The organism is Bosea sp. BIWAKO-01, from assembly GCF_001748145.1.
Taxonomy (GTDB): domain Bacteria; phylum Pseudomonadota; class Alphaproteobacteria; order Rhizobiales; family Beijerinckiaceae; genus Allobosea.
This window is the reverse complement of sequence record NZ_BCQA01000001.1, coordinates 4,691,889-4,749,023: the sequence shown is the minus strand read 5'-3', so window position 1 is coordinate 4,749,023 and position 57,135 is coordinate 4,691,889. Positions and strand designations below refer to the sequence as shown.

The 57,135-nt window shown below is 64.4% G+C and carries 51 protein-coding genes (1 of these 51 cut by a window edge); 32 read left to right on the top strand and 19 right to left on the bottom strand.

Annotated elements, in window-relative coordinates; all coding sequences use genetic code 11:
- The first annotated feature begins 221 nt into the window (after nt 1-221).
- The 4 genes from BIWAKO_RS22225 (at nt 222) to BIWAKO_RS22210 (ending at nt 6,957) form a co-directional block, all read left to right on the top strand.
- Nucleotides 222-1,346 (top strand): metallophosphoesterase family protein, encoded by a 1,125-nt coding sequence (locus BIWAKO_RS22225; RefSeq protein ID WP_084652311.1) that lies wholly within the window; start codon nt 222-224, stop codon nt 1,344-1,346.
- 3 nt (nt 1,347-1,349) lie between these two features.
- Nucleotides 1,350-3,977 carry an AAA family ATPase gene (locus tag BIWAKO_RS22220; RefSeq protein ID WP_069880495.1) on the top strand — a complete coding sequence of 876 codons (2,628 nt, stop codon included), beginning with the start codon at nt 1,350-1,352 and terminating at the stop codon, nt 3,975-3,977.
- A gap of 67 nt (nt 3,978-4,044) precedes the next feature.
- Complete coding sequence (locus BIWAKO_RS22215; protein ID WP_069880494.1) at nt 4,045-5,520, top strand: protein adenylyltransferase SelO; 1,476 nt, start codon at nt 4,045-4,047, stop codon at nt 5,518-5,520.
- A 138-nt stretch (nt 5,521-5,658) separates the two neighbouring features.
- A complete protein-coding gene (locus BIWAKO_RS22210; protein ID WP_069880493.1) occupies nt 5,659-6,957 on the top strand; it encodes an NAD(P)/FAD-dependent oxidoreductase in 1,299 nt (432 codons plus the stop codon).
- Between the two features lie 121 nt (nt 6,958-7,078).
- On the opposite strand, the gene BIWAKO_RS22205 is transcribed toward BIWAKO_RS22210, so the two are convergent.
- Nucleotides 7,079-7,834, bottom strand: a complete 756-nt coding sequence (locus tag BIWAKO_RS22205; protein ID WP_069880492.1) for an IclR family transcriptional regulator — start codon at nt 7,832-7,834, stop codon at nt 7,079-7,081.
- A gap of 107 nt (nt 7,835-7,941) precedes the next feature.
- On the opposite strand from BIWAKO_RS22205, the gene BIWAKO_RS22200 reads away from it, so the two are divergent.
- The 7 genes from BIWAKO_RS22200 (at nt 7,942) to hpxZ (ending at nt 16,361) form a co-directional block, all read left to right on the top strand.
- Complete coding sequence (locus tag BIWAKO_RS22200) at nt 7,942-9,642, top strand: thiamine pyrophosphate-binding protein (RefSeq protein WP_069880491.1); 1,701 nt, start codon at nt 7,942-7,944, stop codon at nt 9,640-9,642.
- Nucleotides 9,643-9,703: 61 nt separating this feature from the next.
- Complete coding sequence (locus BIWAKO_RS22195) at nt 9,704-10,516, top strand: transporter substrate-binding domain-containing protein (protein ID WP_069880490.1); 813 nt, start codon at nt 9,704-9,706, stop codon at nt 10,514-10,516.
- Between the two features lie 61 nt (nt 10,517-10,577).
- Nucleotides 10,578-11,282, top strand: coding sequence for an amino acid ABC transporter permease (locus BIWAKO_RS22190; RefSeq protein ID WP_141740182.1), 705 nt, complete (start codon nt 10,578-10,580; stop codon nt 11,280-11,282).
- Nucleotides 11,282-12,049, top strand: a complete 768-nt coding sequence (locus BIWAKO_RS22185; RefSeq protein WP_069882699.1) for an amino acid ABC transporter ATP-binding protein — start codon at nt 11,282-11,284, stop codon at nt 12,047-12,049. The genes BIWAKO_RS22190 and BIWAKO_RS22185 overlap by 1 nt, the downstream gene beginning before the upstream one ends.
- A gap of 73 nt (nt 12,050-12,122) precedes the next feature.
- A complete protein-coding gene (locus BIWAKO_RS22180; protein WP_069880488.1) occupies nt 12,123-13,565 on the top strand; it encodes an aldehyde dehydrogenase family protein in 1,443 nt (480 codons plus the stop codon).
- Nucleotides 13,566-14,023: 458 nt separating this feature from the next.
- Nucleotides 14,024-15,811: a peptide ABC transporter substrate-binding protein gene (locus BIWAKO_RS22175; RefSeq protein WP_069880487.1), complete on the top strand. Its 1,788-nt coding sequence runs from the start codon at nt 14,024-14,026 to the stop codon at nt 15,809-15,811.
- Between the two features lie 109 nt (nt 15,812-15,920).
- Nucleotides 15,921-16,361 (top strand): oxalurate catabolism protein HpxZ, encoded by a 441-nt coding sequence (gene hpxZ, locus BIWAKO_RS22170; RefSeq protein WP_244523515.1) that lies wholly within the window; start codon nt 15,921-15,923, stop codon nt 16,359-16,361.
- Between the two features lie 51 nt (nt 16,362-16,412).
- Here the strand turns inward: hpxZ and BIWAKO_RS22165 are convergent, their stop codons facing one another.
- Nucleotides 16,413-17,423 (bottom strand): Ldh family oxidoreductase, encoded by a 1,011-nt coding sequence (locus tag BIWAKO_RS22165; RefSeq protein WP_084651682.1) that lies wholly within the window; start codon nt 17,421-17,423, stop codon nt 16,413-16,415.
- 185 nt (nt 17,424-17,608) lie between these two features.
- Between BIWAKO_RS22165 and BIWAKO_RS22160 the strand changes: the two genes are divergently transcribed.
- The 5 genes from BIWAKO_RS22160 to BIWAKO_RS22140 all read left to right on the top strand — a co-directional run bounded on the left by BIWAKO_RS22160 (nt 17,609) and on the right by BIWAKO_RS22140 (nt 22,080).
- Nucleotides 17,609-18,478, top strand: a complete 870-nt coding sequence (locus BIWAKO_RS22160; protein WP_069880485.1) for a fumarate hydratase — start codon at nt 17,609-17,611, stop codon at nt 18,476-18,478.
- A complete protein-coding gene (locus BIWAKO_RS22155; RefSeq protein ID WP_069880484.1) occupies nt 18,475-19,113 on the top strand; it encodes a fumarate hydratase C-terminal domain-containing protein in 639 nt (212 codons plus the stop codon). The genes BIWAKO_RS22160 and BIWAKO_RS22155 overlap by 4 nt, the downstream gene beginning before the upstream one ends.
- Nucleotides 19,113-20,096, top strand: coding sequence for an NAD(P)H-quinone oxidoreductase (locus BIWAKO_RS22150; RefSeq protein ID WP_069880483.1), 984 nt, complete (start codon nt 19,113-19,115; stop codon nt 20,094-20,096). The genes BIWAKO_RS22155 and BIWAKO_RS22150 overlap by 1 nt, the downstream gene beginning before the upstream one ends.
- Before the next feature lie 101 nt (nt 20,097-20,197).
- A complete protein-coding gene (locus BIWAKO_RS22145; protein ID WP_069880482.1) occupies nt 20,198-21,001 on the top strand; it encodes a DNA-binding transcriptional regulator in 804 nt (267 codons plus the stop codon).
- 95 nt (nt 21,002-21,096) lie between these two features.
- Complete coding sequence (locus tag BIWAKO_RS22140; RefSeq protein WP_069880481.1) at nt 21,097-22,080, top strand: Bug family tripartite tricarboxylate transporter substrate binding protein; 984 nt, start codon at nt 21,097-21,099, stop codon at nt 22,078-22,080.
- A 164-nt stretch (nt 22,081-22,244) separates the two neighbouring features.
- Here BIWAKO_RS22140 and BIWAKO_RS22135 read toward each other — a convergent pair whose 3' ends face one another.
- The 3 genes from BIWAKO_RS22135 to BIWAKO_RS22125 are packed head-to-tail and all read right to left on the bottom strand — an operon-like array spanning nt 22,245 to nt 24,928.
- Nucleotides 22,245-23,186: a DUF6282 family protein gene (locus BIWAKO_RS22135; protein ID WP_069880480.1), complete on the bottom strand. Its 942-nt coding sequence runs from the start codon at nt 23,184-23,186 to the stop codon at nt 22,245-22,247.
- A gap of 10 nt (nt 23,187-23,196) precedes the next feature.
- Nucleotides 23,197-24,111, bottom strand: a complete 915-nt coding sequence (locus tag BIWAKO_RS22130; RefSeq protein ID WP_069880479.1) for a cupin domain-containing protein — start codon at nt 24,109-24,111, stop codon at nt 23,197-23,199.
- Between the two features lie 31 nt (nt 24,112-24,142).
- Nucleotides 24,143-24,928, bottom strand: coding sequence for an HpcH/HpaI aldolase family protein (locus BIWAKO_RS22125; RefSeq protein ID WP_069880478.1), 786 nt, complete (start codon nt 24,926-24,928; stop codon nt 24,143-24,145).
- Nucleotides 24,929-25,129: 201 nt separating this feature from the next.
- On the opposite strand from BIWAKO_RS22125, the gene BIWAKO_RS22120 reads away from it, so the two are divergent.
- Both BIWAKO_RS22120 and BIWAKO_RS22115 read left to right on the top strand, forming a co-directional pair.
- Nucleotides 25,130-26,140, top strand: coding sequence for an amino acid ABC transporter substrate-binding protein (locus BIWAKO_RS22120; protein ID WP_069880477.1), 1,011 nt, complete (start codon nt 25,130-25,132; stop codon nt 26,138-26,140).
- A 35-nt stretch (nt 26,141-26,175) separates the two neighbouring features.
- Nucleotides 26,176-27,273 carry a pyridoxal phosphate-dependent aminotransferase gene (locus tag BIWAKO_RS22115; protein WP_069880476.1) on the top strand — a complete coding sequence of 366 codons (1,098 nt, stop codon included), beginning with the start codon at nt 26,176-26,178 and terminating at the stop codon, nt 27,271-27,273.
- Between the two features lie 142 nt (nt 27,274-27,415).
- On the opposite strand, the gene BIWAKO_RS22110 is transcribed toward BIWAKO_RS22115, so the two are convergent.
- The 8 genes from BIWAKO_RS22110 to BIWAKO_RS22075 all read right to left on the bottom strand — a co-directional run bounded on the left by BIWAKO_RS22110 (nt 27,416) and on the right by BIWAKO_RS22075 (nt 35,149).
- Complete coding sequence (locus tag BIWAKO_RS22110; RefSeq protein ID WP_069882697.1) at nt 27,416-28,246, bottom strand: 3-oxoadipate:acetyl-CoA acetyltransferase; 831 nt, start codon at nt 28,244-28,246, stop codon at nt 27,416-27,418.
- Nucleotides 28,247-28,256: 10 nt separating this feature from the next.
- Entirely contained in the window at nt 28,257-30,164 is a 1,908-nt protein-coding gene (locus tag BIWAKO_RS22105; RefSeq protein ID WP_069880475.1) for a bifunctional sugar phosphate isomerase/epimerase/4-hydroxyphenylpyruvate dioxygenase family protein, read from the bottom strand.
- Nucleotides 30,161-31,009, bottom strand: a complete 849-nt coding sequence (locus tag BIWAKO_RS22100) for a shikimate dehydrogenase family protein (RefSeq protein ID WP_069880474.1) — start codon at nt 31,007-31,009, stop codon at nt 30,161-30,163. Before BIWAKO_RS22100 ends, BIWAKO_RS22105 begins: the two co-directional genes overlap by 4 nt.
- A 15-nt stretch (nt 31,010-31,024) precedes the next feature.
- Nucleotides 31,025-32,059, bottom strand: a complete 1,035-nt coding sequence (locus BIWAKO_RS22095) for a Gfo/Idh/MocA family protein (protein WP_069880473.1) — start codon at nt 32,057-32,059, stop codon at nt 31,025-31,027.
- 10 nt (nt 32,060-32,069) lie between these two features.
- On the bottom strand, nt 32,070-32,801 hold the full coding sequence (locus BIWAKO_RS22090; protein ID WP_069880472.1) for an amino acid ABC transporter ATP-binding protein: 732 nt from the start codon (nt 32,799-32,801) through the stop codon (nt 32,070-32,072).
- A gap of 74 nt (nt 32,802-32,875) precedes the next feature.
- On the bottom strand, nt 32,876-33,718 hold the full coding sequence (locus tag BIWAKO_RS22085) for a transporter substrate-binding domain-containing protein (RefSeq protein ID WP_069880471.1): 843 nt from the start codon (nt 33,716-33,718) through the stop codon (nt 32,876-32,878).
- A gap of 110 nt (nt 33,719-33,828) precedes the next feature.
- Entirely contained in the window at nt 33,829-34,470 is a 642-nt protein-coding gene (locus BIWAKO_RS22080) for an amino acid ABC transporter permease (protein ID WP_069880470.1), read from the bottom strand.
- Nucleotides 34,471-34,480: 10 nt separating this feature from the next.
- Nucleotides 34,481-35,149 carry an amino acid ABC transporter permease gene (locus BIWAKO_RS22075; protein WP_069880469.1) on the bottom strand — a complete coding sequence of 223 codons (669 nt, stop codon included), beginning with the start codon at nt 35,147-35,149 and terminating at the stop codon, nt 34,481-34,483.
- Nucleotides 35,150-35,357: 208 nt separating this feature from the next.
- Between BIWAKO_RS22075 and BIWAKO_RS22070 the strand changes: the two genes are divergently transcribed.
- Nucleotides 35,358-36,047, top strand: a complete 690-nt coding sequence (locus BIWAKO_RS22070) for a TetR/AcrR family transcriptional regulator (protein ID WP_244523514.1) — start codon at nt 35,358-35,360, stop codon at nt 36,045-36,047.
- Nucleotides 36,048-36,065: 18 nt separating this feature from the next.
- Here the strand turns inward: BIWAKO_RS22070 and aroQ are convergent, their stop codons facing one another.
- Nucleotides 36,066-36,509 (bottom strand): type II 3-dehydroquinate dehydratase, encoded by a 444-nt coding sequence (aroQ, locus tag BIWAKO_RS22065; RefSeq protein WP_069880468.1) that lies wholly within the window; start codon nt 36,507-36,509, stop codon nt 36,066-36,068.
- A 108-nt stretch (nt 36,510-36,617) separates the two neighbouring features.
- Nucleotides 36,618-37,451, bottom strand: coding sequence for a transporter substrate-binding domain-containing protein (locus tag BIWAKO_RS22060; protein WP_069880467.1), 834 nt, complete (start codon nt 37,449-37,451; stop codon nt 36,618-36,620).
- Between the two features lie 215 nt (nt 37,452-37,666).
- Between BIWAKO_RS22060 and BIWAKO_RS22055 the strand changes: the two genes are divergently transcribed.
- Nucleotides 37,667-38,359, top strand: a complete 693-nt coding sequence (locus tag BIWAKO_RS22055; protein WP_069882695.1) for a GntR family transcriptional regulator — start codon at nt 37,667-37,669, stop codon at nt 38,357-38,359.
- 171 nt (nt 38,360-38,530) lie between these two features.
- Nucleotides 38,531-39,907, top strand: a complete 1,377-nt coding sequence (locus BIWAKO_RS22050; RefSeq protein ID WP_069880466.1) for a M20/M25/M40 family metallo-hydrolase — start codon at nt 38,531-38,533, stop codon at nt 39,905-39,907.
- Nucleotides 39,908-40,089: 182 nt separating this feature from the next.
- On the opposite strand, the gene BIWAKO_RS22045 is transcribed toward BIWAKO_RS22050, so the two are convergent.
- A complete protein-coding gene (locus tag BIWAKO_RS22045) occupies nt 40,090-41,589 on the bottom strand; it encodes a tripartite tricarboxylate transporter permease (RefSeq protein ID WP_069880465.1) in 1,500 nt (499 codons plus the stop codon).
- Nucleotides 41,590-41,599: 10 nt separating this feature from the next.
- Nucleotides 41,600-42,055, bottom strand: a complete 456-nt coding sequence (locus BIWAKO_RS22040; RefSeq protein WP_069880464.1) for a tripartite tricarboxylate transporter TctB family protein — start codon at nt 42,053-42,055, stop codon at nt 41,600-41,602.
- Nucleotides 42,056-42,236: 181 nt separating this feature from the next.
- Between BIWAKO_RS22040 and BIWAKO_RS22035 the strand changes: the two genes are divergently transcribed.
- The 5 genes from BIWAKO_RS22035 (at nt 42,237) to BIWAKO_RS22015 (ending at nt 47,593) form a co-directional block, all read left to right on the top strand.
- A complete protein-coding gene (locus BIWAKO_RS22035) occupies nt 42,237-43,424 on the top strand; it encodes a CaiB/BaiF CoA transferase family protein (protein WP_069880463.1) in 1,188 nt (395 codons plus the stop codon).
- 93 nt (nt 43,425-43,517) lie between these two features.
- Complete coding sequence (locus BIWAKO_RS22030; protein WP_201788638.1) at nt 43,518-44,252, top strand: FadR/GntR family transcriptional regulator; 735 nt, start codon at nt 43,518-43,520, stop codon at nt 44,250-44,252.
- A complete protein-coding gene (locus tag BIWAKO_RS22025; RefSeq protein ID WP_069880461.1) occupies nt 44,249-45,082 on the top strand; it encodes an enoyl-CoA hydratase in 834 nt (277 codons plus the stop codon). Before BIWAKO_RS22030 ends, BIWAKO_RS22025 begins: the two co-directional genes overlap by 4 nt.
- Before the next feature lie 27 nt (nt 45,083-45,109).
- Complete coding sequence (locus tag BIWAKO_RS22020; protein ID WP_069880460.1) at nt 45,110-46,087, top strand: Bug family tripartite tricarboxylate transporter substrate binding protein; 978 nt, start codon at nt 45,110-45,112, stop codon at nt 46,085-46,087.
- A 90-nt stretch (nt 46,088-46,177) separates the two neighbouring features.
- A complete protein-coding gene (locus BIWAKO_RS22015) occupies nt 46,178-47,593 on the top strand; it encodes an FAD-binding oxidoreductase (protein ID WP_069882694.1) in 1,416 nt (471 codons plus the stop codon).
- A gap of 123 nt (nt 47,594-47,716) precedes the next feature.
- On the opposite strand, the gene ampC is transcribed toward BIWAKO_RS22015, so the two are convergent.
- Nucleotides 47,717-48,862, bottom strand: a complete 1,146-nt coding sequence (gene ampC, locus BIWAKO_RS22010; protein WP_371332200.1) for a class C beta-lactamase — start codon at nt 48,860-48,862, stop codon at nt 47,717-47,719.
- 126 nt (nt 48,863-48,988) lie between these two features.
- Between ampC and BIWAKO_RS22005 the strand changes: the two genes are divergently transcribed.
- The gene (locus BIWAKO_RS22005) at nt 48,989-49,918 is read left to right on the top strand and encodes a LysR family transcriptional regulator (protein WP_084651676.1); all 930 of its coding nucleotides are present in this window, start codon (nt 48,989-48,991) and stop codon (nt 49,916-49,918) included.
- A gap of 111 nt (nt 49,919-50,029) precedes the next feature.
- On the opposite strand, the gene BIWAKO_RS22000 is transcribed toward BIWAKO_RS22005, so the two are convergent.
- Nucleotides 50,030-50,671 (bottom strand): nucleoside deaminase, encoded by a 642-nt coding sequence (locus BIWAKO_RS22000; RefSeq protein ID WP_244523513.1) that lies wholly within the window; start codon nt 50,669-50,671, stop codon nt 50,030-50,032.
- A gap of 421 nt (nt 50,672-51,092) precedes the next feature.
- Here BIWAKO_RS22000 and BIWAKO_RS21990 point away from each other — a divergent pair, with 421 nt between their 5' ends.
- The 5 genes from BIWAKO_RS21990 to BIWAKO_RS21970 all read left to right on the top strand — a co-directional run.
- On the top strand, nt 51,093-53,936 hold the full coding sequence (locus tag BIWAKO_RS21990; RefSeq protein WP_141740181.1) for an autotransporter domain-containing protein: 2,844 nt from the start codon (nt 51,093-51,095) through the stop codon (nt 53,934-53,936).
- A gap of 87 nt (nt 53,937-54,023) precedes the next feature.
- Nucleotides 54,024-55,004 carry a Gfo/Idh/MocA family protein gene (locus BIWAKO_RS21985; protein ID WP_069880455.1) on the top strand — a complete coding sequence of 327 codons (981 nt, stop codon included), beginning with the start codon at nt 54,024-54,026 and terminating at the stop codon, nt 55,002-55,004.
- Nucleotides 55,005-55,158: 154 nt separating this feature from the next.
- Entirely contained in the window at nt 55,159-56,370 is a 1,212-nt protein-coding gene (locus BIWAKO_RS21980) for a GGDEF domain-containing protein (protein ID WP_141740180.1), read from the top strand.
- A gap of 83 nt (nt 56,371-56,453) precedes the next feature.
- A complete protein-coding gene (locus BIWAKO_RS21975; RefSeq protein ID WP_069880453.1) occupies nt 56,454-56,753 on the top strand; it encodes a hypothetical protein in 300 nt (99 codons plus the stop codon).
- 80 nt (nt 56,754-56,833) lie between these two features.
- Nucleotides 56,834-57,135: the 5' portion of an ImmA/IrrE family metallo-endopeptidase gene (locus BIWAKO_RS21970; protein ID WP_069880452.1), read on the top strand. It continues 214 nt past the right edge of the window; the window shows 302 of its 516 coding nt (coding positions 1-302); it begins with the start codon at nt 56,834-56,836; the stop codon falls past the right edge of the window.

Below are 57,135 nucleotides of genomic sequence, written 5' to 3'. Positions count from 1 at the left end.
CCCGCTGGTCGCAACACTGCCCTGCAAGGTCTGTGTTGAGCGCGTTCGCATGCGTGGCCTTCGACCTAGGCGGAGGCGGACCTTGAAGGCCCGCCCCCTTCGATTGCGCCCCAGGCCGGTTGCGCCAAAGCGGCAGGCACCGCCCGTCCCCCAGAAATCGGCCTCCTCAGCTTGCAATTTCATGACCAGCAACGATGGTGGCGACTTGGCAGGGGGACGCAGTGGCATTTCGCTTTCTTCATACCGCCGACTGGCAGATCGGTAAGCCGTTCTCGAACATTGTCGGCGATCCCGGGGCGGAACTGCGATCACAGCGGATCAAGGCCGTCGAGACGATTGCCAGCCTGGCGCATGAGCGACAGGTCGACGCCGTGCTGGTTGCAGGCGATGCCTTCGACAGCAACTCGGTCTCGGACCGGACCATCGTGCGCACGCTCGAAGCCCTCTCCGCCTTCAAGGGACAATGGATATTCCTGCCCGGAAACCATGACGCAGCCTTGGCCCACAGTGTCTGGACGCGGATTCAGGCCATGGGCCCGGCGGCGAATGTCATCATCGCCGACAAGCCGGAACCGCTCGACCTCTGGAGTGGTCAGGCTGTCGTTCTGCCTGCCCCGTTGCGCCGCCGACGAGAGGCGATCGACCAGACCACCTGGTTCGTCGATGCGCCGTCCCCGGATGGCGCATGCCGCATTGGCCTGGCCCATGGCAGCGTTGCCAATCGACTGCCGGGCGCCGCGGAATCGTCGAACGAAATCCCCGAGGATCGATCAGAGACCGCCAACCTTTGCTATCTGGCACTCGGTGACTGGCATGGGGCTTTGAAGATCGCCCAGCGGACCTATTATTCCGGGACGCCCGAACCTGACCGCCACAAGGCCAATGACGCCGGGTCGGTCTACGTCGTCGACATCCCCGGACCGCGGGCGTCGGAGATCGTCGAGACCGTCGCTGTCGGGCACTTTCGCTGGAACAAGGTCGCGGTCGAACTTGTCGACGGCACATGCGATCGCGCCATCGAAACGCTCAGTGATCTCGCCGCGAGCCATCGCCATCTGGTGGTCTCGCTCTCGCTGGCAGGCAGTGTCAGCCTTGCCGAGCGCCGGCGCCTCGAAAGCGAGCTTCGCTCCTGGGAGGCCCGCCTTCACCATCTCGAGATCGATGACGGAGCGTTGGTCGATGAGCCAACCTCCGATGATCTCGATGCGCTCGACAAATCCGGTTTCGTTCGTGCCGCGGTCGAGCGACTGCGCGCGAAGGCAACCAACGACGGCGATCCGGAGGCCGGCGCTGCGCGCATGGCGCTTCGCATGATGTATCTCGACCATTTCTCCAAGGGCGCTTGAGCCATGTTCCTTCGCCGCCTGGAGATCGAGGATTTCCGGAAGCTCCGATCCGTCGTCATCGACGATCTCCAGGATGGCCTCAACGTCATCTCGGGTGACAACGAAGCCGGCAAGTCGACCATTCTCGCAGCACTGCGAGCCGCCTTCTTCGAGCGTCACCGCGTCGGAGGCGAAGCCGCGCAGGCGATGCTGCCCTACAACCAGAATGTCCGTCCCCAAGTCAAAGTCGACTTCGAGCTCGATGGACAGGCCTGGTCGCTTCGCAAGGCCTTCTGCCAGAAGCCCGAGGCCGAGCTGATCGGAGCCAACGAGCGTCACATCGGCGACGCAGCCGATGATCGCCTGGCGGAGTTGTTCGGGTTTACGCCACCCGGCCGCGGTGGTTCCAAGCCGCAGGATCACCAGGGCATATTCGGACTTCTCTGGGTCGAGCAAGGGCTCTCCCATCAAGCGCTCGGTGTCGGCGCCGGCCGGGACTCGCTTTCCTCAGCACTTGAATCCGAAGTCGGTCAGGTCATCGGCGGAGAACGCGGGAGAGCCCTGATTGCAGCAGCCGAGGCGCGGCGCAGCACCTACTGGGACAAACGCTACAAGCCGCGCGGTGACTACAAGGCGCTGCTCGACGATGTCGAAGCCCTCTCCGCTCGTCGCGAAGAGATTTCCTCTCGCCTCGCGGCCCATGACAGCAAGGTCGGCGACCTCGCAAGGAAGCGCGAGATTGTCTCGCGCTATCACAAGGACGCCTCTCTCGAGAAAGCCCTGTCCGCCTTCGCCTCTGCGCAGGAGGCCATGGTACAGGCTCAGAAGCTCGAGACGATCGTTGTTGACGCCGGCCGTGACGCCACGCGCTGCAAGGCTGAGACCGAGGCAGCCACAGAACGGCTCGCCGCGCGGCAAGCGCTCGTGAAGTCGTCGGATGCCGCACGGGCGTCGCTGGCCCAGGCCACTCACGATGCCGAAGATGCCAAAGGCGTCGTAAGCCGGCTCGAGCGAGCGACCGCCACGACCTCTGCGAGGCTCGCACAAGCGCGGGCTGCTCGGAGCGCTGCGGACGAAGTTCTCGCCGCGGTCCAGCGGGCCATCGACCACGGCCGCGCACTGCATCTCCTGGCCCGCTTGGAGCTAGATCTCAAGAGTGCCGAAGAGGCTGACGGCAAGCGCATGACCGCTTTGGCCGCAGCTGCAGCCATCACCGTCACGAAGGCTGAGATCGACGCGCTGGAGCGCGCCGGCGAACAGCTCGCGAAGGCCAGGGCCCGGCTCGAGGCGGCGAGCGTCCGGATCGAATTCAAGCCGAACGCGCAACAGAACGTCTCTTCGGACGGCAAGGCAATCTTGCTGAGTGAGCCCCTGCTCCTCGCAAGAGACGCAACGATCGAGCTCGAAGGCTTCGGCCAATTGGTCGTCCATCCAGGGGGTGGTGTCGGTGATCTCGCGCGAGCCTTTGGTGAAGCCGAACGCGCCTTCCAAAGCGAGCTGCGCAAGACCGGCTGTGCCAGCTTCGAGGCGGCAAGATCGCAAGTGTTGCAAAAGGGCGAAGCGATCTCCGAAGCAGAGTTGCAAAGGAAGCTGATCAGCGCCACCGCTCCCAGGGGGCTCGAAGTCCTTCGGCAAGAGACCCAGAACCAGCGCGCGCTCGCCGCCCAGTCTGCTGCGCGGGAGATCGACGCGAAGGAAGCGTCAGAGGAGAGCCGCGCCGGGGCAGTCGAGGCCCAGCGCATCGCCATCCAGGACGAGAAGGCCGCCGAAGACGCCGCGGCGCAGCATCGCGCCCAGCATGAGAAGGCCACGCTTGACGCCGCGGTCTGGAACGAGCGCCTGAATGCCGCAATCACGAGCGCCAGCGAGAAGGGGCGCGACCTCGTCGAGGCTCGCTCCAAGATCTCGGATACCGAGCTGCAGGCCAGTTTTGATGCCGCCCAATCGGCCCATATCGCGGCCAAGGGGGCTGAGCAGGCTGCCATTCGCGCGCTCGAGCAGGCGAACCCCGAAGCCGCCTCGCTGGCCCTCTCCAGGGCCGGGAACGCGGCTGAGAATATCCGCGCCGATCTTGAGAAGACGGCCCGCGAGGCTCGCGACCTCGAGATCGAACTTCGGGCGCTTGGCCGTGATGGATTGGGCGAGCAGCTCTCCGAGATCGAAGGCCAGATCGCACTCAGGCAAAGGCAGCTCGCGACGACCAAGGCTCAGGCCGATGGTGCCCGGCTTCTCTACGAGACATTGGCGGAAGCGCAACGCGAGTCCAAGGACCGCTGGCTCGGCCCGGTGCGCGAACGGGTTGCTCCGTATCTGCGCCTGCTCCATCCCGACAGCCAGATCGTGCTCAACGAGGACACGCTCGAGATCGAGCACTTCGTGCGCGCTGGTGTCGAAGAGCCCTTCAGACAGCTCAGCATGGGCGCCAGAGAGCAGACAGCGGTGATCACGCGCCTGGCGCTGGCCGATATCCTGCGAGGTTCTGGCCAGCCATCAATCGTCATCCTCGACGACGCCCTGGTGAACACCGACGAAGAGCGTCTCGACCGGATGCACCTTGTGTTGAACAAAGCTGCCGGTTCCCTGCAGATTCTCATCCTGACCTGCCGAGAGAAGGATTTCATCCAGCTCGGCGCTCCGATCAGGCGCATTTAGCCTGACCCGAGAGGCTAAGGGCCAGAGCCAGAGTTGCCGTGTTGCTGCCAAGGCTTATCTACGTCCCATGACCGCCATCCCCTTCGACAATTCCTACGTCCGTTTCCCCGAGCGCTTCTTCGCCCGGGTAACCCCCAGCGCGGTCCGTTCGCCGCGTCTCCTGCGGTTGAACACGGCGCTCGCGGAGCAACTCGGTCTCGATCCGGTCTGGCTGGCGGGTCCCGCCGGCACCGAGATGCTTGCAGGCAACCGCATTGCCGAAGGAGCCGAGCCCATCGCCACGGCCTATGCCGGTCATCAGTTCGGCGGATTCAGCCCGCAGCTCGGCGACGGTCGCGCCGTCCTGCTCGGAGAGGTGATCGATCGCGATGGCAGGCGCCGCGACATCCAGCTCAAGGGTGCAGGGCTGACACCGTTCTCGCGTCGGGGCGATGGGCGGGCCGCCCTCGGACCGGTGCTGCGGGAATACATCGTCAGCGAGGCGATGGCTGCATTGGGCGTTCCGACGACACGGGCGCTCGCCGCCGTGTCGACAGGCGAGACGGTGCGGCGCGAGATGCTGCTCCCCGGAGCGGTGCTGACGCGCGTCGCCTCCAGCCATATCAGGATCGGGACATTCCAGTTCTTCGCGGCCCGCAGTGATGTCGAAGGCTTGCGCCTCCTCGCCGACCATGTCATCGCCCGGCACTATCCTGACGTCGGCGCCAGCGCAGCACCGTATCTGGCCCTGCTGGAGGCTGTCATTTCCGTGCAGGCGGCGCTTGTCGCCCGCTGGATGCAGATCGGGTTCATCCACGGCGTGATGAACACCGACAACATGTCGGTTGCGGGCGAAACGCTGGATTATGGGCCGTGCGCCTTCATGGATGCCTACGACCCGGGCACAGTGTTCAGCGCCATCGACGAGCGCGGGCGTTACGCCTATGGCAACCAGCCGCCCGTCGCACGCTGGAACCTGACGCGGTTCGCCGAAGCGCTGCTCCCGCTGCTGGCTGATGACCAGGACCAGGCGGTCAAGCTCGCGCAGGAGGCGCTGGACCGCTTCGATGAGCTGTTCCAGGCCGCATTGATCGGTGGTTTCCGCCGCAAGCTTGGGCTCTTCGCCGATGAGGCGGATGATGTCGTGCTGATCAAGGCCCTGCTCGACACGATGCAACGTGGCAAGGCTGATTTCACACTCGTGTTCCGGCGGTTGAGCACGGATGGAACTGCGGCTGCCGAAGGGAGCGCTTGCCGCGACCTGTTCGGCAATCCCGCGGAGTTCGACGACTGGGAGAGCACGTGGCGGCAACGGCTGGCGCGCGAGGCCAAATCGCCAGCGGAGCGGGTGAAGGCGATGCGCGCCGTCAATCCGCTGTTCATCCCACGCAACCATCGCGTCGAGGCCGCAATCGAGGCGGCCGTGGAACAGCAGGATCTCGCGCCTTTCGAGGAATTGCTGGCGGTTCTGGCAAATCCCTATGACGAGCAGCCAGGACCGGAGGACTACGCCCGCCCCCCGGCGGCTCATGAGCGTGTGCTCGCAACCTTCTGCGGAACCTGAACTTAGCCGGCTTCGATCCGAGCCAGTATCGGATCGCGGAGTCCGAATGACAGGCTGCATGCGCCAGTCTCGCCCTATCGCATCGCCCTAAAGCCGCTTACTCCTAGTAAGCTGGCCGGACATTTCGGATATCCTTCTGTGGCGACGCAAAATGAATTCTCCGACCGCCATCATGTGGTCGTGGTCGGCGCCGGGTTCGGGGGGCTCGAGGCGGTCCATCGCCTCGCCGGTGCGCCTGTTCGGATCACCATCGTTGACCGTCGCAATCACCACCTGTTTCAGCCTCTTCTCTACCAGGTGGCCACCGCCTCGCTTGCGACGTCGGAAATCGCCTGGCCGATCCGGCATCTCCTGCGCAAGCGCCCGGAAATCACGACGCTGCTGGCCAGCGTCAATGACATCGACCCCAAGGCCAGGCGCATTATCCTCGATGACGGATCCACGCTTGCCTATGACAGCCTGATCGTCGCGACCGGCGCGCGGCATGCCTATTTCGGGCATGATGACTGGGAGCCCTTCGCGCCTGGTCTGAAGACCCTCGAGGACGCTACGACGATCAGGCGCCGCATTCTCCTTGCCTTCGAGAAGGCCGAACGGGAAACGGATGCGCTGAAACAGGCCGCACTGCTCACCTTCGTGATCGTCGGAGCCGGCCCCACCGGCGTTGAGCTGGCGGGCACGATCGCCGAACTGGCGCGCTCGACCCTTCCCGAAGATTTCCGCAACATCGATACCCGGAGGACGACGCGCGTGGTGCTGATCGAAGCCGCTCCGCGCGTGCTTGGCGGCTTCGCGCCCGACCTGTCCGCCTATGCCCATCGCGCCCTCGAAGGACTCGGCGTCGAGATCTTCCTCGGCCAGGCAGTGTCGCAATGCACGGCCGATGGGGTGGTCTATGGCGACACGACGCTTGCGGCGGCGACGATCATCTGGGCTGCAGGTGTGCAGGCCTCCCCCGCAGCGGGCTGGCTGGATGCTCCCGCAGACAGAGCCGGACGGGTCAAGGTCGAGGCCGATCTCACGGTACCCGGCAGGCCGGAGATCTTTGTCATTGGCGACACGGCCAGCGTGACTGCGCCCGATGGAAGCCCTGTTCCGGGCATCGCGCCCGCAGCCAAGCAGCAGGGAAAATACGTCGCATCGGGCATCTGCCTCAGGCTTCGCGGCGAGGATGCGCGACCCGCGTTTCGTTACAAGCATGCAGGCAGTCTGGCGACGATCGGGAAGCGGCTTGCGGTGATTGATTTCGGCTTCTTCAAGCTCCGCGGCGCGCTGGCCTGGTGGCTATGGGGCCTTGCTCATATCTATTTCCTGATCGGCGTCCGCAATCGGGTGAGCGTGGCCCTGAGTTGGCTATGGGTTCACACCCGCGACCAGAGAAGTTCGCGACTGATCACGCAGGGGCGCGAAAACAAAAGCCGACCGAAGCAACGATAGACCGTCCCTGGCGAAGAGCCTCACCGAGGCCGGCAGACCGCGCCGGCGCCATTTCGACAGGACGTGCCTGCCCCGATCGTCGTGAGGACCGTTTCAGGCGCCCCTTCAATGCGAGCACCCTTTACTTCGTCCAGCGCTTGTCTCCGACCCGAGCACCGAAGTGATGGGCGAACAGGAGCAGCGCATCGACAACCGACTGGTCGCTGCCGCCTTCGAAGGCAAACAACGGGTAGGAAACGCTGATGGCGATGTTCATGCCCTTATGCGGGTCCTCGAAGGCAACGGAGATGGCTTTCACGCCGTCGAAAAGCTCCTGATTTGAGATCGCATAGCCGCGCAATCGCGACATTGCGACTTCGCGCAGCAGATCGTCGATCGAAACCAGGGTCTGTTTCGTCACCGGATCGAGCGACGCAGCAAAGAGACTGCGTATCTCGGCATCCGGTTTGACGGCGAGAAGCGCCTTCCCCATGGCGGCGGCATGCGCGGGCAGCCTGTGGCCAGGCTCGACCGTGAACTGGATCGGCTGCGAGCCGCGCGCCGTCTTGAGGACGACGACCTCGGTGCCGGAAAGCACGCCCAACCATACCGTGTGCTCGGTCTGTCGGGCGAGCTCCTCCATTTCCTTCTGAGCCTGTTCCACCAGATCGAAATTCCGGTGAAAGCTGGCAGCCAGTTGCACGGCCAGGATGCCCGCCCTGTAGCGCTGCGTCGCGGGATCCTGCTCGATCAGCCCACCGCTCGCCAGCGAAGCCAGCAGGCGCGAGGCGCTGCTGCGCGTGACTTTCAAGTGGCGGCTGGTTTCGCCAACCCGCAGCTCGCCTCCAGAATTGACGAGCAATTGCAGCGCACTAACGGCCTTCTCAATCGATTTCATGAGCGCTCGCTTGGCGGCTTGACGCCGCGCAGATGTCCTGCGTACGATAAATAATCAACATGTTGCGTAATAAGCAACACTTTTTCGACTGTCAAGAGGAGACACCCATGCGGGGCACCGGCGGCGCGCTACTTTACGAAACCCTGAAGAGCTACGGGGTGACCTGCCTGTTCGGCATGGAGGATCCGATCCATGTGTTCCACGCCGTCGACCGCGCGTTCACGCGGATCGTCACGGTGCGCGACGAGAAGCATGCGGCCATCATGGCGCACGGCTATGCCCAAGTGACCGGCCGGCCAGGCGTGTGCGCCGCCACCTTCGGGCCGGGCGCGACCAATCTGATCACGGGCCTGCTGGAGGCGCAGCGCTCCTCCGTGCCGGTGATCGCGCTCGTCCAGGACCACCCGCTGCGGCTCAAGAACAAGAACGCCAGCAGCGCGCTCGATCATGCGGTTGCTCTTGCGCCCTATGTGAAGGACGTGACGCGGATCGATGCCCCGGAGCAGGCGGCCGACGCCGTGCGCAAGGCCTTCCGGATCGCGACGTCGGGGCGGCCGGGCCCTGTGGTCCTGCTCTGCCCTGGCGATGTCATGGCCGCCGAGGCTGAAGCGCAGACCTGGGCTGACCAGGCCTACACGCATTTTCCGGCCAACCGGGTCCGGGCGAGCCGCGAAGCCATCGAGAAGGCGGCAGAGCTGCTCGCGACGGCCCAGCGGCCGCTGCTGATCGCCGGAGGCGGATCGATCATCTCCGGTGCCGAAGAGGAAATCCGGATGCTGGCGGAGCTGTTCGACATTCCCGTCGCGACAACCATGACCGGGCGCGGAGCCATTGCCGATGCGCACCCGCTCGCCGCGGGCCCGCTCGGCTCCACCACGGGCGGACGCTATGGTCGCGGGCAGATCTCCAACACGCTGTTCGCCGAGGCCGACGTCGTCTTCGTGCTCGGCTCGCGCACCGGCCAGATCTGCTACAGCGACTGGTCGCTGCCCAAGCCTGAAACCAAGCTGATCCATCTTGATATCGACCCGGCTGAAATCGGCCGCAACTTCGCAACCGACATCGCCATGGTCGGCGATGTCCGCGATACCCTGCGCGACCTGATGGCCTATTGCGCTGATCGCGGCCTGGCCCGAACCAACCCGGAAACCAGGGCGCGGATCGATCAGCTGACGGAGAAGTGGAGGGCCGAGTTCCGGCCGGTCGCGGAGTCGGCGCAGACACCGATCCGGCCCGAACGCCTACTGGCCGAGATCTCGGCACAGGTCGATGAACGGACCCTCATCGTTACGGATGCGAGCTACATCACCGGCTGGGCCATGAGCCATATCGACGTTCCGGGCTCGGGGCGCTTCATCCTCTCGCCGCGCGGAACCGGTGGAATCGGCTGGAGCCTGCCCGCCGCGATCGGCGCCAAATTGGCCGACCCATCGCTCAAGGTCGTCTGCGTGACCGGCGACGGCGCCTTTGGCTACGTCATCAACGAGCTCGAAACTGCCGCCCGCTACGGCGTCGATATTCTCGTCGTCGTGTTCAACAACGGCACTCTCGGCTTCCAGCGGCATTGGGAGCAGAAGGTGATGGGCCGCTATCTCGAATGCGACTTTCTCGACATCGACTATTCGGAAGTCGGTCGGGCTCTGAAGTGCCGCGGTGAGCGCGTCACGGCCCCGGAGGCGATCGCTGCGGCCCTGGCCGGGGGGCTTGCTGCCGATGGTCCCTTCGTCATCGACGTCGTCATCGATCCCAACGCAACAGCACCGATCGTCGGCTTCGAGACCATTCTCGCCCACGACGCAGTCCATTGATGCGGTCGATCACCTCACGAGAGCCGATCTGTTCAACAGCGCCATACAAAAGGGGAAGAGCATGCTGAGAACCATCGCCAACGCGCTTGCGTCGGCCGCTGTCGCGGCGGTCGTCGCGCTGTCTGCTTCCGGAGCCTCCGCAGGCCCCACGCTCGATCGGATCATATCCGAAAAGAAGCTGGTCGTCGGAGTAGCCCCCTGGAACAAGTTCGTTCTGCTGAACCCGAAGACGAGCCAGTACGAGGGCCTCATCGTCGACGATATTCGCAATCTCGAGGCGATGACAGGTATCAAGGTCGAACTCGTCAATACGACCTGGAGCGGCCTCGTGGCCGGGCTCCAGGCCGGCAAATGGGACGTCATCATGAGTGGGCTCGGAGCGACACCCGAGCGTGCGACGGCCGTCGCGTTTGGAGAGGCCTTCGGCTATCTCTCGTCCACCGCCATGGTGCGCGCCGATAGCCCAGTGCGGACCTTCGCGGACCTGGACAAGGAGGGCAGTGTCCTCTCCGTGGTCTCAGGCACCGCTGCCCAGCAATATGCCCAGCGCACCTTCAAGAAGGCGAAGGTCACGCCCCTTTCCGATACGGGGGCGGCAGTGCTCGAGGTCATGCAAGGGCGGTCGACGGCCTATATCGGCGATTCCGTCTCGAATGAGTTGCGCGCTCAGGAGCGCCCGACCGAGCTGCGCAATATCAAGTTTGCCAGCGATCAGACGGAATGGACCAGCATGAACCACGCTGTCCGGTATGCCGATCTCGACCTGCTGGTCTTCCTCGACACCTATGTCCGCTCCATGAAGCTGCGGGGCTGGTACCGCAACCTCGCCGAGAAGTGGAACCTGCCGCCTGAACTGGCTGTCGGGCCGCGCTAGCCCGCGAACCTGGCAAGGGGGCGGATGCCCGCGGTGTATCCGCCCCCCGTCGCCATGGATCGTGTTTGCTCGGGTAAAATGCTGGTCGGATGAGATCATGAATTACACATTTCAATTCGGTGTTCTGACCGAATACGGGCCCTACCTCGCGGGCGGCCTCTGGCACGCGTGGTGGACGAGTTTTCCCAGCATCATCATCACGACCATTCTCGGCGTCGTGCTGGCGGCCATGAGCATGTCGCGGCGCTGGTTCCTGCGCGGCGCCTCGGTTGTGTTTGTGGACCTGTTCCGCACGCTTCCCGTCGTGGTCCTGCTGATCTGGATCCACTATGTCATGCCGATCCTGACAGGGATTTCGCTCTCTCCGACCATGAGTTCGATCATCGCCCTGTCTCTGAACGGGGCTGCACTTGCCTGCGAAGCGTTTCGCGGCGGCCTTGAAGCGATCCCGGCCACGCAAACCCAGGCCGCACAATCGCTTGGGTTCTCGCGCTGGAAAGTGATGCGTTACATCACATTGCCCCAGGCGTTCTTCGCCACCTTGCCGTCCCTCACCAATGTCCACATCACAGTCATCAAGAACGTGACCGTGACAGTATTGATCGCGGTACCGGAGGTCATGTTCCGGGCGCAGGAACTGACGGTCCAATTCTTCCGCCCGCTTGAGTTCTATACTGGCGCAGCCGTTCTGTATGTGGCGCTGATCTGGGGATACGCCCTGCTCATGCGGATGCTCGAAAGGCTTCAAAAATGGCAACCGATCTGATGACGGGCGCGCCGGCGACCTCGGCTCAGGCCTTCATCCGTATTCGCGACGTCCACAAATCCTATGGCGCCGTCAGCGTGCTCAACGGCATTTCCCTCGACGTCGCACAGGGCGAGGTGCTGGTGCTCTGCGGCCCCAGCGGTTGCGGCAAGAGCACGCTCCTGCGCTGCATCAACGGCCTCGAGACGATCAATCGCGGCGACATCTCGGTGGGCGGGCGCAATGTCGAAACGGCCAATCCCGATACGTTGCAGAAAATTCGCCTGTCGACGGGCTTCGTCTTCCAGAACTTCAATCTGTTCCCGCATATGACGGCGCTCGAGAACATCACCATCGCGCCGATGAAGATTCTCGGGACGCCGCCCCGCATGGCGACGGAGCAGGGCAGAAAGCTCCTCGAACAGGTCGGCATGGCGGAGAAGGCGAATGTCTACCCGTTCCAGCTCTCGGGAGGGCAGCGTCAACGCGTGGCGATCGCCAGGGCGCTGGCGATGAACCCTTCCCTGATGCTGTTCGACGAGCCGACATCGGCGCTCGATCCCGAGATGCGCGAGGAGGTTCTCCAGGTCATCCGCAAGGTGCACCAGGAGCACAATATGACAATGGTCGTGGTGACCCACGAGATCGGGTTCGCCAAGAGCGTCGCCAGCCGGGCCATGCTGCTCGATGCCGGACAGATCGTCGAGGAGGCCCCTGCCCGCGCCTTCTTCGAGAACCCGGCCGAGGAACGCACCCGCCGTTTCCTACGCGCCATCATCAACGATTGATCCTTGGCAATTGCCTTCCCCTCGCGCAACGCCGGCATTCATCTGCCGGCGCGCCGGCACACGAGTCCCTGCAATGATCCAGCCGAACTACATTGGCGGAGAGTGGCGTCACGCAAGTGAAGCGATCGCCAACATCAATCCGTCGAACACCAATGACATCGTCGCCCACTACGCCCAGGCCAGTCATGCCGACGTGCAAGACGCCATCGCCGCCGCTGCGACAGCCTTCGCGGCCTGGTCACGCTCATCGATCCAGCTCCGGCACGATATCCTGAAGGGTGTTGGCGACGAGATCCTCGCTCGCAAGGGCGAACTCGGGATGCTGCTCTCCCGCGAGGAGGGCAAGGTGCTGGCGGACGGCATCGGCGAGGTCGTGCGGGCCGGGCAGATCTTCCACTTCTTTGCCGGGGAGTGCCTGCGCCTGGCGGGCGACAGGTTGGCTTCGATGCGTCCCGGCGTCGAGGTCGACATTACCCGGGAGCCTGTCGGCGTCGTCGGGCTGATCACGCCCTGGAACTTTCCGATCGCGATTCCGGCCTGGAAGATCGCGCCTGCCCTCGCCTACGGCAATTGCATCGTCCTCAAACCAGCTGAACTGGTGCCGGGCTCCGCGCATGCGCTGGCTGACATCCTTGCCAGAGCCGGCGTCCCGGCCGGCGTCTTCAACCTCGTGATGGGATCGGGACCTGTCGTCGGCGAAGCGATCCTACGCAGCGATAACGTGGACGCGATCTCCTTCACCGGCTCCGTCTCCACCGGCCGCAAGGTCGCAGCGGCCTGCGTCGCTTCCGACCGGATGAAGAAGATGCAGCTCGAAATGGGCGGCAAGAACCCGCTTGTCGTGCTCGACGATGCCGATATCGAACTGGCGGTTGCGTGTGCGCTCAATAGCGCCTTCTACCAGACCGGCCAGCGTTGCACCGCGGCGTCCCGACTGATCGTCACCGACAAGATCCATGACCGCTTCGTAGAGCGCCTGATCGATGCCATGCACGGGCTCGTCGTCGACGATGCGCTCAAGCCGGAAGCAACCATCGGGCCCGTGGTCGACCAGAGGCAACTCGACCAGGACCTGCACTACATCCGCCTTGGTCAGGAGGAAGGCGGCCGGCTCGCTTGCGGCGGCGAGGTTCTCGCGCGCGCCACGCCGGGATTCTATCTGTCGCCGGCGCTGTTCACCGGGATCGACCAGACCATGCGGATCGCTCGCGAGGAGATCTTCGGGCCAGTCGCAGCCGTCATCCGCGTCAAGGACTACGACGCCGCGCTTGCCGCCGCCAACGATACGAGCTTCGGTCTCTCGGCCGGCATCTGCACGACGAGCCTCAAATATGCGAGCCACTTCAAACGCAACGCAGAGGCCGGAACGGTCATGGTCAATCTTCCGACCGCGGGCACGGATTACCACGCGCCCTTCGGTGGCCGCAAAAGTTCGTCCTACGGCCCCCGGGAACAGGGCCGCTACGCGCAGGAATTCTACACGACCGTGAAGACGGCCTACACCCTTCCGGCCTAGCCGCCAGAGGTGGAGAAGCGGCGCGCCGAATCACGGGCATTCTTCCGAAGTCCACTGCCCCGGGATGGCCGCCGTCCCGCGCAGGCCGCGACGCGGGTAATGTCAGCGCGCCGGTGGGAGCCGTTTCAGTCCCGAAATGGCATTCGGCTGGTCCCGGCCTGCGCCCCAGGTCCGGGGCATGTCTATCTTTGTGCCCTCTGCCAACCTCTTGGCGCAGGCCCAAGCCTTCTCCAAAGCCATGTCATAAAGCCGCGTTGCTTGCTGCGGCTGCAACCAATCCACGCCGATACGCTTCACTGCATGAACGCCCGCACGAAGGACGCATGCAGCATTGGCCATTCTGCAGCGCCCAGTTGACGCTTTCGCTGGCCCATGCCTTGCTGACGGCTGCTTGAGGGAAAAGCAGGGGGCGCAAGACCCCCGGATTATTGTCAATGGCCTGTCGGCGGAGGGTATTTATGAACGAGCACGACCTGCGAGGTTTGATCGCGGATGTGAAGGAAGGTGGCCTGTCGCGGCGTTCCTTCGTGCAGAAAATGGTGGCGCTGGGACTGAGCGCACCGATCGCAACCCAGATGCTGGCCTGGAACGGCGTCGCGATGGCCCAATCGGCCGACGATTACAAGCCGACCAAGGCCGGTGGCGGCGGGCCGCTGAAGATCCTGCTCTGGCAGGCACCGACCCTGCTGAACCCGCATTTCGCCAGCGGCACCAAGGACCAGATCGCCTCGCGCGTTTTCTTCGAGCCGCTCGCCGGTTGGGACAAGGACGGCAATCTCGTTCCCCAACTCGCCGCCGAGATCCCGACCAAGGCCAATGGCGGTGTGTCTGCCGACGGCAAGGAAGTGATCTGGAAGCTGAAGCAGGGCGTCAAATGGCATGACGGCAAGCCGTTCACGGCCGACGACGTCGTCTTCACCTGGGAATATGCCGCCGATCCGGCGACTGCCGCCTATACGACCGGCGCCTACAAGGACATCAAGGTCGAGAAGATCGACTCCCACACCGTCAAGATCATCTTCAAGGATCCGACGCCGTTCTGGGCCGATGCTTTCGTCGGCGTCGCCGGCATGATCATCCCGAAGCATCATTTCGGCGAGTACAAGGGCGCCAAGTCGCGCGAAGCCCCGGCCAATCTGAAGCCAGTCGGCACCGGCCCCTACAAGTTCGTCGAGTTCAAGCCGGGGGACCTGCTCACGGGCGAACGCAACCCCGACTATCACGTCAAGAACAAGCCGCATTTCGACACGCTCGAGGTCAAGGGCGGCGGTGACGCGGTCTCGGCGGCGCGTGCCGTGCTGCAGACCGGCGAATACGACTATGCCTGGAACATGCAGGTCGAGGACGAGATCCTCAAGCGCATGGAAACCGGCGGGCGCGGGCGCGTGGTGGTGGTTCCTGGTGGCGACGTCGAGTTCATCATCCTCAACCCCACGGATCCGTGGACCGAGGTCGACGGCGAACGTTCGAGCGTCAAGACCAAGCACCCGACGCTGAGCGATCCGGCCGTGCGCCAGGCGATCAACCTGCTGATCGACCGCGATTCGATCCAGAAGTTCATCTATGGCCGCGGCGGCACCGCGACGGCGAGCTTCGTCAACGAGCCGAAGCAGTTCAAGTCGCCGAAACTGAAGTATGAATTCAGCGTCGAGAAGGCCAACAAGATCCTCGACGACGCCGGCTGGAAGAAGGGCGCCGACGGCATCCGCGAGAAGGATGGCAAGAAGCTCAAATACGTCTTCCAGACCTCGATCAACGCGCCGCGCCAGAAGACGCAGGCGATCATCAAGCAGGCCTGCCAGCGCGCCGGCATTGATCTCGAGCTGAAGTCGGTGACTGCGTCCGTGTTCTTTTCCTCGGACGTCTCCAATCCCGACACTTACACCAAGCTCTACTGCGACATGGAGATGTACACCACGACGCAGCCGCAGCCGGATCCGGAGCGCTTTCTCAACCAGTTCACCTCGTGGGAGATCGCCAACAAGGAGAACAAGTGGCTGGGCCGCAACGTCTCGCGCTACGCCAGCAAGGAAGCAGATGAGGCCTACAAGGCTGCGCAGAAGGAGTTCGATCCGGTGAAGCGCGCCGCGCTGCTGATCAAGGTCAACGAGATCTTCTGCGAGGCCAACATCATCCTGCCGCTCCTGTCGCGCACGATCGTCGGCGCGTCGGCGAACAACCTCGTGCCCGATATCTCGGGCTGGGAAGTCACGACCTGGAACCTTGCGAGCTGGTACCGCACCTAGCAGTCCAGTGCTCTGAGACCGAATCTGGTCCATCGCTTTGCCGCCCGCTCCCATGCAAATGGGAGCGGGCGGAACTCTGATCATCCGATGACAGGGGCCAGCGGCCGGCTTGATCCGTCGGCGCACCACGCATGAAGGCCGCACCTTGCCCGACCTGACCCCGAATTTGCCCGATGTCGTTGCCGAAATCAGCGCATTGTTCGAACGCTACGAGCAAGCCCTGATCGACAAGGATGTGGCTATGCTCGATGCCGCATTCTGGGAGAGTCCACACACCATCCGCTATGCGTTGCATGAGAATGGCTATGGCTTCTCGGAGATCCACGCCCACCGCGTCGCCCGCCCGCCGGGGCCCGGCATCAAGGAAGAGCGGCTGCGGCTGGAGATTCTCACTCTGGGGCGGGACATTGCCACGGTGAACCTGGAGTTCAAGGTCCGCGGGCGGGACATGATCGGCCGGCAGAGCCAGACCTGGGCGCGCTTCCCCGATCTCGGCTGGAAGGTGATCTCGGCTCACGTTTCAACGATGGAGGGGCCGCGGCTCTGGTGAGCGGTTGCTCCCCCCTTTCGCGTTCACTGCCAGGGGTTCCAAATCCCCTGATCAGCCTCCGATGGCGCTGGCTCTCAACGCTGCAAGCGTCCGGCTATCGACCGCAACGATCTCCTGCCGAAGCTTCGCGTTCTCCCATTTCGCCTGGCCGGGCACACGGATAGCCGCAGCACCGGGCGCACGGCGCCCGCGACTGATGCGCTCCCGCTCGGCTGCGGCGCGGCGCGGCAAGGCCTCAGCGCCGAAAGCGCCCGGATTCAGGGTCAGGAACAGAAACGAGCAGTCATTCGGTTGCGCGGCGTCGCCGTAGAGCGCTTTCACCTCGGCGCCCACGGCACCACCGGACAGGAGCCCGCACAGCATGTCGACCGCAAGCGCGAGGGCAAATCCCTTGGGGCCGCCGGTGGGCAGAAGCAGCCCCTTGATCGCCTCGGCAGGGTCGGTGGTCGGAAGCCCTTCCGATGTTACAGCCCAGTTCGCCGGAATCGGCTCGCCGCGCTGCTGGTGATGGCGAATGCGGCCGAGAGCGCCTTCGCTCATGGCGACATCGACCACCACCGCAGGTTCGTCCGCGGTCGGAATGGCAATCGCGATCGGGTTGTTGCCGACAGCCGGCTCGGCCCCGCCGGGGGCTGGCATCAACGGCCGCGTATTCGACATCGCGACCCCGATCATGCCGGCCTCAGCGGCCTGGGCGGCATAGCGGCCGGCAGCACCGAAATGAAACCCATGACGCACGGCGACTGCGCCGATCCCGAAACTCCGGGCCTTTGCGATAGCCAGGGTCATGGCCTGCTCGGCGGCCAGATGACCGAGCATGTGGCGGCCGTCGAGAACCGCAACGGCGCCATGGTCGCTCACGCTGAGAGCTTCATCGTGCGGCGAGACCGAGCCCTTGCGCAGGCGTTCGATATAGAGCGGCACATGCATGAGCCCATGCGAGCTCAGCCCCTGCTGCTCCGCTTCGACCAGGGCTTCGGCAATACGGCGCGCACCGGCGGGAGAGAGTCCGGCGCCGGCAAAGAGAGCGGCAACCTCCGCGACAAGATCGGCAACGCGCATCGGAACGGCGCTTGGTATCTGCGACATCATCAGGCCTGTGACTGTGAAACTCGATCGATCCTAGGAGGGGCTGGATATCAAAGTATGCACAGCGCGCTCATTTCATGGTGCGAAACGCCAGCGCTTTGAACCGCCCCCCTGTCCGGGCCCGCTAGGTTGGGCAGAGATGAACTGGGCAGCGGCGCATGGCAATAACATATGATCTGGTGAAGGAGGTCACGGCCAATCTCTACGACTGGTCGCTGCGCCGGATCCCGGAGACATCGAAGAGCGCCCTGCGCAATGCGGTCGAGACCGAGACCGTGCCTCATGCGAGCAAGACGCTGGCATTCATGCTCGACAGTGCCGAAACGGCAGAGCGGACCGGGCGTTTCCTGTGCTCCGATGCAGGGGTTCCGAGCTATGCCGTGAAGATCGGATCGGGTGTCCGCATGCAAGGCGACATCCGCCAGGCCATCGTCGACGGCTTCGAGCACCTGGTCCAGACGATCCAGCCGCCGATCCTGCGCTTCGTCACCCATCCGCTGACAAATGAGCGCAGCTACAAGGGCAAGGACATGCCGCTGGTCTCCTATGACCTGCTTGGCGATGTCGACTACATGGATATCACCTGCGCGCCGAAGGCGCTCGGCGGAGGCCGTTGGGCTGCGATCGAGACGCTGGTCAGCCCGAGCCGCGATGAGATCGAACGCTGTATCCTCGAGATGGTGATGCGAGCCGGGGGGCAGCACTGCCCTCCCGTGGTGATCGGCGTCGGTATCGGCGGCACCTTCGACCATGCCGCCAAACTCTCCAAGGACGCGACCCTGCGACCATTCGGCGAGCACAATCCGGATCCGATGGTCGCCGATATGGAGGAGCGCCTGACAAGGGCGGTCAACCAGACCGGGTTCGGGCCAATGGGCGTCGGCGGCTCGACCACGACCTTCGGTGTGCATATCGAGTATGCGTCAGGCCACGGCTTCACCCCTGTCGCAGTCTCCTTCAATTGCTGGATCAACCGGCGGACACGCGCGAAGATCCACAATTCAGGTGTCGTGGAGCGGATCGAATGAGCGCCCTCGACCTACCCCGCCTGAAGCTGCCGCTGACGCCTGCCGCGGCTCGGAATCTGAAGCTCGGCGATCTCTTCCTGCTCGATGGCGAAGCGGTGGCGACAGTCGGTATGCCCACGCAGAAGCGGATGCTGTCCGAGGTCGCCGCCGGTCGCGAGATGCCGACACCGATGCGGGGCGGCGCCTTCTTTCATATGGGCGTCAGCTATGACGAAGTGGGGGGCAGGCCGGGGCGCCACCATTATGTCAATCCGACGACCTCGAGCCGCTTCAACGACCTGATGCCTGGCTTGATCCGGGGGCTCGGCCTGACCTCCGTCGGCGGCAAGGGCGGATTGTCGCGCGAAAGCGCGGACGCCATGCGCGAGATCGGCTGCATCTACTTTTCCTTCGTCGGCGGCGCGTCGGCGCTGCTCAGCGAAGGCGTCGAAGAGGTCGTCGACAGCGCCTGGAACGACCTGATCATGCAGTTCCGGCTGAACCGCATCAGGTTGGGAGGATTCGGACCGGTGACGGTTGCGATCGATGCCCATGGCAACTCCATTTATGAGCGCCTGATGACCTCGGCCCAGGCGCGCCTGCCGGAGATCCTGCAGGCCCTGCGGGCTCTCTCTCCTACCGACGAGAAAAATTGATGCGAGCGATCGAGATCACCCGCCCCGGTGGGCCGGAGGTGCTGGCCTTTTGCGAGCGCGCGTCCCCTGCGCTTGGCCCCAATGACGTCCTCATCCGGGTCCGGGCTGCGGCCGTGAACCGCCCGGATGTGCAGCAGCGGCGCGGGCTCTATCCGCCACCGCCCGGCGCGACCGACCTGCCTGGCCTTGACGTTGCAGGCATCGTCGAGGCCGTCGGCGCGGAGGTGGAATGGCCCAGGACGGGCGACGCGGTCTGCGCGCTCGCCAATGGCGGAGGATATGCCGAGCTCTGCGCCGTGCCCGCGGTTCAGTGCATGCCCATGCCGAAGGGAGCGAGCTTCACTGAAGCTGCCGCACTGCCGGAGGCCTTCTTCACCGCCTGGAACAATGTGATCTGGCTTGGACGGCTCGCGGAAGGGGAAACGCTGCTCGTGCAAGGCGGCACCAGCGGCGTCGGCATGGCAGCGATCCAGATCGCCAAGAGCTTGCGGCAGGCCCGCGTGATCGCGACGGCAGGGACAGCCGCGAAGCTCGACATCTGCCGGCAGATCGGCGCCGATCACGCAGTCAGTTATCGCGACGACTGGGCGGCCGAAATCATTGCGGCAATCGGCGCAGAGCAGGTCGACGTCGCACTCGACGCGCAGGCCGGCCCCTACACCGAGAAGCAGCTGCAGCTGCTTGCGCCCGACGGCCGAGTCGTACTGATCGCCAGCCATCTCGGCCAGATGGCGGAAGTCAACGTTCGCAACATCGTCCGGCGTCGCCTGACCCTGACGGGTTCGACCCTGCGCCCACGCCCGGCCGCCTATAAGGGGCGGATCGCGTCGGAGCTTGTCGCCCATGTCTGGCCGTTGCTCGAGAGCGGACGCATTCGCAACCACATCTGCGCAACCTTCGACTGGCGCGATGTGCGCGACGCCCATGCCCTGATGGACGCCGGCGAACAGGTGGGCAAGGTCGTCCTCACGCTCGATGGCTGACACCAGCGTTTGACATCGCTTCGGGCAACAGGTCTCCTTGGCAACGAGCAGGCGGATGCCCCAGCATCACGCATAACAATCCGTCTGGCTGGGACCGCCTCTTGCCCTCGTTCACGCCCGTCCAGTCCGTCGTCAAGGCGCTCGACCTTCTCGCCGAAATCAACCGCAGCGGATTGGCCACGGTCGGCGATCTCCATCGGCGAACGGGCCTGCCCAAGCCGACGATCGTGCGGCTCCTCGAAACGCTCATCGCCACCGGCTATATCATGCGCGACAGCCGTGTGCGGGGGTATCAGGTGACCTCCGGCGTGAACCGGTTGAGCGCCGGCTTCCACGGTGCGCCGATGGTGATCGAGGCCGCGCGCCCCTGGGCGACGGCCCTTACCCGGCAAATCAAATGGCCCTGCGCCGTCTGCGTCCTCGACTACGACGCCGTGATCGTGCGTTTCAGCACCATACCCGACAGTCCGATTTCCCCGTTCCACGCAACACTCGGCCATCGGCTGAGCCTGGGAGGGAGGGCGCTCGGGCGGGCCTATCTCGCATTCTGTCCCGAAGAGGAGCGTACGATCGTGCGCACTGCAATGCTGGCTTCCCCGGACCCCGAGAACAGCGGTCTCGGCGACGAGGAGTTGGAACGGCTGATCGCCCAGGCGCGCTGGCGCGGCTACACCGAGCGCGATCCCGCCGTCGAGCCGCGCACGTCAGCGACGATTGCCGTTCCCATCATGCTGGGCGAGCGCGTGCTCGCGACCTTCGGCGTCACCTTCTTCCGGTCTGTCGTGGCGACGCCCGATGACCGCGCGCGGATCATCCATCCCCTGAAGAAGGCGGCGGCAAGCATCGAGACGCAACTCAAGGCGCTGTCCCAATCAATGGGCGTCGCGTTTCAGGATGAGAAATAGGCTGCCTTCCCAACCTCCATCGCCAGGAAGCCGCGCATAGTTCCGGGGCACAACCGCGCCGAACGATCGGTTGACGCTCCGGAGGAACAGCCACCATGTCATTGTATTCTCGCCGCGCGTTCGCGGCGTCGCTCGTCGGCCTCGGTGCTCTGGCGAGCACGCGGGGCGCGCTCGGTCAGAGCTGGCCGGCACGGCCGGTGACCATCATCGTCCCCTTCCCGGCCGGCGCGGCCACCGATGTCGTAGCGCGCCTGCTGGCGGAGAGGCTCCGCGCAGAGCTGGGGCAAGGTTTCATCGTCGAGAACAAGCCTGGTGCCGGCGGCAACCTCGCCTCGGCCAGCGTCGTGCGCGCCGCCCCGGACGGGCATACGCTGTTCGTCTCCTCGTCCGGGCCGCTCGTCACCAACAAGCTGCTCTACAAGACACTCAGCTTCGATCCGCTCGTCGATTTCGAGCCGATCGCCATGATCGGCGATGTGCAGGTCGTGGTGGCGACGCACCCTTCCCTGCCGGTCAAGACATTGTCCGAGCTGATCGCCTACGGCAAAGCCAATCCGGGCAAGCTCACCTTCGGAAGCCCGGGCTTCGGCCTGATGGGGCACATCGCCGGCGAACTGATCCAGCGCAAGGGCGGTTTCCAGATGACCCATGTGCCTTATCGCGGTTCTGCGCCGCTTGCGACCGATCTCCTCGCAGGAATCGTCAATGTCGCCGTCGATTTCTTGCCGCCCTATATTCCACATGTGAAATCCGGAGCCATCCGCGCACTCGCGGTCACGGCCGAAGAGCGCGCGCCGCAACTGCCTGATGTGCCGACCCTGTCGGAAGCGGGGTTGACGGGCGTCAACGCCTCCTCCTGGTATGCGATCGTCGGGCCCAAGGGCCTTCCCGAGCCGATCTCGCGTCGGATCAGCATGATCGTGAACGACTATGTGCTGAGCGCGGAGGGCCGGGCGAAGCTCGATCCGATCGGCGTGCGCTCACTCGGCGGCGGACCCGACGTCGTCCGGAGGGCGCAGGCACAGGAAATCGCCAAATGGAGCGAGGTCATCCGCACGGCCGCCATCGCCCTCGACTGAGCATAAGCCCGAAACGCGGATTGCGGCTTTCGGGACAGCCGAAGCACACAGAAGGTTAGATCATCGGGCCCGATACGATATCGGCCCGGTGATCCAAACCTTCACCGCAAAGAAAAACCCCGGGTGAGCGCAACCGCTCACCCGGGGTTTCTGCGTTCTCAGGATCAGGCGGCGCTCGGCGGACCGGCGTCGAGATTCAGCAATGTCGCCGCATGTCCGCCGACCATCGACCTGATGTCCGTCTCGCCGAACTGCAGGTCGAGCAGGCCACCGACGATCTCGCGATAGCCATCGACCGGGCGTGGCGAACCGAGCAGGCCGAGATCGGAGCACAGCAAGGTGCGCTCGACACCAGCGACCTCGATCAGATGAGCGAGGTCCGACATCTCGTATTTCTTCGAGCGCCCTTCGACGAACATGCAGATCGAGTGCTCCATATAGGCACCGAGCGAAACGAGTTGGCGGATGTCTGCATCCGTGCAGCCCACGATATAGGTCGGGTGGTTGACGATCATCTTGCGGACGCCGCGCGCACGCGCCTCCTCGAACACGAGGTGGAGTTCAGAGGCATGGAGGTGGCCGCCCGCGAGAACGATATCCCCCTCGGCGATCAGGTCGAGGATCTGCTTGACCGCGTCCGTCACATTGCCGCTCACATCGAGCGCGGTGAGTGGCAGTGCATCCAGCATCTTCCCCGCGGTCTTTGGGAAGGTCTTGACGGCGCCTGACGCCAGGACCGCGATATGGTTCGCGGCCGAGAGAGTCGGCAACCAGACGATCTTGCCGCCGATCTTGATGCAGTGGTCGACGGCATGCGGATTGAACCCACCCGAGGCATTGTTCAGCGCCACGCCGGAGAACAGCTTCAAGCCATTGTCGGGGAAGAGCTTCTCCAGCATCACGGCATGCGAGGTGCCGAGGTAGAAATGGTCCTTGTAGACGAGCGCGCGGAACTTCGCGGAGGCCGCGTCGAGCATCGCCTCATGATGGTCGAGGATGCGCGGCATCGCCGCGGGTCCGCTGTGACAGTGCAGGTCGACCGCACCGACGAGCAGATCCGCGACCTGCCGGGCACGGTCGATTTGGGGGGCCTTGTCCAGAAGCATGCTGAAGTCCTCAGGGCGTTTCGCCAGGCATTGGATAATCTGCGGCGTTGATCACCCAACCGGGCTTTTCCGAGAAATCCATGCGTGGCGGGGAGAAGATGTCGATCATCTGATTGAGGCCGGGCAGCACCGACCGGGACGTGTGGATCGAGGGCGGCGGGATGACCGTCAGCGACGGAGCCGCCATCAACTCGTGCTCGTCCTCGCGCCAGATCCTCATATCCGGCGTCCAGGGCCAGCGGATATCGTGGATGTAGGCGCCGTCGATGACGAGCGAGCCCTGCTCGAAATCGTCATGGTGATGCGGCGAGAGCTTGGTGATGTCGCGCAGCCCGAGCCGCGGATCGAGCATGTTGACCATCAGCGTCGTGCAGCGAAAAATCCGGCCGAAGCGGCTCTCGCCTCCCTCGCCTTCCAGGCTGTAGCGCCGCAGCTTCCAGCCGTCGCGCGGCTCGGGCCAAGGCTCCAGGAGCGCGACATTGGCGTGCGGCTGGGCATAGGACGAGGCATTGGAGCAGGCCGCCGCCAGATCGGCCGCAGCAGTGGAGAAGATCCGGATGACGCGGCCATCGCTCGTCGCCGTGACCTCGGAATCTCCCGGCGGCACGAAGAGGATCGATGCGCCCGGCGCGGCGAGGCTCTCGCCGCGGGCAGAGAGGGACGCGCCCATGCCTGCGTCCGGCAGGATCACGCAATACTCGTCCGGCTGGCCGATACGCGCCAGGCTCGCCCCGGCGCGCACCTCCGAATAAGCGACAATGAAATTCTGCCCGCGCGCGATCCAGGTGCGGGCATCGGGCCCGGCCTCCTGCGGCTCCTGCGCATAGAAGCGCGCATAATCCGCGCCGGCATAGGCCGAAACGGGAGAAGCCTTGGCGGGCGCCCCGGTCGCGAGTTTGGCGCGGGGGTCGGTGGGGTGGAACATCGAAAATCTCTCCAGTTCAGCCGACAGCAGCCTACGAAGCACGGGTTTTCATCGCCGACATCTCGTTGAATGCGTGGCCGGCCGCCTTCCTCAGGAAGCCCTGGTCGGACGAGACGATGAAGGCGCTTGCACCGCGCTCGGCAAACTCGGCGGCCTCATCGGCGCCGTCGGTCATGACGCAGACCGGCTTCTCCGCCCGTTTCGCTGCGGTGATGATCCTGTCCACCGCATCGCGGACGACAGGCGCGTCCCGTGTCGGCGCACCGAAAGCAACCGTGAGGTCGCCGCGGCCAATGAAGACGGCGTCGAGCCCATCGACGGCGAGGATCGCGTCGATCTCGTCGAGTGCAGCGGGATCCTCGATCATCGCTATGGCGGCCGTAACGGCGTCGGCCGCATCGACATGGTTCCACATCTTCAAGCCGCCGTAACCACCCGCCCGGGTCACGCCCGAAAAACCGCGCGCACCGCCCCGATAGCGGCAGGCGGCAGCAAGGATACGGGCCTGCGCGACACTCGAGACATGCGGCGCCAGGACGCCGACCGCGCCGCAATCCAGCACCGAGAGGATCGCGTCATGCGACAGCACCGGAACACGCACGACCCCGGCGACCCCGGCAGCCCGGGCCGCAAGAAGCGCCACATCGGTCGAGCCCCGGTCGAAGGGAGCATGCTCCTGGTCGATGACGACGAAGTCGAAGCCGACGCCGCCGAGGATCTCGATGGCGTGGCCGGTCGGTGTCTTGATGAAGCTGCCGATCAAGGACTCGCGATCGAGCAAGCGGCGCCGGAAGGAATTATGGGGCGTGTTCTGCATGGACTCGGGCACGGGATCGAGCGGCTGGGATGAACCATCATCGCATCCGGCGTCGGCGCGGCATGGCGATCTCCGCGCATTTCGCATTGTGAAATGGCGCGCGCGGCGCTCACCGTTTCAAACAATGAAACGAGCAAAGAACCCCGTTGTGGTCGGCCGATGGATCGCCCACCACCGAAGACAAATGGGGAGGACCATCACATGAACGCTCGCTTGACCACGGCCTTGGGCTTCACTCTGGCGCTGGCGGTTTCCGCCCAGGCCGGCACACTCGAAAAGGTCCGCGAGCGCGGTCAGCTGCTCTGCGGCGTCAGCCCGGGTGTGGCGGGCTTCTCCGTCCCGGACGAGGCAGGTCGCTGGACCGGATTCGATGTCGACCTGTGCCGGGCCGTGGCCGCCGCCACATTGGGCGACGCGAGCAAGGTCAAATTCATCCCCCTCAGCCCGAAGGACAGGTTCGTCTCGCTGCAGAGCGGCGAAATCGACGTGCTCTCGCGCCAGGCGACCTGGACGCTCTCGCGTGACACGCAGCTCGGCCTGCGCTTCGCCGGAATCAACTACTATGACGGCCAGGGCTTCATGATCCGCAAGTCGCTCAACGCGGGCTCCGCCAAGGAGCTTGGCGGAGCGTCGGTCTGCGTGCCGACCGGTACGACCACGGAACTGAACATCGCCGACTTCTTTCGCGCCAACGGCATGAAATACGAGTCCGTCAGCTTCGAGTCCGGCGATCAGGCTGCCAAGGCCTTCGAGTCGGGACGCTGCGACGTCTTCAGCAACGACGTCTCGGCGCTGTCGGCCTACAGGCTGAAGCTGGTCAACCCGGCAGAATTCGTGATCCTGCCCGAACTGATCTCGAAGGAGCCGCTCGGGCCGGTCGTGCGGCAGGGCGACGAGGCCTGGAACAGCATCGTCCGCTGGTCCTATTTTGCGATGGTTGCTGCGGAAGAACTCGGCGTCAGCTCCGCCAATGCCGACCAGCTCGCCGCCTCCGGCTCTCCCGAGGTGCGCCGTCTGCTGGGCAGCGAGGGCAAGTTCGGCGAGCCGATGGGCCTGAAGAACGACTGGGCGATGCAGATCGTCAAGCAGGTCGGCAATTACGGCGAATCCCACGACCGTAATGTCGGCGCAGGGTCCCGGCTCGGGATCGCCCGCGGATTGAACAATCTCTGGAGCAAGGGCGGCCTGCAATATTCGCCGCCGGTACGCTGACGATCCGCGTTGCCGCGCCCATTACGGAGAAACCTGTGTCGAACCCCAGCGTCATCCCGGTTCCGCGTATCGCACGCCTGCAGAACGTCCCGGCGCGGCGTACCCCCGCGCCCACGGAGGGCGCGCCGCCGCCGGTCAGCCTGCATCTCAACGAATCCTCGGAGCCGCCCGCTCCGAGCGTCGTGGCGGCGATGTGCGCCGCCGCCGGCCAGGTGAATCGCTACCCCGATCATGACGGCGCCTCGCTGATCGCAGCGCTGGCTTCGCGCCTTGCCGTCCCCCCAGCGCAGATCGTGTTGGGGGCCGGCTCGAACGAACTCCTCTTCGCCAGCGCCGAATTGGCCCTCGACGCGGGCGACGAGGCAGTGGCACCTCATCCGGGCTTTCCAGCCTATGCCAAGGGCACCGCGATGCGCGGCGCAAAGCTCGTCGCTGTTCCGAACCGGCGCGATGGCCTCGTCAACATCGAGGGCACCCTGGGCGCCATTACCGACAGGACACGCCTCGTCTTCGTCGCCTCGCCGCATAACCCGACCGGTGGCATGCTCGACGAGGCCGATGTCGAGCAACTCGTCGCCGGCGTCCCGGATCATGTCCTGCTGCATTTTGACGAGGCCTATTTCGAGTTCGGCCATCATGCCGGCGGGCCCGACGTGCTCGCCATCCTGCGCCGCCGCAGCGCCCCCTGGATCTCGACGCGCACCTTCTCGAAGGCATTCGGCCTTGCCGGCATCCGCGTCGGATACGGCATCGTCGGCTCACCGGCGCTGGCTGACGAATATCGCAAGATCCGCACGAATTTCAGCGTCAACGCCGTGGCGTTGGCGGGAGCCGAAGCGGCTTTGAAGGAGCCCGCCTATCTCGCCGACCTGCTCAGCAGAACCGCGGATGGCCGCGACTGGCTCGCGGACCGGTTGAAGGATCTTGGCTTCGTGGCCTTGCCCAGCGCGGCGAATTTCCTGGCGGTCCTCACGCCCGCACCGGTCGCCGAATTCTTCTCGGCACTGAAGGCGGCAAATATCCATGTCATGATGTTCGATGTCCCCGGCACACAGGGCGCCCTGCGCATCTCGATCGGAGCCAGGGATGAGATGGCAGCCGTGGTCGATGTGCTGAAGCGGGCCGCCGGCTGACGGGACGCAGCTGCTTCATCGTCCTTGGCAGCGTCCAACAGGCGCCGCTTCGTGCCGACAGTTCCCGGGGAACACCGCGTCAGATGCGCGCCCGGCGACGCCATCGAGTGGGTTTATCACGGCAGGCCGTCTCGCCGCTGCCTCACGCCATCGGCAGCGACAACAGCTCCCGCGCCTCTGCGACCGACGCGACATGGCGGTCATAGCTGCCGGCTATCTCGGCGATGCGCTTGACAAGAGCGGCATTGGACGGCGCGAGCGTGTCGCGGTCGAGGCGGACATTGTCCTCCAGTCCGGTGCGGCAATGACCGCCGAGCTCAAGTGACCAGCGGTTCAGCGTGATCTGGTCACGCCCTATTCCGGCCCCCGTCCAGGTCGCGTCGGGTGCCAGCCGCTTCAATGTCGCGATGTAGAACTCGAATACGGCGCGATCGACCGGCATCGCGTTCTTCACGCCCATCACGAACTGGACATGCAGGGGCCCCCTGATCGCGCCCGCGATGCCCATCTCGGCAGCCTTGAAGATCATCGAGAGATCGAAGGCTTCGATCTCGGGCTTGACGCCGTGGGTCAGCATCTCCGCCGCCAGCCAGTCGACGAGATCCGGGCTGTTCTCATAGACCCGCGTCGGAAAATTGCATGAGCCGGTCGAAAGCGAGCACATGTCTGGCTTGAGCGGAATCATGCCCCCGCGTTCCCTGCCCGCCCCCGAGCGCCCGCCGGTGGAGAGCTGCACGATGATGCCCGGGCAATGCTTGCGCAGCCCCTCGAGCAGACGGCCAAACCGCTCAGGGTCGGAGGTTGGCGTGCCCTCGTCGGAGCGGACATGGCAATGCGCCAGCGTCGCGCCTGCCTCAAAAGCCTCCTGCGTCGACTCGACCTGCTCGGCAATCGTGATCGGAACGGCGGGATTGTCGCGCTTGGTCGGTAGTGAGCCGGTGATCGCGACAGTGATGATGCAGGGTGTGGTCATGGCAGCGCCTTCATGCATGCGTGGGCGCGGGCACGGTGATCGGGCGGGACAGGCGCGCCTGCGCGGTCAGGCGGATGCCCGCATTGGCCGCACCATAGCCACCATAGCCATTGCGCTGGACGATCTCGAAGAACAACCCGCCATCGAGCGTCGCGGTATAGGCCTGCCAGAAATCACCGCCGGCATCGCGGTCGTAGAGAATGTTGAGTGCCTTCAGCGCATCGATCTCCTCGGGAGGCAGATCGGACCGCGCTTCGAGGTCATCGTAATAGTTCTCCGGGATCGGCAGCATGGCGACGCCATTGGCCACCAGCCGCGCGACGGTCGCCCGGATGTCATTCGTGGCGAAGGCGATATGTTGCACGCCGGAGCCGAAGAAATCGGTGATGAAGCGGGCCGACAGCGTCCGGTGGCTCTGCGAACCGTTGAGAATGAGCCTCAGGCCATGGCCAGACGGGCCGTTCAATCCGCTCTCGATGACCTGGCTCTGCACGACACCGCCGGGGTCGATCACCGCCTGGCTCGGCGTCTTCGTCGTCTTGAATAGCGACGAATAGAACAGCAGCCAGGTCAGCATTTCCTCATACTGCATGCTCTGCGAGATATGGTCGACCCCGACCAGTCCGGCGCTTGAGCCATCCGCGCCTATGGGCTCGAAATCCACCTCCGACCAGCGCCCCAGGGCGGAAGACTGATCCAGGAAATAGAGCAGGCTGCCACCAAGGCCGCGCACGGCCGGGATGTCGAGTTCGCCTGGCCCGACTGCGCCGGCATGAGGCACGTCGAGCAGAGCGCTCGCGCGCTCGGTGGCCGCACCGGCATCCGCGACCCGCAGCGCAATGGCGCAGACCGAGGTCCCATGCGTGATCTGGTAGCTATGGGCGAAACCGTCGACGTCGCTGTTGAGCACGATACGGATATCGCCCTGGCTCCAGAGATCGACATCCTTGGAGCGATGCGCGCCGACACGGCTGAACCCGAGCGCACTCAGAAGGCGCTGGAAGCCCGGCCGCTCAGACTCGGCAATGGCGAACTCGATGAACTCGACGGCTTCGACAGGCTCAGGCGCCGGCATTGCGACAGCGCCGGGCACCGGCCGGCCAAGTTCCCGGGCCGTCTCGTCGAGCAGCCAGAGCAGCGAACGATGCCCGTCGAGCGCCACCGAGCGGGCGGAGCCGGCCCGGAATCGGTCGTTGAAGATTTCGAGCGACAGGACGCCGTCATAACCGGTCGACGCGAGCGCCCTCATGAAAGCCGCCAGATCGAGATCGCCCTGCCCCGGCAGGCAGCGCCAGTGGCGGCTCCAGGAGAGATGATCCATCTGCAGCTTGGGGGCATCCGCCATCTGCACCATGAAGATCCGGTCGCGCGGGATGGTGCCGATGCTGGCGGGATCGAGCCCGCGCGAGAGGATGTGGAAGCTGTCGAGGATGATGCCGACATTGTCGCGGCCGGCCCGGCGCACGATCTCCCAGGCATCGCGATAGTCGAAGACATGACGTCCCCAGGCCAGCGCCTCATAGCCGACGCGCAATCCCCGTTTGGCGGCCCGCTCGCCGAGCTCGGCGAAATCGCCGGCGAGCCTGTCGATGCCGCTCAAGCCCTCGGGCGAGACGCTCGAGCAGACGAAAAGCAGGTCGGTCCCAAGCTCCTGCAGGAGGTCGAATTTCCGTTCCGCCCTGTCGAATGTCCGCGCCCGCCGCGCATCGGGCATGCCCTCGAAATCGCGAAACGGCTGGCAGGTCACGATCGCGAGCCCGAGATCGCTGCAGATCCGGCGCACCTCTGTCGGCGAGCCCGGGAAGGCGATCAGGTCGTTCTCAAAGATCTCGACGGCACGAAAGCCGGCAGCCGCAATGGCCTCGAGCTTCTCCTGAAGCGTACCTGAGACGCAGACGGTGGCGATGGAAGGGATCATGAGCGCGTCTCCTCATAGCCGAGCTGTGCGACCGAGCGCAGATCCTCCGATGTCGTGGTGGGGAATCCGAAGAACTCGAGATAGGCCGGGATCTGTTCGAACAGCATGTCGACACCGATCTGGAATGCGCAGCCGCGGGCGCGAACGGCAGCCAGGAAGGGGGTGATCTCCTGCTTCATCACCACTTCCCCGACAAAGGCCGAAGGCGCGATGCGCGCGACATCCATCGGCAAGGGATCGCCCGCCTTCATGCCGAGCGGCGTCGCATTGACCAGGATCTCGAACCCGGCCGGATCGTTCGAGCCGACAGTGACGACCAGTTGCGGATAGTGCTTGCGAAGCCGGTCGGCGAGGCCGTTTGCCAGAGGCGCATGGCTATCGAACAGGCCAAGTGCCGCGACGCCTGCCTTGGCGAGCGAGGCTGCGATTGCCGAGCCGACGCCGCCAGCGCCGACGACGAGCGCACGCGCCCCCTCGAGCACACGGCCCTTGCCCCGGACGCCCCGCACGAAGCCCTCGCCGTCGAACATGTCACCGACAAGCCGGCCATCGGCATCCAGCCTGACTGCATTGCAGGCTCCGGCAATCGCGGCCGTGGTCTGCACCTCGTCGACCAGCGCGGTCGTCGTCACCTTGTGCGGCATGGTGATAAGGGCGCCGTGAGCGTTGGAGAGCCTGAAGAAGAGCCTGAGGAAAGCCGGATAGTCATCCGCCTTGCAGCCCATCGGCACCACGACGGCGTCGATCCCTTCTCGCTCGAAATAGGGGTTGTAGATCATCGGCGCCTTGAAGCTCTCGGTCGGATAGCCGAGATGGGCGATGAGTTTCGTCGTGCCGCAGATCATGACGAACTGGCTTTCCTACGTGTTGATCTCAGCAGCGACGCTGACAGCTGTACCGGATCGCGCGCTGGCCAGGATCGCATCCAGCGTCACCGCGATATCGATGGATTCCGCCAGGGTCGCGCCGGTCCAGTACTCCGGCCCTCGCCGCACCAGCCGCTCAAACGACTCCGCTTCCGCGAGGAACCCGTTGCCCGGCGCAACCTCGATGGTCTCGGGCACCGACTGGACGGTCGTGCCACGCCGGATCGTCAGCACCGGCGGCCCGCCGAGTGGGGGATGGTTGAGATAGGTCGTCTCGATCGTTCCGGCCTCCCCCGCGATCAGGGCATGGCGGTGATAGGCCGTGGCAAAGCTGCACGAGATCTGCGCAAGCGCTCCGCTCGGAAATTCCAGCGTGGCCGCAACGCTGCGATCGACACCGGTTTCGCTCCAGCGTGCCGTCGCGCTGACGCGCTCGGGCCGCGCGCCTGCGACGAGGAGCGCCAGGCTGACGGCATAGCTGCCCGCATCGAGAAGGGCGCCACCGCCGACCTCGGGCTTCAGGCGAATATTCGACGGGTCGGAGAAGGCGACGCCAAAGCTTGACCGGATGAGCTGAACCTTGCCGATCGCGCCCGCGTCGAGCAACTCACGCAGTTTCAGCGTCTGGGCTTGTGCGCGATAGGGATAGGCCTCGACGAGATGGCGCCCGTGCCGACGCGCAGTCGCGGCCATGGCGCGGACCTCGGTCGCGTTCATCGCCAGCGGCTTCTCGCAGAGCACATGCTTGCCGGCTTCCATCGCCCGGATCGACCATTCCGCATGGAGCGAGTTCGGCAGCGGATTGTAGATCGCATCGATCTCGGGATCGGACAGCAAGGCTTCATAGGAGCCATGGAAGCGCGGAATGCCGCATTCCATCGCAAAGCGTTCGGCCTTCCCGGCATCGCGGCTCGCAACGGCAGCGACCGAGACGGTCCTCGACGGCGCGACACCGCTCGCAAAGCTGCGTGCGATATTCGCCGCACCGAGGACACCGAGACGCAGCGGCTTCGAGAGCAGATCGGCCATATCGGCCTCCTCAGTGATTGTGCAGGATCTCGCCGAGGAACTGTCGGGTACGCTCGTGGCGCGGATTGGTGAAGAACGCAGCCGGCGGCGCTTCTTCGACGATTGCACCGCTCGCCATGAAGATGACGCGGTCGGCGACCTGGCGCGCAAACCCCATCTCGTGGGTGACGCAGATCATCGTCATGCCCTCCTCGGCGAGCCCGATCATGGTGTCGAGCACCTCCTTGACCATTTCCGGGTCGAGCGCCGAGGTCGGCTCGTCGAACAGCATGACCTTTGGCTGCATGCACAGGGCCCGCGCGATCGCGACGCGCTGCTGCTGCCCACCGGAGAGCTGGGCCGGATATTTTTCCGCCTGTTCGGCGATCTTGACCCGGCCGAGCAGGCGTCTCGCCGTGGCTTCGGCCTGGGCCTTGCTGGCGCGAAGCGAACGCATCGGCGCCAGCATGCAGTTCTCCAGCACCGTCAGATGCGGAAACAGGTTGAAATGCTGAAACACCATTCCAACCTCTCGGCGAACGGCATCGATGATCCTGGAATCATCGCTCAGAACCGTCCCACCGACACGGATCTCGCCCTTCTGATAGGGTTCGAGATGGTTGATGCAACGGATCAGGGTCGATTTTCCCGAACCTGACGGCCCGCACAGGACGATCTTCTCGCCCTGGCGGACCGACAGGTTGATGTCGGTCAGGGCCTTGAACTCACCATACCATTTCTCGACGCCGGCCATCTTGATCATGGCGTCAGCCCCTTGAGTGGTTGCAGTCGCGGACTGGCTGTTCATGGCCTCTGCTCCGATCAGTTCTGGCGCGCTCAGCTAGCGGAGAATGAGATGCCTTCGAGGCTGTCGGGGAACTTGTGGACGGGGACCTTCATCCACTTGTCGTAGACTTTCTGGAGCTCGCCATTGGCCCTGATCTTGTCGATGAAGACGTTGATCGCGGCGTTGATCTCCTTCTCGCCCTGCCGGGTGCAGGCGCCGTTATAGAGGTTCTGGAATTCGAGCTTGTTCTCGAATTCGCCCGGCCGGGCCTGCTCGATGCGCTGGATGTAGAAGATGTTGCCGCCGAGCGCCTGGACCTGGCCCGAGACCAGCGCCTGGATGCTGGGGGCATCGCCGTCATAGCGCCGGATCGTCGTCGAGGCCGGCGCGTTCTTGGTCACCTGCGTATCCTGGGCTGCGCCCTTGGCCACGCCGATGCTGAACTTGCCCATGTCCTCGTTGGTCTTGATCGTGTCGCTCTTCTTCCCGATCAGCACGATCGTGTTGGCGACATAGGGCTTGCTGAACTGCACGACCTTGGCCCGCTCCGGCAGCATCGCCATCGTCGCAAACAGCACATCGACGCGCCCCGTGGTCAGGGCGGGAATGCGGTTATTGACCTCGAGCGGCACGAACTCCACGGGCACGCCGAGTTCCTGGCCAAACAGCGCGGCGATATCGGCATCCAGCCCGTCCTGTTTGCCGGCGCTGGTGACGAAGCCCCAGGGCGGATTGTCGCCCTGGATACCCACGACCAGCTTGCCCTTCGCCTTGATCTCCGCCGGCGTCACCGCAAGCGCAGGCCGCAGCAACAGGCTCGGCGCGGCAAGGCCGACCGCGCCGGCCAACAAAGCCTGACGGCGGTTGAGCAATCCCTTGTTCGAAGATGTCATGTCTCACTCCCTTGGTTGATCTTGCTTGGTTGATCTTGCTTGGTTGAACTTGCCTGGTTGATCTTGCCTGGCTGGATTGGCGCGATGTCTTGATGGTGTTGCCGACTTCGTCAGCGTGTCGCCGCGGCAAACTGGCGTTCCAGCCGCGCGCCGAAGAGCGAAAGCGGCCAGCACATGACGAAGTAGAGAGCCCCCACGATCCCGAAGACGAGGAGAGGCTGGAAGATCTGGTTCGAGATGATGTTGCCGGCACGGGCCAGCTCGGTGAAACCGACGATGGCAGCCAGCGACGTTCCCTTGATCAGTTGCACCAGAAAGCCGATCGTCGCTGGCAGCGAGATGCGGATGGCCTGCGGCAGGATCACATCCTTCATCCGCGAGACATAGTTCAGGCTCAACGCCTTGGCGGCCTCGGTCTGGCCCTTCGGCACCGCCTCGATCGACCCGCGCCAGATTTCGCCGAGATACGCGCTGGCATGCAGCGTGAAGCCGATCGAGACGGCGACCCAGGAGTCGAGTTTCAGCCCGATCAGCGCCAGTCCGTAATAGACCACGAAAAGCTGCATCAGCAGCGGCGTGCCCTGGAAGATGGCGATATAGCCAGAGGTTGCACGCTCCAGAAGCGGAATACCGGAGGTTCGCGCCAGAGCGACGCCGAGCCCGAAGATGCCGCCCCCGACGAAGCCGATCACCGAAAGGAAGACCGTCCATTTCAGTCCGGTGAGGAGGAAGAGGAATTCGTTTGCACCCATGACGATCTCCTCACTTGACCGGGTAGCTGAAATACCGGCCGGAGATGAGCGCAAAGAAGCGCATCATCAGCCAGGACATGACGAGGTAGAACAGCGTCACCGTTCCGTAGACCTCGAAGCTGCGGAAGCTGTCCGACTCGATCCGTTGTGCGACGGAGGTCAGCTCATAGGCAGAGATCGCGGAGGCGACGCTGGTCGTCAGTGTCAGCAGCACGAACTGGCTGGTCAATGAGGGAAAGATCGCGCGCAACGCCGGCCGCAGCACGATCAGCCGGAAGACCTGCGCCTTGTGCAGGCCAAGCGCGAGACCGGCCTCGACCTGCCCCTTGCTGATCGACTGAACCCCGCCACGAATGATCTCGATGGCATAAGCGCCGCCATTGATGCCCAGCGCGATGATCGCGGTCGGTGTCGGGTCGAGCCGCACGCCCAGAAGCGGCAGCGCGAAATAGATGAAATAGATCTGCACCAGAAAGGGCGTGTTCCGGATCAGCTCGACGAAGGCCATCACCAGCCAGCGCACCTGTTTGATCCGCGAGTCGCGCAGCACGACACCGCCGATGCCGATGACGATGGCCAGGGCCATGCCGCCGAGCGCCAGGAACAGCGTTCCCAGACAGGCCGTCAGAAGGCTCGGCAACCCATCCAGTACAGGCGTGAAATCAAGCTTGTAGTTCATGGCGTTTCCCTGAGCGGTCGACCTTCTGGGTGGGTCGATCCGGTTCCCGTCTTTAGCGGTAGCGCCTCTGGGTGGGCGCCTTGAGTATGAGCGATCGTGGCTTGCGCGATCGCCTGTCGATGTTAAATGTACGAAACAGTTCAATTGGTCAAGTCAATTGAACTGAACGGTTCATTTACAGCCGCACAGTCGGCGCCGGGGTCGATCCATGCTTGGAAGCCGCAAGACGAATGAGATGCCGGCCTCGCCGGCGCGGCCGGCTGGCACGCGCAAATCCGCGAGCTGGACCCAGGACCCCGACGGCGTTCGCCGCAATATCCTGGCGGTCGCGCGTGACGAATTCGTCGAGAACGGGCTGAGTGGTGCAAGGGTCGACGAGATCGCGGCGAAGACCTCCACCAGCAAGCGGATGATCTACTATTATTTCGGCGACAAGGAGGGACTCTACCGGGCCGTGCTCGAGGAGGCCTATGCCCGGATCCGCAATTTCGAACGCAGCCTCGATCTGGCTGCCCTGCCCCCGCGCGAAGCGATCGTGTCTCTGACGGGGTTCACCTTCGACTATCACGCCGACAATCCGGATTTCGTCCGCCTCGTCATGGTCGAGAACATCCACCACGCCCGGCATCTCCAGAGCTCTCCCAAGATCGCGGATCTCAACCTCTCGGTCATCGACATGATCGGCGAGGTCTATGAGCGCGGGCTGCGCGAGGGCGTGTTCCGGGAGGGCCTCGACCCTATCGACATCCATCTGACGATCAGCGCGCTGAGCTTCTACAATGTCTCCAACCGGGCCAGCATCCAGCAGGTCTTCGGGCACGACATGGGGGCGCCGGAAGCCCGCGAACGCCGACGGCACAGCGCAATCGAGACCGTGCTTCGCATGCTCTGCCGCTGACCGCATGCCGCAGCGGGATCAGCTGCGCCCGACCAGGTCGGCCATGGCCTGGATCGCGAGCTCGTATCCGGCCGCGCCGAAGCCGATCAGGATGCCGGTCGCGGTCCGGGAGATCAGCGAATTGTGGTAGATGCTTTCGCGGGCATGCACGTTGGAAATGTGCAGCTCGATCTTGGGCCCGTCGAACATCTTCAGAGCGTCGAGCAGCGCGACCGAGGTAAAGGTGTAGCCGGCCGGATTGATGATGATCCCGCACGCCTCGATGCGGGCCTGGTGCACGCTCTCCACCAACTCGCCCTCGAAATTCGTCTGGCGGAAGTCGATCTCGAAACCGAGAGCCGCAGCCTTCCCGATACAGCGCTGTCGAATCTCGTCGAGCGTGGTCGTTCCGTAGATCGCGGGTTCGCGCTGGCCGAGCAGATTGAGATTGGGGCCGTTGAGGACGTAGATGCGATTGCTCATGTCGATATCCCTGGCGTCCCGCCGCGCATGCGCGGCAAGGCGCTTGCAGGCCGACGTCAGCGCGGCCGGCCTGCAGGCAAAATCTGAAGGAGCGAGCGAGCAGCGCGCTCAGCTAGCGGAGAATGAGATGCCTTCGAGGCTGTCGGGGAACTTGTGGACGGGGACCTTCATCCACTTGTCGTAGACTTTCTGGAGCTCGCCATTGGCCCTGATCTTGTCGATGAAGACGTTGATCGCGGCGTTGATCTCCTTCTCGCCCTGCCGGGTGCAGGCGCCGTTATAGAGGTTCTGGAATTCGAGCTTGTTCTCGAATTCGCCCGGCCGGGCCTGCTCGATGCGCTGGATGTAGAAGATGTTGCCGCCGAGCGCCTGGACCTGGCCCGAGACCAGCGCCTGGATGCTGGGGGCATCGCCGTCATAGCGCCGGATCGTCGTCGAGGCCGGCGCGTTCTTGGTCACCTGCGTATCCTGGGCTGCGCCCTTGGCCACGCCGATGCTGAACTTGCCCATGTCCTCGTTGGTCTTGATCGTGTCGCTCTTCTTCCCGATCAGCACGATCGTGTTGGCGACATAGGGCTTGCTGAACTGCACGACCTTGGCCCGCTCCGGCAGCATCGCCATCGTCGCAAACAGCACATCGACGCGCCCCGTGGTCAGGGCGGGAATGCGGTTATTGACCTCGAGCGGCACGAACTCCACGGGCACGCCGAGTTCCTGGCCAAACAGCGCGGCGATATCGGCATCCAGCCCGTCCTGTTTGCCGGCGCTGGTGACGAAGCCCCAGGGCGGATTGTCGCCCTGGATACCCACGACCAGCTTGCCCTTCGCCTTGATCTCCGCCGGCGTCACCGCAAGCGCAGGCCGCAGCAACAGGCTCGGCGCAGCAAGCCCGACCGCACCGGCCAACAGAGCCTGACGGCGGTTCAATTTCGACGTGATCATTCTCGTTCCTCCCCGGATGGCCGTTACGGCTCTGCCGTCATTGGGCGCCTCTCGGGCGACCTCGCGAGCACATTACATCTAGCGAAGCCATCATCAACTGATAATATCATAATCATCCGATGATCTTGATTTCAGCCGTCACTCATTGGTTCTGGCGCAGCGGCTGCACGCGTCGTAGGACGGCCCTCTCGAAGAAGGTGCGCGCAGGGCATGGCATGGCGGACATCGTGACGGATTTTGCAGGCGACGACGTCGCGCCGATCTCGACCGGCGAACAAGTCTATGAGCGCATCCGCACGGACATTGTTTTCGGGCGTCTCCGCCCAGGCCAACGTCTGCCTTTGGAGAAATTGCGGACGGCCTATGGGGTCGGGATCGGCACCTTGCGCGAGATCTTCAGTCGGCTCACCCCGGAAGGGCTGGTCACGGCGGAGGGACAGCGCGGTTTCCAGGTTGCACCGTGCTCGGCCGAGGATCTGAAGGAGATCGCAGCGCTTCGGCTGCTCATCGAGAGGAGCGCCCTGGCGCAGTCATTCCAGTCCGGCGACATGGAATGGGAAGGCCGCGTCGTCGCCGCCCATCACAAGCTGGCACGGATGGAGGCGAGCCTGCTCGCGGGCGACCGCACGCAAGCAGAGCAATGGAAGCGCTACGACTGGGAATTCCACCAGGCCCTGGTCTCGGCCTGCGGCTCTAAGGCTCTGCTGAATGTCCATTCCGGCGTCTATGACCGCTACCTTCGGTACCAGATGGTGTTCGTGATCTTCCGCGGCTCCGTTGCAGCAGAAGAACACAAGGCGCTGCTGGGCTGCGCGCTGAGGCGGGACGCGGCGGAGGCTCAGGCCATTCTCGAGCAGCACATCCAGGGCTGCCTCGACTTCGCCTTTCACAATCGACTGATCACCTGATTCACTGCACGCCGTGAGCTCGGCCGTCACAAGGCTGCAGGAGCGACGGCACCGGCATCCAGCGTCCGGAGATGGCGCGCATTCATGTCGCGCATGGACGGATTTACCGCGGCCATCGTAACCAGAATGGGTGCGACTTTGGCTCCCCTATCTCTGGCAGGTGCAAGACTTATGGCTTCCTCCGACTCGTTGGCCGCGGTTTTCGAGCATATCGAGGCGAACCGCGCGCCTTTCCTTGATCGCCTGATCGATTATCTGCGCCACCCGAGCATCAGTGCCGAGAATGTCGGAATCGCCGAGGTCGGCGAACTGCTGGTCAAGATGCTGACGGATATCGGGCTCGAGACCCAATTGGTGCCCACCGAAGGGCATCCGATGGTCATCGCGCGCTGGGAAAAGGCGCCGGGCAAACCCACCGTGCTGCTCTACGGCCATTACGACGTGCAGCCGCCCGATCCGCTCGACAAATGGCTCTCGCCGCCCTTCGAGCCGACGATCCGCGACGGCCGGCTCTATGCGCGCGGGGTCGGTGACAACAAGGGCCAGCATTTCGCGCAGATGATGGCGATCGAATCGCATCTCAAGGTGCATGGCACGCTTCCCTGCAACGTCATTCTGCTGCTGGAAGGCGAGGAAGAGATCGGCAGCCCGCACATCGCCGACTTCGTACGAGCCAACAAGGACAAGCTGAAGGCCGATCTCGCCGTCACGGCCGATGGTCCGCGCCATGCCAGCGGAGCCGCCGCGATCAAATTCGGCTCACGCGGCGTGATCTCCTTCGACCTGCGCTGTCGCCACGCCAATCGGGACGTGCATTCCGGCAATTTCGGTGGCGTGGTGCCCAATCCGATCTGGACGCTGGTGCACCTGCTGGGCACGATGAAGAATGCTGCGGGCGAGATTACCATCGCGGGCCTCCACGACGATATCGAGCCACCGACACCGGAGGAGCTTGCGGCGATCGAGCGCCTTCCCCGCGCCGCCGAAGCCGTGAAACAGAGCCTGGAACTGGACCGTCTGGACGCGCCGGCCGACCGCCCCTTCTACGAGCGGCTCTGCTTTCGTCCGACGCTGACCATCAACGGCTTCCACGGGGGCTATGGCGGGCCCGGCACCAAGACCGTGCTGCCGAACGAAGCCTTCGTGAAATGCGATATCCGCCTGGTTGAGGCGCAGGACCCGGAGGACATTCTGCGCAAGGTCGCGGACCATGTGGCCAAGCATGCGCCGGAAGTCGAGTTCATCGCGCAGGACAGGGGCATGCAGCCCTCGAAGACGCCGATCGCCTCGCCCTTTACGGCCCCCCTGCGCCAGGCCTTCGTCAAGGCCCAGGGCGAGGAGCCGCTTCTGATCCCCGCAGGGTTCGGCAGCCTGCCAGGCTATGTCTTCACCAAGATCCTCGGCATTCCCGCCTTCGTCACGCCCTACGCGAACCCCGACGAGGCGAACCATGCGCCGAACGAGAACCTGACACTCGACTGCTTCTATAGCGGAGTTCGTACCGGCGCGGCGCTCCTGCACGAACTCGGTGAGTTGCAGGCGCCCTGAAGAAGCCGGCGGGGCGGGCCAGAGCCCGCCCCCCTCACCGGCACCTTGCCATGGCCGTCGATCGCCCTGAGCCCAAACCCAGGGCCGCGGCGGAATCGCCCCCCCAGCAGTCACAAGGGGTACGCCAGAACCGGCGATGCCTCCCCACGTGGCTTCCGGCCCTCGGCAATGGACGCCACGAGCTATTCCTGGAAGATCTCCTCGCGCTTCCGCTTCAAGGCCGGCAGGGCGACAACGATGAGGAGGAAGACGGCCACCGCCAGCAAGACTGCCGAGACGGGACGGGTCAAGAACATCGTTGCATCCCCGCGCGCGAGCGACATGGCGCGCCGCAGGTTCTCCTCCATCATCGGGCCGAGAATGAAACCGAGGAGCAGTGGCGCTGGCTCGCAACCCAGCTTCATCAGCACGAAGCCCAGAAGTCCGAAGGCAGCCGTCATCACGATATCGAAGGTTGACCCGTTCACCGAATAGATGCCGATCGCCGAGAACATCATGATCGCCGGAAACATGAAGCGGTACGGCGCCTTGAGCAGCTTGATCCAGATGCCGACGAGCGGCAGGTTCATGATCACGAGCATGACGTTGCCGATCCACATCGACACGATCAGCCCCCAGAACAGCTCCGGATTCTTGGTCATCACCTCCGGTCCCGGCTGGATATTGTGGATCGTCATCGCTCCGATCATCAGCGCCATGACGGCATTCGAAGGAATGCCGAGCGTCAGCATCGGAATGAAGGACGTCTGCGAAGCTGCGTTGTTGGCGGCCTCCGGCGAAGCGACGCCCTCGATCGCCCCCTTGCCGAAGCGCTCCGGCGCATCCGCGAGCTTCTTCTCGAGCGAGTAGGCGGAGAAGGAGGCAAGTGACGTGCCCCCTCCGGGCAGAAGGCCCAGAACGGAGCCGAGAATCGTTCCACGCAATGACGCCGGTAGCAGCCGGCGCCAGTCTTCGCGGGTCGGAAACAGGCTCGGTACGCCGTCCGTATAGACCTCGCGGCGCTCAACGCGCTGCAGGTTGCCGATGATTTCGGCCATGGCGATGATGCCCATGGCTATGATGATGAAGCCGATGCCATCGGCCAGTTGCGGAAAGCCGAGCGTGAAGCGCGCGACGCCCGAGTTAACGTCCGCCCCGACCAGGCCGAGAATAAGCCCGAGCACGATCATGGCGATCGCCTTCAGGATCGAGCCGTGCGCCAGCACCACGGCACCGACGAGGCCGACGACCATCAGCGCGAAATACTCCCAGGGACCGAAGCGCAGTGCAATTTCGGCAAGCGGAGGCGCGAAGCCGGCAATGACGACGGTCGCCAGGCAGCCGGCGATGAAGGAGCTGACCGCGGCCGCAGTCAGCGCCGGCCCCGCGCGTCCACGGCGCGCCATCTGATACCCGTCGATCATGGTCACGACCGAGGACGATTCTCCTGGCAGGTTGACCAGGATGGCCGTGGTCGAGCCACCGTATTGGGCGCCGTAATAGATGCCGGCAAGCATGATCAACGCCGTGGCGGGTTCGAGCGCATAGGTCACGGGCAGCAGCAATGCGATCGTTGCGATCGGCCCGATGCCCGGCAACACGCCGATCAGCGTTCCCAGCACCGTCCCCAGCAGACAATAGGCCAGGGTCTTGAGGGTGAACGCAGCCTCAAAGCCGAGAGCGAGGTTGTTGAGCAGTTCCACTGTGACCGTCCTAGAGTCCGAGAATGGCGGGCCAGAGCGGGATCTGCAGCTTGAGCCCGACAATGAAGACAAGAGCCGCCATCACGGTCAGCGCGAGCGAGAGGACGAGTGTTTCGTGCCAGCGGAACTCGCGGCCCGCATAACTGGTGACGCCGATGAACAGGGTATTGGCGAGCACGAAACCGAGCTCGGTCAGCGTCAGGCCGAAGAAGGCAAGCCCACCGAGCACGAAGGCCAGCGGCCGAGTGCTGCCCCATTCGATCGGCGTACCCACCCTGCCCCGTCGCCAGGCCTGTGCGATCAACGCCACCCCGATGCCCGTCAGCAACAGGCCGAGCACCAGCGGGAAATATCCCGGCCCCATCCGGCGCATTGTCCCCAAGGCGTAGCCGAGCGCCGAAAGGCTGGTGGCCGCTCCGATCAACATGAACAGGCCACCTGCCAATACATCCTGGTGTTTTGTCATCCTCAATTCCCCCCAATCCTCGCTGTCCCCAGGCCCTTCCAGACGGCTCGAGGCGCTGCCCCCTCCTAGGACATTGTTGCCGCGCCTGAACGTCCCAACGTCGGAGGGCTTCCCAAGCTAACTCAGTTGATATAGGTTGTCCAACAACCAACATCATACTTCATTGGCGTAAGGCAGATTCATGACCGGCGCGACCTCCCGCCCCCTCGAACGGTTCACCGTCCTCGACATGACCCATGTGCGTTCGGGGCCAGCCGCCGTCCGGCAGCTCGCCGACTGGGGGGCTCGCGTCATCAAGATCGAGATGCCGATATCAACGAATGACGATCGGCCGGGCGGCCCGGCCCAGGTGGCCGATTACCAGAATACGCATCGCAGCAAGCGCAGCCTGACCTTGAACCTCAAGGAGCCGCTCGGCCTCGATGCATTCATGGAGCTGGTACGCCAGGCCGATGTGGTCGTGGAAAACTACCGCCCTGACGTGAAATTCCGGCTTGGCATCGACTATGAGCGGCTGGCGGCGGTGAACCCAGGTATCGTCTATGCCAGCATCTCCGGCTTCGGGCAGGACGGCCCCTACGCGATGCGTCCCGGCCTGGACCAGATCGCGCAGGGCATCAGCGGCCTGATGCAGGTCACCGGCGAGAAGGGCCGCGGCCCGATGCGCGCCGGCATTCCGATTGCCGATCTCAGCGCTGGCCTGTTCTGCGCAAATGGAATCCTGACGGCCCTGCTCGAGCGCGAAACATCAGGCCGTGGGCAGTGGGTGCAGACATCCCTGCTCCAGGCCCAGATCTACATGATGGACTTCCAGGCCATGCGCTGGCTCATGAATGCTGAAGTGCCGAACCAAAGCGGCAACGATCATCCGACCAGCAGTCCGACCGGCGTATTCGAAACGCGCGACTGCTACATGAACATCGCCGCCATGGGCAATACTCTGTTCGCCAAGCTGTGCGAGACCATCGGTGCGCCCGAACTCATCGGTGACCCGCGCTTCCAGAGCGTGCCTGATCGGGCAGCGAATCGCCCGGCCCTCAACGCAGCGATCAACACGTGCACGCGCACTCGCGATACTCTGGACTGGATCGCATGTCTCAACGACGCAGGCGTACCCTGCGGGCCGATCCTCACCCTCGACCAGACTTTTGCCGACCCCCAAGTGCAGCATCTCGAGACGGTGTGGGACCTGGAGCATCCGCAGCTTGGCATGATTTCGGTGCTGGGCCAGCCCTTCAAGCTGAGCAGAACGCCCCCGGCTTCGCCGACGCCCGCTCCGGCCCGTGGCCAGCACAGCCGTGAAATCTTGAGTGAATTCGGGTTCTCATCCACGGAGATCGCCGCATTGGCGAGCGCGGCTATCATCTGACAGCCGCCAACACCTCCGAAAGGCTTCGCAATGGCCAAGACGCCTCAGACGACCGCACCGCCGACCGGCACCGCCCCGATTGTGCAAGCAAGCTTGTTTCGCTCCATCGGCCGGTCGAAGACGCTCTCGGATGAGATCGCCTTCACTCTGCGCGAAAAAATTCGCTCGGGAGAGCTTCCCCCCGGCGCGCAATTGCCGACCGAGATGGTCATGGCAGAGGCATTCGGCGTCAGTCGAAATGTCATTCGTGAAGCCATCGCCCGCCTGAAGCTGGCGGGTTTCATCGAAACGACGCAAGGCGTTGGCAGTTTCGTCGCACAGGATGTGTCGCAACTCGTCTTCACGATCGAGGAGAGCGACCTTCTCGATCCGGTTCAGCTGCAACTCGTCTTCGCCCTGCGCATCGAGATCGAAACCGCAGCGGCCGGGCTTGCGGCGGCGAACCGCACTGAATCCGACCTCGCAGTCCTGCGAGCCGCGCTCGCCGAAGCCAATCGCCGTGCGGCCGATCTGGACGCGGGCACTGCCGCCGCCATTGATTTCCACAGCGCCATCGGCAGCGCGACTAACAACCCCTATTTCGTCGACCTCATGCGCTATCTGCAGGGTCGGCTGCACGGCTCCATCCGCACCACGCGCCGCTCGGTCATCACCTCGCCGGCGCTCCTGCAGGCCATAGAAGACGAGCACTGCGCCATCTACGAGGCGATCAGCCGGGGCGATGTCGAGAGCGCACGATCGGCCATGCGTGACCATCTCAACGGCGTCATGCGGCGTCAGGGCCTTGCCGCGCAAGACACCTCAACGTCCAAACGGGAAAGAACATGAGCTTGAGCGAGGAAGTCGGGATCGTGCGCCTGCTGGAAGGCGCGATCACAGACAAGATCATCGCCGAGAAGCGCGGCAATGTCGGCTGGCTGACCTTCAACCAGCCGCAGAAGCGCAATGCCGTCTCAGTCGATATGTGGGAGGCGGTTCCTGTCGTCCTCGACGCGTTCGAGGCCGACCCCGATATCCGGGTGATCGCGCTCAAGGGCGCGGGAGACCAGGCCTTTGTCAGCGGCGCCGACATCTCGCAGTTTGATCAGCATCGCGCCGAGCGCGGGGCCGTGAACTATTACGAGGAGATCGCCGAAGGCGCGCAGCTGCGCATCTACGCCTGTGACAAACCCACCATCGCAATGATCCGCGGCTATTGCCTCGGCGGCGGCGTCAACATCGCCCTGAGTTGCGATCTGCGCATCTCCGGCAGCAGCGGTCGCTTCGGCATCCCGGCCGCGCGCGTCGGGCTCGGCTATCGGCTGAGCGCGATGACGAATCTGGTCAACACCGTCGGCCACGCCAAGGCGCGCGAGATGTTTTTCACCGCACGCCAGATGCCCGCCGAAGCAGCATTGGACGCCAATCTCGTCCATGCCGTCGTACCGGAAGCTGACCTTGCCGCTGCAGTTGCTGACCTCTGCGACACCATTGCCGCCAATGCGCCGCTCACGATCGCCGCCGGCAAGCGGATGATGCGCGAACTGCTGAAGCCCGGAGCCGAGGTCGATGTTGCGGCAAGCAAATCCTGGCTGCGCAGCTGCTTCGACAGCGAGGACTACATCGAGGGCCGTCGCGCCTTCATAGAGAAACGCAAGCCGGTCTTTCGAGGCCGGTAGGCCCACAATAACATCGAGGAAACGTCCATGATAACGAAACGCCATCTGCTGATTGGCGCGGCGTCACTGACGCTTGTTGCCATCAGCCAGCCTCATGCCCAGGCCGACACTTATCCATCAAAACCCATCAAACTCATGGTCGGTTACGCACCCGGCGGAACGACCGATATCCTCGCCCGCGCAGTCGCGCACAAACTGTCGGAGAAGCTGGGCCAGCCGGTCGTCGTCGACAATCGGCCGGGCGCCGCCGGCGGCATCGGCTCGGAGATCGCAGCAAGAGCGGCGCCCGACGGCTATACGCTGCTGATGGCGACCGCCAGCAGCCATGGCATCAACCCGGCAGTCTACAGCAAGCTCACCTACGATCCGGTCGCGGATTTCCAGCCGGTCGCCTTCATTGCCTCGGTTCCGCTCGTGCTTGCGGTCAATCCATCCGTTGGGGCTTCCGATACCAGGAAGCTGATCGAGCTGATCAAGAGCAAGCCCGCAGCCATGGACTATGCGTCCAGCGGCAATGGCTCGCCGGGTCACCTTGCCGGCGAGATGTTCCGCCACATGGGGGGACTGAAAGTTCAGCATATTCCCTATCGCGGCGGGGCACCGTCGCTGACCGGTGTCATCGCCGGGGAGACCCAGTATACATTCGGAACGCTGCCCGCGACGCTGCCGCATGTGAAATCCGGCAAGCTCGTTGCGTTGGCCGTAACCACCGGCAAGCGCTCCTCGGTGCTTCCCGATACGCCGACCGTCGCCGAAACGCTTCCCGGTTACGAGGTCAACACCTGGAACGGCATCCTCGCGCCCAAGGGAACTCCGACAGCGATCGTGATGAAGCTCAACGAAGCCGTCGCCGAGGTGATGAAGACCGATGAGACGAAGGCCGCCTTCGCACGCGAGGGCGCCGAGCCGCAACCGATGACCCCAGCGCAGTTCGGAACCTACATATCCAACGGGCTGGCGGGCTGGGCCCAACTGGTCAAGGAAACCGGAACGAAGATCGACTAGGCTCGACGAACATGATTGAACCGCCGCCTGCTTCATACGGGCGGCGGTTTCGTGCTCACGTTCACGCTCGCGGCCTTCCAGGAGAACGCAATGTCCACGCCCCCCCTGAACGAGCTCGAGCAGATCGTTGGAGCCGACCATGTCCTGACCGACGCTGCCGCCATCGCGCCGTTCTGCGAGGACTGGCGCGGCCGGCGGCACGGCCTTGCCCGCGCGGTGGTCCGGCCGGCCGACGTCCGGCAAGTCGCGGAGATCGCCGCCTGGAGTCAGCGCCACCGCGTGCCGCTGGTTCCGCAGGGCGGGAATACCGGCCTCGTCTTCGGCGGCATTCCCGATGACAGCGGACAAGCGGTCGTGGTCCAGCTCGGGCGCATGAATCGGATCCGCGAGATCGATACGATCAACGCCGTTGCGATCGTAGAGTCGGGCGTCGTCCTGCAGACCTTGCAGCAGCGTGCACTCGACGCGGGCCTGTTCTTTCCCGTCAGCCTCGCCGCCGAGGGCAGTTGCCAGATCGGCGGCACGATCGCCACCAATGCCGGCGGAACGGCGGTTTTGCGCTATGGCAACATGCGCGACCAGGTACTCGGACTGGAAGTCGTGCTCCCCGACGGGCGGGTGTGGAATGGCCTGCGCGCGTTGCGCAAGGACAATACCGGCTACGACCTGAAGCATCTCTTCATCGGCTCGGAAGGAACTCTCGGTATCGTCACCGCCGCCGCACTCAAATTGCACGCGGCACCGCAGGCCCGCGCGACCGCGCTGGCCAGCGTCCGGGATTTCGCAGCGGCTTTGCGCCTGTTCCAGCTTGCCCGCTCGCGCGCGGCCGATGTCCTGTCCGGCTGCGAGTGTTTTACCGAAGACTGCCGCGCCCTGGTCGAAACCCATGCTCCACATGTCGCCCAACCGGCACTGCGCGGTGGCGTCTATGTGCTGCTGCAACTCGATGCGGCGACGCCGGAAATTCCGCTCGAAACGATCCTGGAGAGTGTTCTCTCCGAAGGCTTCGAGCAGGAGATCGTCGACGACGCCGTCATCGCCCGTTCCCTGGCACAGGCTGAGCAGCTCTGGGCACTTCGCGAGAACATCACGGAAGCGCAGAAGCGCGCAGGCCCCAGCTTCAGCCACGATGTTTCCACCCCGATCAGCGCTATCCCGGCCTTCGTCGATCGCAGCCTGACGGCGCTGAATGCGATCGACACCCGCCTGCGCCCGATCGTTTTCGGCCATATCGGCGACGGCAATCTGCATTTCAATCTGTTGGCACCGCCCGGAGCCGACGCCACGGAACGCCAGAGCCTGCATAAGAAGGTCGAGACGGCGCTCTATGATCTCGTCGAGGCTTTCGACGGCAGCATCAGCGCCGAGCATGGCCTGGGCGAGCTCAAGCGCGATCTCATCGAAATCTATAAGTCGCCATTCGACCTGGAGCTGATGCGAGGCGTCAAGCGCCAGTTCGACCCCTCCAACCTGATGAATCCGGGCAAGGCGGTGCGGCTGGTCTGACGCAGCCGTTGGGTTCGGCTCTGCGCGTCACGGCATTACGGCACAATCGGAGCGGTAGCAGCAGGGGCCTGCACCGCAGCCTGCTCCGATTGTCCTTCGCCAGACGAATGCAACCAGCCAGACTTACTCGGCAAGCCGCGACAACACCTGATGCGCCGCCTTCACCCGCGCATCATTGGGGTAGTTCTTGTTCGCGAGCATGACGATCCCGATCTTCTTCGCCGGGACATAGGCGACATAGCCGCCAAAGCCGTTGGTCGATCCGGTCTTGTTGAGGATCACGTCGCTCCGCGGCGCCATCGGCGGCTCGATCGCAACCGCCGGGACGCCGTTCAGGATCATCTTGGCCGAGTTGCCGGCGACGAGTTTGTCCAGCTCGACCGGATAGGGATATTGCTCCCAGATCAGATCCTGGATGAGCTCGCCCGCGCGGAAATACCCGGTATGGGTCGCCCTCGCAGCGATGGCCGCCTTCCCCGGCGTGGTGCCGATGCCCATGTTCACCTCAAGGAAGCGGATCATGTCGACGACGTTGGATTTGATTCCGTAGGCTTCGGTCGCGAGCAGGCCCGGGGAGACCCGGATCGGCTTGTCTTCTCGATTGTAGCCCCACGCGTACGACTTCATCTCGGCCGCAGGGACGGTGATATAGGTTCGTCGTAACCCGAGGTCCGGGAACAACCGCCGCTCCATCAGCGTCTCGAAGCTTGCTCCCATCGCCTTCGCGGTGACGACGCCGAGAAGCCCGATGCTCGGGTTCGCGTAATTGCGGTATGTGCCGGGAGTGAACCGCGGCTTCCAGGCGCGATAATAGGCCATGAGCTGCTTCTGATCCTTGACGTCGTCAGGAACCTGAAGCGGAAAGCCGCCAGCCGTATGCGTGCCGAGATCCAGCAGCCGGACATCGTCCAGGGCACTGCCCTTCAACTCGGGCATGTGTTGGCTGACGCTGTCGTTCAGCGACAGCTTGCCCTCGATCTCGGCAAAGGTCGCAAGCGTCGCCGTAAAGGTCTTGCTGATCGACCCCAGTTCGAAGAGCGTGTCACGCGTGACGGGAACCTTGGGTTCCCTCGAGGCCAGGCCATACTCGAGGAAGTAGCGCTTTCCATCGATCGTCACCGCGACGGCGAGGCCGGGGATCCCGTGCTGCTCGATCACCGGCTTCATCGCTTCGTCGACAGCCTGGCGCACCCGGGCATCCTGGTCGGGGCCGGCTGCATGGGCGCTGGACAGGCTGCCCAGCGTGCCGGCGAGAACGCTGGCTGCCAGACCGGCATAGAGTCGTTTGGACAAGGGGATCTCCTTCCAATTCGGAATAAGCGCCGTTTATGACCCCTTCGAACTTCCTACAAACGATGATAAGTCGGATCAGCCATAAGTTAAATTTGGGCATCGATGGTTCGACCTTTTCTGCCACTCAACGCGCTGCGGGCGTTCGAAGCCTCGGCCAGGCATCTCAGCTTCACGCGGGCCGGCATCGAGCTGGCGGTGACGCAAGCTGCCGTGAGCCAGCAGGTTCGATCTCTCGAGCAGAGATTGGGCGTTCAGTTGTTCCGCAGGCTCCCGCGCGGCCTCAGGATCACGGCAGAGGGCGAAGCCCTCCTCCCCGTCGTGAGCGATGCCTTCGATCGCCTGGCCACGACGCTCGACAGGGTTGGGTCGGGAAAGGTCCGCGAGCTGCTCGTGGTCGGAGCGGTGGGCACCTTCGCAGTCGGTTGGCTGCTGCCCCGGCTCGAGGATTTCAGGCGCGCTCATCCGTTCGTCGAGCTGAGGCTTTCCACCAACAACAATCGCGTCGATCTGGCTGCCGAAGGATTGGATTTCTCCATTCGGTTCGGCAACGGCGCCTGGCATGGGCTCGATGCGACGGAGCTGTTCGAGGCGCCCCTGACACCTCTCTGTACGCCCGACTTGGCCGCCGCACTCCGTGCGCCGCAGGATCTGGGCGCACTCACTCTGTTGCGCAGCTACCGCATGGACGAGTGGAGTCGCTGGTTTGCCGCCACTGGCGCGGAGATGCCGCCCAATATTGCAGGCGCCATCGTATTCGACTCGTCGCTCGCGATGATGGAGGCCGCAGAACAAGGCGTCGGAGTAGCCCTGGCCCCGGCCCTCATGTTTTCGCGCCAATTGCGCAACGGCTCAATCCGGCGGCCGTTTCCAGCCTCGATCTCGCTCGGAAGCTATTGGCTGACCAAGCTCAAATCGCGGAAGCCGACAGCTGCGATGCAGGCCTTCGCTGACTGGATTGCGGCCCAGGAGCCGGATGCTCAGAACGCATCGTTTGGCGACATGCGCGCGCAGCATTCTGCCCGCGGCACATGAAGCCGGCGCACAGGTTCTGCCGTGCCGACGAAGCTCTGGCGATGGAGCATCGCCAGGCAGGCAAAGCGCAATCGGCCAAGCCATGAGGGAGGCGCGAACCTGGCATCCTCCTCAGTAGGGATGCCGATCCTGCTTCTTCATCCAGGCCTCATAGGCTTTGAGGCCGGTTTCGCGCTCGAAATTCTCGGTCACCGCTATGCGGCGTGCCGTCCAGGGCTTGGCGAAATCCTCGTACTGGAAGGCGTCGTCGAAGCCGATCGCGCTGGTATCCTTGAGGCTCGCGGCGAAATAGACATGGTCGATGCGCGACCAGTAGATCGCGCTCATGCACATCGGGCATGGTGCGCCGTTGATGTAGATCTCGCAGCCTTTCAGCATTTTGGCGCGCTCGGGCACCGGGTCCGGCGATCCAGGCTCGCGTGGGATCATCTCCAGAATCGTGCCTGCGCCGTAGTCACTGCCGAGCAGGGCCTTGGGGTTCAGCCGCGCCGAGGCATCCATGATCGCGGTGACCTCCGCATGGAAGACCGGGATGCCGGTCAGCAGCACGCGGTTCTGGCCCCGGCCGATGATCTCACCATCCTTGACGATGACCGCGCCAAACGGGCCACCCCACCCCTTCTCGACCGACTCGATGGCCAGACGGGTGGCCTCCTCCATGAATTTCCGCTTTTCGGGGGCCGGTGCGGCGATTGCAGATGTTGCCGAGAATCCAACCGAAGCGGCGGCGCCTGCTGCGATCGCCGTCGTCATGAACATCCGCCGGTCCGGATTGCTCAACTCCTCGCATCGCATCCGGTGGCAACCGGCATCATGGACCGTGTTGCAGCTGCAGCGCTTCATGAATCCCCCCACTGTCGAAGCGCCCTGAACCCATTCGCCCAGAGGTCGCGCCACCCTATCTTCCAGGTTGAAAGATCGGATTAACGCAACACGGCCCGCGACCTTGCGGGCGTCGGCTTCGATGGAAACGGAGGGTAGCAGCCGTACTCTGTCGCTGATCTCTTAGCCCATGGCGGGATACATCCCAGCCAATCACCCCGAGTGTCCGAACCCGCTTGCCCCTACCTTCACCATACGAATACTGCCGTATTGACGATGGCGAGATGCAGCGGCAAGCCCTTGGGTCGACGACATCAACCCGGACCACCTGATTCCTGCCTTTGAGGCCTGCGTGACGTCCTTGCCTAAAATCGCCACCGCGATGCTTCTGCTGACGACGGCCCTGACGAGCGCGGCTTCGGCGCAATCGGGCGGCCTCCTCACCGACCCCAATACGTGGCGAGCTCCCGAGTACAAGGCCCAGTGGGGGCTCGATTACATCAATGCCGCAAACGCCTATGCTCGCGGCGTCGACGGCAGGGGCATCCTGGTTGGCGTCGTGGATGGCGGATTGTTCACCGGACATTCCGAGTTCATAGGCCGCTTTGGAGGCGGTTACGACTATGTCGCGAACACACCGTTTGTGACCGATCCTCAAGGTCACGGCACTGAAGTTGCCTCCGTGATCGCAGCCAACCGCGACGGCATGGGCATGCATGGCGTGGCGCCGGGAGCCACGATCCTCGCCGCGCGCGTCTTTGATCAGGATGGAGTTCCGGCAACGTCTTCAGGCTTCGTTGCGGCCTTCGACGGGCTCGTTGCGCGTGGGGTGCGCGTCATCAACAACAGCTGGGGCAGTTTCGACTCTGTCACGTCGGTGACTCGGAGTGAGCTCGCTCGATGGCAGGAGCTGCCGGCCTATCATCGTGCAGTGGCATCTGGCGCACTGTTGGTCTGGAGTACAGGCAATGACGAGCGGAACCAGCCGAGCATTGAAGCCGGCCTGCCCTATCATTTCCCCGAACTGGAACGCGGCTGGCTGGCAGTGGTGGCCTACGGACCTGGCTACGAGCCGCGATACACGAACCGCTGTGGCGTGGCCAAAAACTGGTGCCTGACAGCTCCCGGCGGCGGGGATTGGTGGGGCGAATTCCCGGACGACCCCATCGTCGTCGCTGACAAGAACGGCGGCTACACCAAGGTCCATGGTACCTCCTTCGCCGCCCCCCATGTCTCCGGCGCAGCCGCGCTCGTCTGGCAGATGTTCCCATTCTTCACGGCCGACCAGGTGCGCCAGACCCTGCTCGGCACGGCCCGGGACATTGGCCCGCCCGGCATCGACGATCGGTTCGGTTACGGCCTGCTCGATGTCGGCAAGGCGGTGCTCGGACCCGGCCGTTTCGATTGGGGCGATTTCGTCGTCGACCAGCCCGGCGGCCTCGCCGTCTTCGGAAACGACATGGTCGGCACCGGCGGTCTCGTCAAACGCGGCGCGGGCGAACTCGTGCTCACGGGCCACAGCTCCTATGCCGGAGCGACACGCGTCGACGGCGGCTTTCTATCGATCATGGGCAGCATCGCCTCGCCAACCAGCATCGGTGCGGCCGGCACGCTCACTGGTACCGGCCTGATCACGGGCTCCGTCACCAATGCCGGCACCCTCTGGGCCGGCGATAGCCGCGGCGTCGGCACGCTGACCATCAGCGGCAATTACGTGCAGCAGGCCGGTGGCGTTCTGGTTCAGCAGGTCAGCCCAATCGGTGGGCTGAACCACCTTGCCGTCACCGGCACCGCCAGCCTTTCCGGCCTCGTCGCCATGGGAGGCGGGGCGCAACTCCTGCCGCGCTTCCTGACCATGCCGGTGCTCAGTGCCGGACAGGGCCTCATCGGCCGCTTCGACGGCATCGAGGGACCGACGGGCAACGGTTCGGCGCCCTTCATCGAGGCGAGCCTGCGCTACCAGCCGAGCTCGGCGCATCTCGATATCCGCACCCTGCCCTTCGATACCCCAGGCGTCTGCGCTTCGGCCAACCAATGCGCCGTCGGCGCAGCGCTCGAACACGGCCTTGCCGGCGCGGATCAGGATCTGCGGGACGTGACCGGGCTGCTGCAGGCAGCCGGCACGCGGGACGGCGCGCGACAGGCCCTCGCCAGCCTCTCAGGTGAAGCCCACGCCGGGCTCGGCACTCTGGCGCTCGGCGGCTTTGCTCCCTTCGGCAACATGATCTCGCAGCGGCTCAGCGATCTGCGCTCCGGCCAGGCCGAACCCACCGCAACCGGCGCCGCAATGGCTTATGCATCGAGCGCCGCGGCGAGTCCCGCCGCAGCGCTGCTGATGCGCCTGCCGGCCGGGCCAGCTTCAGCCCAGAACAATCTCTGGGCGCGCGGCTATGGCCTCATCGGCAGGCTCGGCGGCGATGCCAATGCCGGCGGAGCCGATTATCGCGTCGGCGGGCTGGTCAGCGGCTTCGACCGGCAGATCACGCCCGATTTTCTGGCCGGGCTGAGCCTTGGCTACTCCAGCACCGACGCCGAATTCCGCAACTTCTCCGGCAAGGGCAGCATCAAGGCCCATGAGGGCGCGGTCTATGGCAGTTACACGCGTGGTCCGCTGCGCCTCGACGGCACCCTTGGTTATGCCCGGCTCGATTTCGAGTCCGAGCGCAGCATCAGTCTTGGCGGGCTCTCGCGCCAGGCGAAGGCGGATTATGGTGGCGATCGCTTCACCGGCGCGCTCGAGTCCGGCTACACCATCGATCTCGGCTGGTCGAAGCTCGAGCCGCTGGCGGCGCTGCGCTACACCTATCTGCGGCAGGACGGCTTCAGCGAGACCGGCGCCGGGAGTATTGGCCTGACGGCCAGCAGGCAATCGGCGGAGAGCCTGCTCGGCAGCCTGGGCCTGCGCCTGGCAAACGAGTTCGATCTCGCCTCGGGTCGCGTCGCAGTCGAGATTCGCGGCCGCTGGCAGCACGAATTCCTCGACGATGCGATGGTGCTCGATACCGCCTTCATCGGAGCCCCTGCCGCGACTTTCCCGGTCCAGGGCGCGGGAATGGCGCGCGATAGTGCGCTTCTCGGCCTCGGCCTGTCGGCGCGTGCCGGCCGCAACGTCACGCTGTTCGCAGACTATGACGTCAGGCTCAATACCGACGCCACCGCACATGCCTTCACGGCCGGGCTGCGCGCCACATGGTAGCGACGAAGGATTGTCAGTACGTGTGCTCGTGAGCCTGACGGAATCCTGCTATCGCGCTTCTCGGCTCAGAGCAGGGATTCTTAGGCGATGCGGAACGGCACTCTCTCGATCGGGATCATTGGCGCGGGTATCATGGGCGAGCGGCTGCTGCGCGCCATTCTCGACCAGCCCCAGGAACTGGTGAAAGTCAGTGGCATCTGGGATCCGGCGCCTTCGGCAATGGAGCGGATGGCTGCAACCTTCCCGCAGGTTCCACGGCTCGCCGATGCCGCTACGATCGTCGCCGCCAGTGACTGCGTCTATATCGCCTCGCCGCCAGCCTCCCACCTCGCGCACGCCCGTGCCGCCATCAGCGCGGGCAAGAGCGTCTTTTGCGAGAAGCCACTGGCGGTCGATGTCGCCGATGCGCGCGCCTTTGTTGCGGAAGCCGGCGACAGAGGCGCGGTCAATTTCCCCTTCGCCTCCTCGCTTGCCGTTGCGACATTGATGGAGTGGATCGCGCAGGGTGCGGTCGGCACGGTGTCCCGCGTCTCGATCGAAGTCGCCTTCGCGACATGGCCACGCCCCTGGCAGGCCGACGCGGCAGCCTGGCTGGACAGAACCCAACAGGGCGGTTTCACCCGCGAGGTCGTGTCGCATTTCCTCTTCCTGAGCCGCAGGCTGGTTGGCCCCCTGCATGGGCTCACGGCGAGCGTGGCGTTCCCCGAGGCGGGCAAATCGGAGCGCCGGATCGAGGCCGGGTTGCTGGCCGGTGACATCCCCGTCGCGCTCAAGGGCAGTGTCGGGAGCACTGGGAAGGACGACCACAATATCTGGATGCTGGAAGGTGATAGGGGCGCGGTCCGGCTTTGCGACTGGTCGATCGCCGAACGCCGCCTGCCCGATGGCAGTTGGGAACGCGCTGCCGACGCATTGTCGCAGGCGGATGCACGCCCCGTCGCGCTCAGGCGCCAGCTCGAGGGTGTCATCCGCCTCACGCAGGGCGAACCGCATCATCTCGCGACGCTGCCTGAAGCCTTGAACGTTCAGGAGATCGTCGAGGCCATCCTCGCCAGCGAGCACAGCTAGGAGTGGCGTTGCGGCGGGGGCCGTCCGACTTCCCTCGCATTCTCATCACCGGCGCAAGGCTTCCGAAACCGTCCCCGCGCAGACCGGTAGCGCTTGCAACCCAGTGCCCCTCTCCGCAACGGAGTGTTAGGCACTCCGTTCGCGGGCTTGTGCGGTGAGTGCTTTGGAACAGGTCATAGACGCCGCGGCAAACGCGCCCCCGGCGCCTGCGCGCGACAGTTCCTATGCAGGGCAGCGCGCGCAAGGCTTCAAGCGCCTGCGCTTCGTCTCGGCGCTGGAAGACGAGTACCGCCGCTATATGCGCATCGAGCAGCGCATGAGCACGCTGGTCTGCGCGCTCACCGCGCTCGGTATCTGGCTGGTATTCATCGCGCTCGACATCTCACGGATCGACCCGCTGACGGAATATCGGGCGCAGCGCTACGACGCCCTGGCCGCAACCGCTCTGCGCTGGGTCACGCTCGCCGTCCTACTTTCCCTGATCTCGGTCCTCGTCGGCAAACGCCTGCCCCGCGCCTATAACCGGCTGAGCTTCCTCGTTCTCGTGCTGATCGGAACGACGAGCGCAGTCAGCGCCAATGTCTTCAAGTTGCGCGACCTCGCCCAGGCGGACCTGGCCGGCTTCGTCATCATCATGGCGGTATTCCTGCCGGTCGGCCTGACCTTCCATCAGAGCGTCGCCGCGGCGATGCTGATCGCCGTCCTGAATGCGCTGCTCGGGTTCATCATGCTCGATCCCGGCCATATCCATGAGCATATCCGGATCTCGATCCTGATGTTCTTTGCCGTGTTCGTCGGCGCCGTCGGCGCCTATCTGCGCGAATACACCCAGCGCGATCACTTCCTGCTGCGTCGGATGCTGCACAACCGCGCCATGTCCGACGCACTGACCGGCATCGGCAATCGGCGCTTCTTCGAGGAGCACGCGGCGACGGCCTTGCGTCAGGCCAGGCGCGAGCGCGCCGGTCTCGTCTTCGCCATTCTCGATGTCGATCACTTCAAGAAGTACAACGACCGCTACGGACATCAGGCCGGCGACCTGGCGCTGCGCAGCCTGGCCCGCGCGCTCGAAGCGAGATTGCGCCGACCGATGGACATGGTGGGGCGCCTGGGAGGCGAGGAGTTTGGCCTGATCCTCTATGGGGTCAGACTCGATACGGCACGCGCCATGCTTGATAATCTCGTCCGCGCGGTCTCCTCGCTCGACATTCCCCATGACGCCTCGGATACGGCCCCTCACCTGACTGTCAGCGTCGGAGCGGCCCTCTTCGACGGCCTTGAAACACTGGAGCAGATCTACAGGCGTGCGGACGGTCTGCTTTACGTAAGCAAGGCGAAGGGCAGAGACCGGTTTACGCTTGGCTAGCGGCTGTGCACGCGACGCGCTATGCTGGATCAGGCCCGATTTGAACGCGTAGAACGCGCGGGCCCTCCTGCGGAGATTATGCCATGATCAGCGCAGCCCTTCTCTCACTTTCGCTATCAACTGGTCTCTTCGTTCCCGTTTCCGATGGGCCACCGCGCTTCGACGTCGTCAACACCTGTCGCGACGTCGGCCGTTCCAGCATGGGGGTCGGTCGAACCGCCCAGGCCTGCCAGGACGACGAGAACCAGGCGCGCGCGACGTTGGTACAACGCTGGTCGGCCTATCCAGCGCAGAACCGCAACACCTGCGTCGAGAGCGCACAGCTCGGCGGCCCGCCCAGCTATGTCCAGGTCCTGACCTGCCTCGAGATGGCCCCGCGCTAGCTGCGCAAGCCCGATGTTCCTGGATTGAGCATTGGCAAAGAGCGCGCTAGGCTGCTCCTGCTCCGTCATGGGAGGCTGTCATGAAGCCCGCATTCCTGACCGATGCCCAGATCGATGCCCGCGCCTTGAGCCATCGCCGCGAACTCGGCTTCCGCGACGAACAGGGCATTGATTTCATGATCCTGATGGCGCGGCTGAAGGCCCGCTATCCGAATTTTGCCTATGAACGGGTACCGGACGGCCAACTCGCCGACGCCGAGGCACAATGGGATTCCCAGACCAAGCGCCTTCGGATTCCGGAACCCGTGTTTCTCGCGGCCCTGCGCGGCGAAAGCCGGGCGCTGATGACCATTGCCCATGAGGTCGGGCATGCCCTGCTCGG

Bases quoted from the DNA above. Each gene is read 5' to 3' on its own strand.
- BIWAKO_RS22220 (WP_069880495.1), top strand. From the start codon at position 1,350: ATGTTCCTTCGCCGCCTGGAGATCGAGGATTTCCGGAAGCTCCGATCC.
- BIWAKO_RS22215 (WP_069880494.1), top strand. From the start codon at position 4,045: ATGACCGCCATCCCCTTCGACAATTCCTACGTCCGTTTCCCCGAGCGC.
- BIWAKO_RS22205 (WP_069880492.1), bottom strand. From the start codon at position 7,834: ATGAAATCGATTGAGAAGGCCGTTAGTGCGCTGCAATTGCTCGTCAAT.
- BIWAKO_RS22200 (WP_069880491.1), top strand. From the start codon at position 7,942: ATGCGGGGCACCGGCGGCGCGCTACTTTACGAAACCCTGAAGAGCTAC.
- BIWAKO_RS22195 (WP_069880490.1), top strand. From the start codon at position 9,704: ATGCTGAGAACCATCGCCAACGCGCTTGCGTCGGCCGCTGTCGCGGCG.
- BIWAKO_RS22185 (WP_069882699.1), top strand. From the start codon at position 11,282: ATGACGGGCGCGCCGGCGACCTCGGCTCAGGCCTTCATCCGTATTCGC.
- BIWAKO_RS22180 (WP_069880488.1), top strand. From the start codon at position 12,123: ATGATCCAGCCGAACTACATTGGCGGAGAGTGGCGTCACGCAAGTGAA.
- BIWAKO_RS22175 (WP_069880487.1), top strand. From the start codon at position 14,024: ATGAACGAGCACGACCTGCGAGGTTTGATCGCGGATGTGAAGGAAGGT.
- BIWAKO_RS22165 (WP_084651682.1), bottom strand. From the start codon at position 17,423: ATGCGCGTTGCCGATCTTGTCGCGGAGGTTGCCGCTCTCTTTGCCGGC.
- BIWAKO_RS22160 (WP_069880485.1), top strand. From the start codon at position 17,609: ATGGCAATAACATATGATCTGGTGAAGGAGGTCACGGCCAATCTCTAC.
- BIWAKO_RS22155 (WP_069880484.1), top strand. From the start codon at position 18,475: ATGAGCGCCCTCGACCTACCCCGCCTGAAGCTGCCGCTGACGCCTGCC.
- BIWAKO_RS22150 (WP_069880483.1), top strand. From the start codon at position 19,113: ATGCGAGCGATCGAGATCACCCGCCCCGGTGGGCCGGAGGTGCTGGCC.
- BIWAKO_RS22140 (WP_069880481.1), top strand. From the start codon at position 21,097: ATGTCATTGTATTCTCGCCGCGCGTTCGCGGCGTCGCTCGTCGGCCTC.
- BIWAKO_RS22135 (WP_069880480.1), bottom strand. From the start codon at position 23,186: ATGCTTCTGGACAAGGCCCCCCAAATCGACCGTGCCCGGCAGGTCGCG.
- BIWAKO_RS22130 (WP_069880479.1), bottom strand. From the start codon at position 24,111: ATGTTCCACCCCACCGACCCCCGCGCCAAACTCGCGACCGGGGCGCCC.
- BIWAKO_RS22125 (WP_069880478.1), bottom strand. From the start codon at position 24,928: ATGCAGAACACGCCCCATAATTCCTTCCGGCGCCGCTTGCTCGATCGC.
- BIWAKO_RS22120 (WP_069880477.1), top strand. From the start codon at position 25,130: ATGAACGCTCGCTTGACCACGGCCTTGGGCTTCACTCTGGCGCTGGCG.
- BIWAKO_RS22110 (WP_069882697.1), bottom strand. From the start codon at position 28,246: ATGACCACACCCTGCATCATCACTGTCGCGATCACCGGCTCACTACCG.
- BIWAKO_RS22105 (WP_069880475.1), bottom strand. From the start codon at position 30,164: ATGATCCCTTCCATCGCCACCGTCTGCGTCTCAGGTACGCTTCAGGAG.
- BIWAKO_RS22100 (WP_069880474.1), bottom strand. From the start codon at position 31,009: ATGATCTGCGGCACGACGAAACTCATCGCCCATCTCGGCTATCCGACC.
- BIWAKO_RS22095 (WP_069880473.1), bottom strand. From the start codon at position 32,059: ATGGCCGATCTGCTCTCGAAGCCGCTGCGTCTCGGTGTCCTCGGTGCG.
- BIWAKO_RS22090 (WP_069880472.1), bottom strand. From the start codon at position 32,801: ATGATCAAGATGGCCGGCGTCGAGAAATGGTATGGTGAGTTCAAGGCC.
- BIWAKO_RS22085 (WP_069880471.1), bottom strand. From the start codon at position 33,718: ATGACATCTTCGAACAAGGGATTGCTCAACCGCCGTCAGGCTTTGTTG.
- BIWAKO_RS22080 (WP_069880470.1), bottom strand. From the start codon at position 34,470: ATGGGTGCAAACGAATTCCTCTTCCTCCTCACCGGACTGAAATGGACG.
- BIWAKO_RS22075 (WP_069880469.1), bottom strand. From the start codon at position 35,149: ATGAACTACAAGCTTGATTTCACGCCTGTACTGGATGGGTTGCCGAGC.
- BIWAKO_RS22070 (WP_244523514.1), top strand. From the start codon at position 35,358: ATGCTTGGAAGCCGCAAGACGAATGAGATGCCGGCCTCGCCGGCGCGG.
- aroQ (WP_069880468.1), bottom strand. From the start codon at position 36,509: ATGAGCAATCGCATCTACGTCCTCAACGGCCCCAATCTCAATCTGCTC.
- BIWAKO_RS22060 (WP_069880467.1), bottom strand. From the start codon at position 37,451: ATGATCACGTCGAAATTGAACCGCCGTCAGGCTCTGTTGGCCGGTGCG.
- BIWAKO_RS22055 (WP_069882695.1), top strand. From the start codon at position 37,667: ATGGCGGACATCGTGACGGATTTTGCAGGCGACGACGTCGCGCCGATC.
- BIWAKO_RS22050 (WP_069880466.1), top strand. From the start codon at position 38,531: ATGGCTTCCTCCGACTCGTTGGCCGCGGTTTTCGAGCATATCGAGGCG.
- BIWAKO_RS22040 (WP_069880464.1), bottom strand. From the start codon at position 42,055: ATGACAAAACACCAGGATGTATTGGCAGGTGGCCTGTTCATGTTGATC.
- BIWAKO_RS22035 (WP_069880463.1), top strand. From the start codon at position 42,237: ATGACCGGCGCGACCTCCCGCCCCCTCGAACGGTTCACCGTCCTCGAC.
- BIWAKO_RS22025 (WP_069880461.1), top strand. From the start codon at position 44,249: ATGAGCTTGAGCGAGGAAGTCGGGATCGTGCGCCTGCTGGAAGGCGCG.
- BIWAKO_RS22020 (WP_069880460.1), top strand. From the start codon at position 45,110: ATGATAACGAAACGCCATCTGCTGATTGGCGCGGCGTCACTGACGCTT.
- BIWAKO_RS22015 (WP_069882694.1), top strand. From the start codon at position 46,178: ATGTCCACGCCCCCCCTGAACGAGCTCGAGCAGATCGTTGGAGCCGAC.
- BIWAKO_RS22005 (WP_084651676.1), top strand. From the start codon at position 48,989: ATGGTTCGACCTTTTCTGCCACTCAACGCGCTGCGGGCGTTCGAAGCC.
- BIWAKO_RS22000 (WP_244523513.1), bottom strand. From the start codon at position 50,671: ATGACGACGGCGATCGCAGCAGGCGCCGCCGCTTCGGTTGGATTCTCG.
- BIWAKO_RS21985 (WP_069880455.1), top strand. From the start codon at position 54,024: ATGCGGAACGGCACTCTCTCGATCGGGATCATTGGCGCGGGTATCATG.
- BIWAKO_RS21975 (WP_069880453.1), top strand. From the start codon at position 56,454: ATGATCAGCGCAGCCCTTCTCTCACTTTCGCTATCAACTGGTCTCTTC.